Source organism: Streptomyces sp. AM 2-1-1 (assembly GCF_029167645.1).
Taxonomy (GTDB): domain Bacteria; phylum Actinomycetota; class Actinomycetes; order Streptomycetales; family Streptomycetaceae; genus Streptomyces.
In genome coordinates, this window is sequence record NZ_CP119147.1 from 113688 (window position 1) to 171358 (window position 57671).

42 protein-coding genes (2 of these 42 cut by a window edge) are annotated in these 57671 nt (G+C 72.8%); 28 read left to right on the top strand and 14 right to left on the bottom strand.

Going from position 1 to position 57671, the window contains the following annotated elements; all coding sequences use genetic code 11:
• On the top strand, positions 1-874 hold the 3' end of the coding sequence (locus PZB77_RS00545; protein WP_275490516.1) for a SpoIIE family protein phosphatase. The gene continues 1238 nt to the left of window position 1, outside the view; only the last 874 of its 2112 coding nucleotides appear in the window; its start codon lies beyond the left edge, outside the window; its stop codon occupies positions 872-874.
• A 240-nt stretch (positions 875-1114) separates the two neighbouring features.
• Here the strand turns inward: PZB77_RS00545 and PZB77_RS00550 are convergent, their stop codons facing one another.
• Complete coding sequence (locus PZB77_RS00550; protein WP_275490517.1) at positions 1115-1519, bottom strand: roadblock/LC7 domain-containing protein; 405 nt, start codon at positions 1517-1519, stop codon at positions 1115-1117.
• 139 nt (positions 1520-1658) lie between these two features.
• On the opposite strand from PZB77_RS00550, the gene PZB77_RS00555 reads away from it, so the two are divergent.
• Positions 1659-2087, top strand: a complete 429-nt coding sequence (locus tag PZB77_RS00555) for a PPOX class F420-dependent oxidoreductase (protein ID WP_275490518.1) — start codon at positions 1659-1661, stop codon at positions 2085-2087.
• 28 nt (positions 2088-2115) lie between these two features.
• Here the strand turns inward: PZB77_RS00555 and PZB77_RS00560 are convergent, their stop codons facing one another.
• Together PZB77_RS00560 and PZB77_RS00565 are read right to left on the bottom strand one after the other, a co-directional pair.
• Complete coding sequence (locus tag PZB77_RS00560; RefSeq protein ID WP_275490519.1) at positions 2116-2805, bottom strand: ATP/GTP-binding protein; 690 nt, start codon at positions 2803-2805, stop codon at positions 2116-2118.
• Between the two features lie 272 nt (positions 2806-3077).
• Entirely contained in the window at positions 3078-5198 is a 2121-nt protein-coding gene (locus PZB77_RS00565; RefSeq protein ID WP_275490520.1) for an MMPL family transporter, read from the bottom strand.
• 217 nt (positions 5199-5415) lie between these two features.
• Here PZB77_RS00565 and PZB77_RS00570 point away from each other — a divergent pair, with 217 nt between their 5' ends.
• The gene (locus PZB77_RS00570; RefSeq protein WP_275490521.1) at positions 5416-5919 is read left to right on the top strand and encodes a MarR family transcriptional regulator; all 504 of its coding nucleotides are present in this window, start codon (positions 5416-5418) and stop codon (positions 5917-5919) included.
• Between the two features lie 123 nt (positions 5920-6042).
• On the opposite strand, the gene PZB77_RS00575 is transcribed toward PZB77_RS00570, so the two are convergent.
• The 4 genes from PZB77_RS00575 to PZB77_RS00590 form a co-directional block, all read right to left on the bottom strand.
• On the bottom strand, positions 6043-6423 hold the full coding sequence (locus PZB77_RS00575) for a DUF742 domain-containing protein (protein ID WP_275495859.1): 381 nt from the start codon (positions 6421-6423) through the stop codon (positions 6043-6045).
• Between the two features lie 103 nt (positions 6424-6526).
• Entirely contained in the window at positions 6527-6961 is a 435-nt protein-coding gene (locus tag PZB77_RS00580; protein WP_275490522.1) for a roadblock/LC7 domain-containing protein, read from the bottom strand.
• On the bottom strand, positions 6958-9540 hold the full coding sequence (locus tag PZB77_RS00585) for an ATP-binding protein (RefSeq protein ID WP_275490523.1): 2583 nt from the start codon (positions 9538-9540) through the stop codon (positions 6958-6960). Before PZB77_RS00585 ends, PZB77_RS00580 begins: the two co-directional genes overlap by 4 nt.
• A gap of 74 nt (positions 9541-9614) precedes the next feature.
• Positions 9615-10439: an MHYT domain-containing protein gene (locus tag PZB77_RS00590; protein WP_275490524.1), complete on the bottom strand. Its 825-nt coding sequence runs from the start codon at positions 10437-10439 to the stop codon at positions 9615-9617.
• 281 nt (positions 10440-10720) lie between these two features.
• Here PZB77_RS00590 and PZB77_RS00595 point away from each other — a divergent pair, with 281 nt between their 5' ends.
• Entirely contained in the window at positions 10721-11347 is a 627-nt protein-coding gene (locus PZB77_RS00595; protein ID WP_275490525.1) for a methyltransferase domain-containing protein, read from the top strand.
• 244 nt (positions 11348-11591) lie between these two features.
• On the opposite strand, the gene PZB77_RS00600 is transcribed toward PZB77_RS00595, so the two are convergent.
• Positions 11592-12497, bottom strand: a complete 906-nt coding sequence (locus PZB77_RS00600) for an oxygenase MpaB family protein (protein WP_275490526.1) — start codon at positions 12495-12497, stop codon at positions 11592-11594.
• Positions 12498-12686: 189 nt separating this feature from the next.
• On the opposite strand from PZB77_RS00600, the gene PZB77_RS00605 reads away from it, so the two are divergent.
• A complete protein-coding gene (locus PZB77_RS00605; protein ID WP_275495860.1) occupies positions 12687-13529 on the top strand; it encodes a hypothetical protein in 843 nt (280 codons plus the stop codon).
• Positions 13530-13627: 98 nt separating this feature from the next.
• Here PZB77_RS00605 and PZB77_RS00610 read toward each other — a convergent pair whose 3' ends face one another.
• Positions 13628-13810 carry a hypothetical protein gene (locus tag PZB77_RS00610; protein ID WP_275490527.1) on the bottom strand — a complete coding sequence of 61 codons (183 nt, stop codon included), beginning with the start codon at positions 13808-13810 and terminating at the stop codon, positions 13628-13630.
• Positions 13811-13893: 83 nt separating this feature from the next.
• Complete coding sequence (locus PZB77_RS00615) at positions 13894-15051, bottom strand: acyl-CoA desaturase (RefSeq protein WP_275490528.1); 1158 nt, start codon at positions 15049-15051, stop codon at positions 13894-13896.
• 389 nt (positions 15052-15440) lie between these two features.
• Between PZB77_RS00615 and PZB77_RS00620 the strand changes: the two genes are divergently transcribed.
• The 6 genes from PZB77_RS00620 to PZB77_RS00645 all read left to right on the top strand — a co-directional run bounded on the left by PZB77_RS00620 (position 15441) and on the right by PZB77_RS00645 (position 22994).
• Positions 15441-18305 carry a DEAD/DEAH box helicase gene (locus PZB77_RS00620; RefSeq protein WP_275495861.1) on the top strand — a complete coding sequence of 955 codons (2865 nt, stop codon included), beginning with the start codon at positions 15441-15443 and terminating at the stop codon, positions 18303-18305.
• 131 nt (positions 18306-18436) lie between these two features.
• Positions 18437-19654 carry an SWF or SNF family helicase gene (locus tag PZB77_RS00625; RefSeq protein WP_275495862.1) on the top strand — a complete coding sequence of 406 codons (1218 nt, stop codon included), beginning with the start codon at positions 18437-18439 and terminating at the stop codon, positions 19652-19654.
• A 225-nt stretch (positions 19655-19879) separates the two neighbouring features.
• Positions 19880-21004 carry an MFS transporter gene (locus PZB77_RS00630; protein WP_275495863.1) on the top strand — a complete coding sequence of 375 codons (1125 nt, stop codon included), beginning with the start codon at positions 19880-19882 and terminating at the stop codon, positions 21002-21004.
• A gap of 124 nt (positions 21005-21128) precedes the next feature.
• Positions 21129-21710 carry an N-acetylmuramoyl-L-alanine amidase gene (locus tag PZB77_RS00635; RefSeq protein ID WP_275490529.1) on the top strand — a complete coding sequence of 194 codons (582 nt, stop codon included), beginning with the start codon at positions 21129-21131 and terminating at the stop codon, positions 21708-21710.
• A 55-nt stretch (positions 21711-21765) separates the two neighbouring features.
• The gene (locus PZB77_RS00640; RefSeq protein WP_275490530.1) at positions 21766-22056 is read left to right on the top strand and encodes a hypothetical protein; all 291 of its coding nucleotides are present in this window, start codon (positions 21766-21768) and stop codon (positions 22054-22056) included.
• 108 nt (positions 22057-22164) lie between these two features.
• Positions 22165-22994 (top strand): IS5 family transposase gene (locus PZB77_RS00645; RefSeq protein WP_275490531.1). Its coding sequence is split into 2 segments (ribosomal slippage): positions 22165-22491 and positions 22494-22994, totalling 828 coding nucleotides; the frame shifts between segments, so codons are not numbered across the junction.
• Here PZB77_RS00645 and PZB77_RS00650 read toward each other — a convergent pair.
• Positions 22991-23368 (bottom strand): DUF2750 domain-containing protein, encoded by a 378-nt coding sequence (locus tag PZB77_RS00650; RefSeq protein ID WP_343299829.1) that lies wholly within the window; start codon positions 23366-23368, stop codon positions 22991-22993. The two genes, PZB77_RS00645 and PZB77_RS00650, sit on opposite strands and share 4 nt — an antisense overlap.
• 143 nt (positions 23369-23511) lie before the next feature.
• On the opposite strand from PZB77_RS00650, the gene PZB77_RS00655 reads away from it, so the two are divergent.
• The 3 genes from PZB77_RS00655 to PZB77_RS00665 all read left to right on the top strand — a co-directional run bounded on the left by PZB77_RS00655 (position 23512) and on the right by PZB77_RS00665 (position 25486).
• Positions 23512-24543 carry a hypothetical protein gene (locus tag PZB77_RS00655; protein WP_275490533.1) on the top strand — a complete coding sequence of 344 codons (1032 nt, stop codon included), beginning with the start codon at positions 23512-23514 and terminating at the stop codon, positions 24541-24543.
• 67 nt (positions 24544-24610) lie between these two features.
• The gene (locus PZB77_RS00660) at positions 24611-24988 is read left to right on the top strand and encodes a hypothetical protein (RefSeq protein ID WP_275490534.1); all 378 of its coding nucleotides are present in this window, start codon (positions 24611-24613) and stop codon (positions 24986-24988) included.
• Between the two features lie 15 nt (positions 24989-25003).
• Complete coding sequence (locus PZB77_RS00665; RefSeq protein ID WP_275495864.1) at positions 25004-25486, top strand: transposase family protein; 483 nt, start codon at positions 25004-25006, stop codon at positions 25484-25486.
• Between the two features lie 125 nt (positions 25487-25611).
• Here PZB77_RS00665 and proP read toward each other — a convergent pair whose 3' ends face one another.
• Positions 25612-27111: a glycine betaine/L-proline transporter ProP gene (gene proP, locus PZB77_RS00670; protein WP_275495865.1), complete on the bottom strand. Its 1500-nt coding sequence runs from the start codon at positions 27109-27111 to the stop codon at positions 25612-25614.
• A gap of 927 nt (positions 27112-28038) precedes the next feature.
• Here proP and PZB77_RS00675 point away from each other — a divergent pair.
• The 13 genes from PZB77_RS00675 to PZB77_RS00735 all read left to right on the top strand — a co-directional run bounded on the left by PZB77_RS00675 (position 28039) and on the right by PZB77_RS00735 (position 55593).
• A complete protein-coding gene (locus PZB77_RS00675; RefSeq protein ID WP_275495866.1) occupies positions 28039-28926 on the top strand; it encodes a sterol desaturase family protein in 888 nt (295 codons plus the stop codon).
• 81 nt (positions 28927-29007) lie between these two features.
• Positions 29008-38391: a non-ribosomal peptide synthetase/type I polyketide synthase gene (locus PZB77_RS00680; protein ID WP_275490535.1), complete on the top strand. Its 9384-nt coding sequence runs from the start codon at positions 29008-29010 to the stop codon at positions 38389-38391.
• Positions 38381-40063: an NAD(P)/FAD-dependent oxidoreductase gene (locus tag PZB77_RS00685; protein ID WP_275490536.1), complete on the top strand. Its 1683-nt coding sequence runs from the start codon at positions 38381-38383 to the stop codon at positions 40061-40063. Before PZB77_RS00680 ends, PZB77_RS00685 begins: the two co-directional genes overlap by 11 nt.
• Before the next feature lie 50 nt (positions 40064-40113).
• Positions 40114-41814: an NAD(P)/FAD-dependent oxidoreductase gene (locus PZB77_RS00690; RefSeq protein ID WP_275495867.1), complete on the top strand. Its 1701-nt coding sequence runs from the start codon at positions 40114-40116 to the stop codon at positions 41812-41814.
• Positions 41811-42866, top strand: coding sequence for an NADP-dependent oxidoreductase (locus PZB77_RS00695; RefSeq protein ID WP_275490537.1), 1056 nt, complete (start codon positions 41811-41813; stop codon positions 42864-42866). Before PZB77_RS00690 ends, PZB77_RS00695 begins: the two co-directional genes overlap by 4 nt.
• A 101-nt stretch (positions 42867-42967) precedes the next feature.
• Positions 42968-44173 carry a cytochrome P450 gene (locus PZB77_RS00700; protein ID WP_275490538.1) on the top strand — a complete coding sequence of 402 codons (1206 nt, stop codon included), beginning with the start codon at positions 42968-42970 and terminating at the stop codon, positions 44171-44173.
• A 46-nt stretch (positions 44174-44219) separates the two neighbouring features.
• Positions 44220-44858, top strand: a complete 639-nt coding sequence (locus PZB77_RS00705; protein ID WP_275490539.1) for a hypothetical protein — start codon at positions 44220-44222, stop codon at positions 44856-44858.
• A gap of 244 nt (positions 44859-45102) precedes the next feature.
• Positions 45103-46080: an alpha/beta hydrolase gene (locus PZB77_RS00710; RefSeq protein WP_275490540.1), complete on the top strand. Its 978-nt coding sequence runs from the start codon at positions 45103-45105 to the stop codon at positions 46078-46080.
• A 409-nt stretch (positions 46081-46489) separates the two neighbouring features.
• Positions 46490-47866: a histidine-type phosphatase gene (locus PZB77_RS00715; protein ID WP_275490541.1), complete on the top strand. Its 1377-nt coding sequence runs from the start codon at positions 46490-46492 to the stop codon at positions 47864-47866.
• Between the two features lie 195 nt (positions 47867-48061).
• Entirely contained in the window at positions 48062-49054 is a 993-nt protein-coding gene (locus PZB77_RS00720) for a Ku protein (protein ID WP_275490542.1), read from the top strand.
• A 12-nt stretch (positions 49055-49066) separates the two neighbouring features.
• Positions 49067-50023 carry a non-homologous end-joining DNA ligase gene (gene ligD / locus PZB77_RS00725; protein ID WP_275490543.1) on the top strand — a complete coding sequence of 319 codons (957 nt, stop codon included), beginning with the start codon at positions 49067-49069 and terminating at the stop codon, positions 50021-50023.
• 218 nt (positions 50024-50241) lie between these two features.
• Positions 50242-53556, top strand: coding sequence for a right-handed parallel beta-helix repeat-containing protein (locus PZB77_RS00730; protein WP_275490544.1), 3315 nt, complete (start codon positions 50242-50244; stop codon positions 53554-53556).
• A 75-nt stretch (positions 53557-53631) separates the two neighbouring features.
• Complete coding sequence (locus PZB77_RS00735) at positions 53632-55593, top strand: acyl-CoA dehydrogenase (RefSeq protein WP_275490545.1); 1962 nt, start codon at positions 53632-53634, stop codon at positions 55591-55593.
• A 114-nt stretch (positions 55594-55707) separates the two neighbouring features.
• Here PZB77_RS00735 and PZB77_RS00740 read toward each other — a convergent pair whose 3' ends face one another.
• Together PZB77_RS00740 and PZB77_RS00745 are read right to left on the bottom strand one after the other, a co-directional pair.
• Complete coding sequence (locus PZB77_RS00740; RefSeq protein WP_275490546.1) at positions 55708-56403, bottom strand: lysophospholipid acyltransferase family protein; 696 nt, start codon at positions 56401-56403, stop codon at positions 55708-55710.
• Between the two features lie 98 nt (positions 56404-56501).
• Positions 56502-57233 carry a histone-like nucleoid-structuring protein Lsr2 gene (locus PZB77_RS00745; protein ID WP_343299830.1) on the bottom strand — a complete coding sequence of 244 codons (732 nt, stop codon included), beginning with the start codon at positions 57231-57233 and terminating at the stop codon, positions 56502-56504.
• A gap of 240 nt (positions 57234-57473) precedes the next feature.
• Here PZB77_RS00745 and PZB77_RS00750 point away from each other — a divergent pair, with 240 nt between their 5' ends.
• Positions 57474-57671: the 5' end (the start) of an SDR family oxidoreductase gene (locus PZB77_RS00750; RefSeq protein WP_275490547.1), read on the top strand. It continues 687 nt past the right edge of the window; the window shows 198 of its 885 coding nt (coding positions 1-198); it begins with the start codon at positions 57474-57476; its stop codon lies beyond the right edge, outside the window.

Here is a 57671-nt window from a genome sequence, read left to right on the forward strand (position 1 = left end):
GGGGACGGTGCTGGCCCGTGCCTCGCGCTTCCTGGCCGAACTGGACACGGACCGTTTCGCCACCTGCACCTACGCGCAGGTCGATCTGGGGTCGGGTGCCCTGCGCGTGGCGCGCGCGGGTCACTTCGGGCCGCTCATCCGGCACACCGACGGGCGGGTCGGTGCTCCGCAGGTCCGCGGCGGGCTCCCGCTGGGGATCTCGACGTACTTCGGGAACGAGGAGTTCCCGGAGACGCGTCTCGACCTGGTGCCGGGCGAGACGTTCGTGCTGTTCACCGACGGACTGGTGGAGGAGCCGGGCGCCGACATCGACAAGGGGGTGGAGGTACTGACGCAGGAGGTACGGGCGGGGCCGCCGGAGGCCGAGGCGCTCGCCGACCATCTCTCCCATCGGCTGTGGGAGCGCTGGGGTTCGGACGACGACGTCGCGCTGCTGGTGCTGCGGCGCAGTCCTGACGTGGGTTCTCCCCGCGCGCCCCGGCTGCACCAGTACATCCACCAGGCCGATCCCCAGGGCCTCTCGGACGCCCGTTCGATCGTGCGGCAGGCGCTGGCCGACTGGGACATGGCGGACTTCGCCGACGACGCCGAACTCGTCACCGGCGAACTCCTGGTCAATGTGCTCCTGCACACGGAGGGAGGGGCGGTGCTCACGGTCGAGGTGCTACCCGAACCCGTGCTCCGGATACGCCTGTCGGTGCAGGACCGCTCCAGCGCGTGGCCGCGCAGGCGCACTCCGGGAGAGACCTCCACCTCGGGCCGCGGACTGCTGTTGATGGACGCCGTCTCCCTGCGGTGGGGGATCGAGCCCCGGGGCGAGGGGAAGGCCGTGTGGTGCGAGCTGGGACCCGCCGCCCGGCCGGCCGCGGTCTGAGGCCTCTCTGCGTGTCACGGACGGGGCGACATGTCGGGGCATCGACCCCTTCGGGGCGGCCGGAAATTGGCTCGAAGCGCTCGGTGGTCGGCCCGTGGGCCGCTCTCCGTGCGCAGAGCACCGACGGAGGGTGATCGCCTCCGCCCCCGGGCTGCTTCCGGTCCCGCAGCAGGCGTCGCACGAGGCGTCCGGCCTGTCGCCCGCGCTCGGTCCCCGCGCCGGTCGGGCGCGCCGGCGGCTTCAGAAGGGGTACGTCTCCTCCTGCCGGACCGACACGCCGAGATGCTCGCCGACCCGGTTGACCAGGAGCGTCATCTCGTACGCCACGTGCCCGACATCGGCTTCCGCCGCGGTGAGCACGGAGAGACAGCTCCCGTCCCCGGCGGCGGTCACGAAGAGCAGCGCCTCGTCGAACTCCACCATCGTCTGCCGGGCCCTGCCCGCTTTGAAATGTCTCCCGGAGCCGCGTGCCAGGCTGTGCAGCCCGGAGGAGACGGCCGCCAGGTGCTCCGCGTCCTCGCGGGCGAGTCCCGTGCTGGCTCCGGTCACCAGACCGTCGTTCGAGAGCACCAGAGCGTGCAGTATGTGCTCCACCCTGTTGGTGAGATCGTCGAGAAGCCAGTCGAGTCCCCGGTCCAACGCCATGCGTGCCCTCCCCGTCGCCACTTCCCCGTGCCCCTCTTCGCGCGTAAGCCTCGCGCACACCTCCCTCCCGGGCAAGCGGCCCTCGGCTCCCGGGGCGTCGCTTCGCGCCACTCGCGCTCCGGCGGCGCAGGATGGGCCCATGGCACACCACATGACCGAGGAAGAGTGGCGGGCGTTCCTCTCGGCGGGGACCCGCACCGGCAAGCTGGCCACCGTCCGGGCCGACGGGAGCCCGCACGTCGCGCCCGTCTGGTTCCTGCTCGACGGACCGGACCTCGTCTTCAACACCGGCAGGGACACGGTGAAGGGACGCAACCTCGTGCGGGACGGCCGGGTGGCCCTGTGCGTCGACGACGACCGGCCGCCGTTCTCGTTCGCCGTCGTCCAGGGGCGGGCCGACGTGAGCGAGGACCCCGGGGAACTGCTGACCTGGGCGACGCGGATCGCGGCCCGCTACATGGGGCAGGACGCGGCCGCGGAGTACGGCCGCCGCAACGCGGTCCCGGGCGAACTGGTCGTACGCGTACGGATCGAGAAGGTGGTCGGGACGGCAGAGATCGCCGGCTGAGGGGACCGGGCCCCGGCCGGGGCCCTCCTCACCCCACGGAGTCGAGCAGCCGGGCGGTGTGCATCCGTCCGGCGTACTCGACCATCCGGATCAGGACCTCCTTGCCGGAAGCGCGGTCCCGCGCGTCGCACAGGACGACCGGCGTCCCGGGGTCGAGGTCGAGTGCGCGCGAGACGTCCTCCTCTCGGTAGGAGCGGGCCCCGGAGAAGCAGTTGACCGCGACGACGAACGGGATGCGCCGGTGCTCGAAGTAGTCGACGGCGGGGAAGCAGTCCTCCAGGCGCCGGGTATCGGCGAGGACGACCGCCCCGAGCGCCCCTTGGGAGAGTTCGTCCCAGAGGAACCAGAACCGGTCCTGCCCCGGCGTTCCGAACAGGTAGAGGGAGAGCCCGGGACGGATGGTGATCCGGCCGAAGTCCATGGCCACCGTGGTCGTGGTCTTGCGCTCCACGCCCTCGGTGTCGTCGACGCTCTGGCCGGCCTCGCTGAGCAGTTCCTCCGTGCGCAGGGGCCGGATCTCGCTGACCGCTCCGACCATGGTGGTCTTGCCGACCCCGAACCCGCCGGCGACCAGGATCTTCAGCGCGAGGGCTGTGTTCTCGCCGTTCTCGCCGTTCTCGTTGTTCCCGCCGCTGTCGTCCCCCTCAGCGACCTCCCCGTCCGCCTCCGCCCCGTCACCGTCTCCACGGACCGCACCGCCTGCGTGCTCGGAGGCCATCGATCACTTCTCCCACCCATGAGCCCCGGGGTGCGCCCCGTGTACGGGCGCACCCCTGCGGGCTCGGTCGAGTTTCCCGGCACCGGGTGCCGGTCAGGTCCAGGCCAGCATGGCAACTCCGCCGGCCGGCCGAGGGGGCAATCGCAAATTGATCGCTGCGGCCGGAAGGTGGGCGGGGGATGTGCGTATCGCGCCATCAATCGAGCACATGGGGGCGGGGAGGGCGCTCCTTTGCGGCCCCTGTGGTCCGTACCAGCGACCGGGGGAAGGTCTCAGTCGTGCGCGTCCCGCCCCTCCGTCTCCCGGTCGTGCCGGTGCGTCAGGCGGCGGTTCGGCCACCAGGACGCCGGGCCGATGTCCAGCACCAGCGCGGGCACCAGCAGCGACCGCACCACCAGCGTGTCGAGCAGGACGCCGAAGGCGACGATGAAGGCGATCTGCACCAGGAACGCCAGCGGGATGACGAGGAGCGCCGCGAAGGTGGCGGCCAGCACCACACCCGCCGAGGTGATCACTCCGCCGGTGGTGATCAGGCCGCGCAGCACTCCCTGGCGGGTGCCGTGCAGCAGGGACTCCTCCCGTACCCGGGACATCAGGAAGATGTTGTAGTCGACGCCGAGGGCGACGAGGAAGACGAATCCGTAGAGCGGGACGGAGGCGTCCGTGCCGCTGAATCCGAAGGCGTGCTGGAAGACCAGCGCGGAGACGCCGAGGGTCGCGAGGTAGCTGAGGCCGACGGTGGCGACCAGCAGCACCGGCAGCAGGACGGAGCGGAGCAGCGCCATCAGGATGACCAGGATGATCGCGAGCACCACCGGCACGATGAGCCCGCGGTCCTCTTCGGCGGTGGTGCGGGTGTCGAGCTGCTGGGCGGAGTAGCCGCCGACGACGGCCTGGGCGCCGGGGACCGCGTGGACGGACTCGCGCAGCCGTTCCACGGCCGACTTGGCGGCGTCGCTGTCGGCCTCGGCCCGCAGGGTGGCGTCGATGCGCACCCTCCCGTCGACGACGAGCGGCTCTCCGTCGCCGGGGCGGCCGGACTCGGTGACGGGGGTGACGGCGGCGATCCCCTCGGTCTTCCGGGCGGCGGCGACGACCTGGTCGGTGCGGTCGGCCCGGGCGATGATCACGGCAGGGTTTCCGGCTCCGCCGGGGAAGTGCTCGCTGAGTGTGGCCTGGGCGGACACGGACGGCGCATCGTTGACGAAGGTCTCGTCGAGCGGTACGCCCTGGGACTTCAGGGTGGGTGCGAAGACCGCGCACGCCACCAGCACGACCAGGGTGCCGGCCCAGACCTTGCGGGGGGCGCGGTCCACGAAGGCGGCGACCCGCCGCCAGATGCCGTGTCCGCCGGTGGCGGCGTCCGTGGAGCGGGGTTTGGCCGGCCAGTAGGCGGCACGGCCGGTCAGGACCAGGACCGCCGGCAGGAACGTCAGGGTGGACAGGACGGCGCAGACGATGCCGATGGCGCCGACCGGTCCCAGCGCCCGGTTGTTCGTCAGGTCGCTCAGCAGCAGGGCGAGGAGGCCGAGCGCCACGGTCGCCGCGCTCGCGGTGATGGCGCCGGCCGAACGCCGGAGGGCGGCGAGGGCGGCCGCCGTACGGTCGCCGCCCCGGGTCAGCTCCTCCCGGAAACGGGCGGTGAGCAGCAGCGCGTAGTCGGTGGACGCCCCGATGACGAGGATCGAGAGGATGCCCTGCACCTGGCCGTCGACGCGGACGATGTCGTGGTCGGCGAGGACGTACACGATCGCGCAGGCGAGGCCCAGGGCGAAGACGGCGCTGATGATGATCAGGAAGGGGAGGAGCAGGCTGCGGTAGACCAGCAGGAGGATGACGAGGACGGCGATGAGGGCGACTCCGAGGAGCAGGCCGTCGATGCCGCCGAAGGCGTCCTTGAGGTCCGCCTGGGAAGCCGCCGGACCCGCGATGCCCACCGTGGTGCCCGGCACCGACCGGGCGGCGTCGCGTACGCGGTCGAGCGTGTCCGGCAGGGCGTCGCCGAGACCGGACTCCAGTTGGACGACCCCTTCCAGTGCCCGGCCGTCCTCGGAGGGGAGCGCGGGGGTGGGGGTCCCCTCGACGCCGGGGGTGCCCCGGAGCGAGGCGAGCGCACGGGTCGCGGCGGTGCGAGCGCCGTCCGGGAGCGCCCCGTCGTCACCGGTCCAGACGACGATGGCGGGCACGGTGCCGTTCTTCTGGAAAGCCTTCTGCTCCTCGGAGACCTCGGTCGACTCGGCGCTGCGCGGCAGGAACGCGGCCTGGTCGTTGGTGGAGACCTCGCCGAGTTTCCCGGCGTAGGGGCCGAACACTCCCCCGATGCCGAGCCAGACGAGGACGAGTACTGCGGGCACCAGCCATCGGAGGGTGCGGTGCCGTGATGCGGACGTCATGGGTTCCCCAAGGTCGAGGCGTTCGTAGGACGGACGGAGTGGCGAGGTGGGGTTGGGGTGAGGTGGGGTACTGCTACGGAACGGGTTCGTGAGACGACGGTGCCGCGCGGCAGGACAGGTTCCCCGGATCGCGCCGCGCATGGCGGTACGACACGCGGCGCAGCATGTCTCTCAACGATCGACTATCTCAATCATCGAGAGATATTACCCTGGACACATGCGCAGCACAGAGGGTGGCCCGGGTGGAGGTACGGAAGAGGACGTGGCCGGACTCCAGAGCTTCGCCGTGCTGCTGCGGCGGATGAACAGCGAGTTCAACCGGATTGCGCACGAGTTCGCGCACGCCCAGGAGCTCCATCCGACGGATGTGCAGGCGCTCATCGCGATCCTCGACGCGGACCAGGGCGACTCGGGCGCCGCCATGACGCCAGGACGGCTGCGGGAGCAGCTGAACCTGACCTCCGGCGCGGTGACGGCCTGTCTGGACCGGCTCGAGCGGGCCGGTCACATCCGGCGCGTCCGGGACGGCGGCGACCGCAGGGTGGTGCACCTGCACTACGCGGCGGCGGCGATGGCGGTGGCCCGGGATTTCTTCCGCCCTCTGGCGATGAGTACGCAGGCGGCACGGCGGCAGTTCGACGAGGCGGAGCTGCGCACGGTCGCCCGCTTCCTCGAAGCGATGAACGACGAGCTCACGCAGCTCCGCCGGGCGCGCGGCTAGCCGCCCACCGGTCCGGGACCCGCATGCGGCCGGGACCGGGCCCCGCGGCGGTGACCGCCGGCGTGCGGAGGGGGCCGCCACGGGGCCGTGCGCCGGTGGCCCTCCCGTGGTTCGCCGTAGCCGTCAGAGTGCCCGCAGTCCGTCGATGACCTCACACAGGATGCGTTCGTCGGGCAGTCGGGCCGGCGGGACGGGGCGGCGCACCGAGACGTGGCCGCCCTCCAGCAGGTCGCCGAGGAGCACCCGCACCACCCCGACCGGAAGGTCGGCGTCGGCGGCGAGTTCGGCGACCGACTGCGTCTCGTCCCGGCACAGGGCGAGGAGCGCCCGGTGTTCCGGTCCGAGCAGCGTCTCGGCGTCACCCTCCGGCACGCCGTCGGCCACGACCAGGGCGATGAGGTCGAACCGCACTCCGTTCGGTCCCGGTTCGGTACGTCCTCCGGTGACGGCGTAGGGGCGCACCAGCGGCCCCGCGTCCGCGTCGTACCACTGGCTTCCGCGCAGGGCGTCGGCGCCGGTGCCCCTCTCCCGGTCGCGGTAGGGATCGTGGAACCCGGGGTGTGCCCCGTCGGCGGGGTCGTCGGACCTGCTCACCGTCTCTCTCCCCTCAGCCCGCGGCGGGTGGATGGGAGAGCCGCGCCGGCGTGCGCAGATGCTCGCCGACCCGTTTGACGAGGCGTGCCATCTCGTAGGCGACCAGGCCGATGTCCGCCGCGGCGGTGCTCAGCACCGCCAGGCAGGAGCCGTCGCCGGCCGCGACGACGAAGAGGAAGCCGTCGTCCATCTCCACCATCGTCTGGCGCACCCCACCCGCGCCGAAGTGCCGGCCCGCGCCCTTGGCCAGGCTGTGGAAGCCGGACGCGACGGCCGCCAGGTGTTCGGCGTCCTCGCGACTGAGCACGCTGGAGGCGCCGACCGCCAGGCCGTCGCCGGAGAGGACGACGGCGTGCCGTACCTCCGCGGCCCTCCCCACCAGATCGTCCAGCAGCCAGTCGAGTTCGCCCGAGGGGTGGTTCAATGTCGTCCTTCCGTCCGTGGTCATCCGGGATCTCCTGTGCGGAGGGGGCCGGCTGCCGGGCCGGGCGCGCTGCCGCGCCGCCATCCGTCGCGGTAGGCGGTCATGCGGTCCCGGACCTGTTCGGGTGTGCGCTCGGCCGGCTCCCCGGCGCGCGGCGCACTGGGCGTCCGGGCCTGCCCGTCGCGGAGCTGGGGCACGAGGTGCGCCTGCCGGACGCGCCGGGGAAGCCGGTCGTCCCCGGCGATCGGGGACGCCGGCTCGGCCGGGCCGGCCGGCGTCGCCCGGAGCGTGGTCCGGGAACGACCGCGCTCGGGCGCCTTGTCGCCGCCCGGGGCGCCCGGTCGGCGTCTCAGCGCGGTGACCGGGGCGGGCTCCGCCCCGGAGGCTGGATCGGGGTCGGGAACCGCGACGGGTGGCGGGAAGACCGTACGGTGCGTGGGGCCGGTGAGCACCGTCCGCTCCGGGGGCGTCCCCTCGGCGGCGGCCGGCGGCGCCGTGCCGGCCGGCTCCGCGTTCGGTGCCCGGTCCTCGTGGAGGAGCGCGGTCGGCAGCAGGACCACGGCGGTGGTGCCGCCGTACGGGGAGGTGCGCAGGCCCACCTTGATCCGGTGGCGGGAGGCGAGGCGGCTGACCACGAAGAGCCCGAGCCGGTCGCTGTCGAAGAGGTCGAGCGCCTCGGACTGCTCGATGCGCTTGTTGGCCCGGGTCAGGAGCTCGCCGCCCATGCCGAGGCCCCGGTCCTCGATCTCGATCGCGTAGCCGTTGCCCACGGGTTCGCCGCTGATCCGCACCGTGGTGTGCGGCGGGGAGAACTGAGCGGCGTTCTCGACGAGTTCGGCGAGCAGGTGGGTGAGGTCGGCGACGGCGGAGCCCGTCACGGAGACGTCGTCGAGCCTGCGTACCTCGACGCGGGCGTACTCCTCGATCTCCGAGACGGCCGCCCGGACGACCTGGGTGAGCGGTACGGGCTTGCGCCAGGCGCGGCCGGGGGCGGCGCCGGAGAGGATGATCAGGCTTTCGGCGTGCCGGCGCATCCGGGTGGTCAGGTGGTCGAGGCGGAAGAGGTCGGCCAGTTCGCCGGGGTCCTCGGCACGGCGTTCCATGCCGTCGAGGAGAGTCAGCTGACGGTGGACCAGGACCTGGCTGCGGCGGGCGAGGTTGACGAAGACTCCGGCGATGCCACCGGCGAGTTCGGCGCGCTCCGCCGCAGCGCTGAGGGCGGCGCGGTGCACGGTGTCGAGCGCCTCGCCGACCTGTCCGATCTCGTCCTGGGACGGTCTGCGCGGCGGCGACCCGGCCGAGACGTCGATCTTCTCCCCCGCACGCAGCCGTTCCATCGCACGCGGCAGTTCGCGGCGCGCGATGGCCAGGGCGCTGTCGCGCAGACTCACCAGTTCCGTGACGAGCCCGCTGCCGATGCGCACGGAGATGACGAGCGCGGCGACCACGGCCGCGAAGCCGAAGAGGACCGCGGCGCCCTCGGCGCTCGTCAGCCCGGCGGTCAGCGGGTCCGAGCGGCCCGCCACCTCCGCCGCCGCGGCGGCTTCCAGGGCGTGCAACCGGGCGAGCACCCGGCCGCCCGCCCGGTCCCAGGCGCCGACCGGCACCGCACGGGCGGCCGGAGGGCCGGGGTGCGCGGCGAGCACCGCGTCCTCGGCGTCTTCCACGGCGCGGTAGGAGCTGTGGGCGGCGAGGTCCTGCCAGGCGTCCCGTTCGCCGGCGGGCAGGTCGGCGACGGCGGTCTCCGTGAAGGAACGCCGTGCCTCGACGGCTCCGGTGAACCGGACCAGTGCCCGCCCGTCGAGGGTGCCGGTCCGGGCGGCCACGGCGAGGAGGACGTCCTCGCGGGCCAGCATCTCGTCCGCCCGGCCGAGTTCCAGCAGCACGCGGGCCTCGGGGCCGGCGTCGGTGTTCTGGATCGCGGTGAGCGCCCCGAGCACCCCGAAGGCCGCGCCGACGGCGTCGGTGTACGCGAGGTAGGCGCCGTCCCGCTCGGTGTCGCTGTCCGCCCGGCCGTCCCGGGAAGCGAGGAGACGGTTCCGCAGCGGGCCGAGACCGTCGGTGCGGGAGACGAGGACGTCCATGCGCGCGGCGAGACCGGCGGGGAGACCGCCGGTGTCCGCCACCGTGTGGTCGTCACCCATCCGCAGCCGGCCGAGCGCCGCGTCGGTGCGCGCGGCGCGGTCCTCCAGGACCGCGGCCGCGTGCTCCCCCGGTGCCGCCGACTGGACGAGGGCTGCCTTCCGCTCGGCCTGGAGCGCGTCGAGGGCCTGCCGCACCGGGGTCCGTACCGTCGCGTCCACGTGCTCGGCCTGGCGCAGCCGCGCCACTTCCTGGGCCGTGGTGACGGTCGCGAGACCCCACAGGGCGAGCAGGGAGACGACGGGCACCATCAGCAGGGCGAGCACCTTGGCGCGTACGGTCCGGGGCCGCGGGGACCAGGTGCGCCGGTCTCCCGGCGGGTCCTGCGGTTGCCGCGCACGGACGCCGGGCGCGACCCGCTCGTCGGCCGGAGGGCCCGCGTGCGCGCGCCGGCCGCGCACCGGGGGTATGGGCCGGTCGGCCTGGGCGCCGGGCGCCTGGGTGGTGCGGAGTGGGCGCATGGCCTCTTCGTTCCGGGTCGGGAAGGGCTGGACAGGGGGTGTGCGGGGGGAACGGCGCGGGGACGACGGGCCGGTCAGGGGGCGGCGGCCGACGGCGACGGGTCGCCGGACGTGGTGAGGCGGTCGGTGTGCCGGGCCCGCTGGGCCGCGACCGACGCGTACGTGCCGGAGCCGGCGTCCCGTGCCGTGGGCGAGAGCGCGACGAACGCCGAGGTGAGGAAGAGGTAGGAGCCGAGCCCGACGGTCAGGGGGAAGATGAACTGCATGGCCGTGGCACCGGGCAGGGGAGCGGCGGACGGGGCGACGTCGACGCCGACCGCCAGCATCCCGGTGTAGTGCATGGAGCTGACCGCGGCGCCCATCACGAGGGAGGCGAGCGCCACGGCTCCGGGGGTGTGGATGTGGAGGGCCGCCCAGAGGGCCGCCGTCGCCGCGACGACGGCGATCACCACGGAGACCGTGACCATGACCGGGTCGTAGTGCACCTCGCCGTGCAGTCGGAGGGCCGCCATGCCGAGGTAGTGCATGCTCGCGACGCCGAGGCCGGTGGTGAGCCCACCGGTCAGCAGGGCCCGGGCACCGTTGCGGCCGTGCCCCACGGCGAAGACGCCGATCCCGACGACCACCATGGCGACGACGAGGCTGAGCAGGGTCGGCCCGACGTCGTAGCGGATGTCCGTCCCGGTGACCCCGAAGCCGAGCATGGCGACGAAGTGCATGGTCCAGATGCCGGTACCGAGGGCGGATGCCGCGGTGAGCAGCCAGTTGCGCCGCGAGCGGCCGCTGGTGCGGAGTGCGCGCACGGTGCATCGGAGTCCGAGCGCCGCGCCGGTGGATGCCATCGCGTACGACAGCACGGGTGTCAGCCAGCCGAAGGCGGCGTGGTCCAGGTGTCCCATAGACCGGGGACGGTAGCCCGGCGGGCCGTACCCGCCGGGGGCATACTTCGAAAGATCATGGAATATGACGGATCGGCGTGCTCAACCGATCGGAGAGTGGCTGATTCTGTCGCCTGAAGGAGCGTGACAGAGCCGGACATTGTCGCCATGAAACCGCCACGAGCGGGGGTGTCCCGCGGAACACGTACCTGCTTCCGCACTTCGGCAGAGCATTCCCGGCCGGGCGTGGACTCACCCCTCCTACCGTCCCGATCCGGCCGGTGACCCACGATCATGTCTGCATGAGCGATGAGCGGACACGCGTACGGGACTTCTTCACCGAGCGGGCGGCCGGCTGGGACGCGCGCTTCGCCGGCGACGGACCCGCATACGCCTCGGCGGTGGGCCTTCTCGGGCTCCGGCCGGGGGACGCGGTACTCGACGCGGGCTGCGGTACGGGGCGTGCGCTGCCGGCCCTGCGCGAGGCGGTCGGACCGGCCGGCCGGGTTCTGGGCGCCGATCTGACGCCCGCGATGCTCCGCGAGGCGGTGCGGGCCGGACGGGACCGGAGGGCCGCACTGATGCTCGCCGATGTCGAGCGGGTCCCCCTCGGCGACGCGGTCCTGGACGCCGTCTTCGGCGCCGGGCTCGTCTCCCACCTCGCCCGGCCGCAGGCCGGCCTGCGCGAACTCGCCCGTGTGGTGCGCCCGGGCGGGCGGCTGGCCCTGTTCCATCCGGTCGGCCGGGCAGCCCTCGCCGCCCGGCACGGCCGGGCACTCAGTGAGGACGATCTGCGTGCCGAGACCCGCCTGGGCCCCCTGCTGGCCCGTGCAGGGTGGCGCCTGGACGCGTACACCGACGAGGACGACCGGTTCCTCGCCCTGGCCCGTCGTACGCCGGCGACCGGGGGCGGACCGGCTACGCCGTGAGGGCTCGCCCCGACACGGCGGCGAACGCGTCGGGACGGGTCACCATGCTGGGGTGCCCCGCCCCGGGGACGGTTTCCACCCGCACGCCCCCGGCGATCGGCTCGGCGCGGCCCGGAAGTTCCTCGCCCCCCGGCCCTGGAGGTGGACGCGCTCCGCGGTGCCGGTCACCGGCATCCGCCGCACGGGCGGCTCGGTCCGGGCGACCGGCGAGGCGGAGCTGCGCCGGCCGCGCGACGTCCTGGAATCACCCGGTGGCGCCACCCTCCGACGTGCGCCGGTGCGGCACCGGGCAGCCGCGTACGCCCGGGGTGGGGAAGGTGCCGAGCGCGGCCACCTCGTACCCGTCCGGGTAACCCTTGATCTCGGGGTTCTGGCGGGCGTAGTGCGGTGCGGACCGGGGCGGCAGCAGCCGGACCGCCCGGGCCCGGAGCCGCAGCGCTCCCCTGGTCAGGCCGCGCGCGAGGACGCCCGGACGCCGGTAGCGGAAGGCTTCCAGCAGCGCCTCGTCGAGAAGGGCGAGACTCGCCCCGCGCACCAGCGGCGCGAGCGGCGCCGGATACCAGGAGGCCATCAGGTCCAGAGTGGCGTCGGAGACCTGCCTGGCGCCCTCGTCCCACCCGAAGTGATCCCTCTCGTACGCGTCGAGGGTCTCCTCGAACTCCTCGTAGGTGCGGGGCGGGTCCGGGATGCCCAGGTGCGCGCCGAGCGTGCGGTAGTAGACGGCGTACGCCTGGCGTTCGTGGGCGGAGAGCCGCCGCCAGCCGTACGCGTCCAGCCAGCGCTTCGGGACGACGACGAAGGTGCAGAGCACATAGCGCATGTCGTCGTCGCCGATGTCGTAGGCGCGGTGCATCGCGTTGATCCGGCGGATCGCCGTCCGGCCGCTGTCGGAGTCGAAGCCGTGCTCCACGACGGTGTCGAGGAGGAGCGCCGTGTCGTCGTAGCGCTTCTGGGAACGGTCCGTCAGCTCCGCCGTGCGGGCCAGCAGCCGGCCGATGGCGGGGACGGCATAGGTGCGGTACAGGGCGAGTTCGAGGGCACGGGTGACGTCCCAGGGGAACTCGAGCGTGACAGAGAGGCGGTAGATCCGGAGGAAGTCGCGTTCCGGATCGAGGCCCTGGATTTCCTTCAGCCGGTCGTACCGCTTCACGCCGTCCCCCTCCGCCGGTGCCCGGAGCCGTCCACTCTACGGCGCGGACACGGCGACGGCGGGGGTGTCGACCTCTCCCGGAGGACTTCCGCGGTCCGCGACCTCGGCTTCCCGCGAGGTCTCGACGGCGAGGTTACCGGGTGGTTAGGGTGCGCCGACGAACGAGCGTCGATGCAGGAGGAGGACACCGTGGCCGGTGCGGACGAGATGGTCGCCGCCGACGACGCGCTGTACGTGCTGACCGCGCTGCTGCTGACCCCCGCGAGCTTCCCCACCGTGCTGGGCGACGACTATCCGGCCGCGTGCCACGCGCTCGGCCTCGAACCGTACGCGCAGGGGTACGGCCTCGTGTTCGGCCAGGACGGCGAGGGCGCCCGCTGGACCGTGGTGACCGAGGACGTCACCCTCGTCGCCGGGGCCATCGCCGCCTGGGACTGCGGCATCCGTCAGGAACTCTCCCCCGACGACCGCACGGTCGTCTGCGCCTTGCCCGGCTGGCCGCTGGAACTCGTGGTCGCCGCGCCCGGGGTTCCCGCGCCGCATGACCCGGACCCCGTCGAGGACGGGCAGGGCGGGGCGCTCCTTCTCACGCCCCCTGACGAGAGCGCGTGGGGTCCGGCGCAGCGACGGCTGGGGGCGGACCAGATCGCCACCGAGTGGGTGGCGTGGCGCGAGCAGGCCGACTCCGCCGTCTCCCCCGCGGCGCTTCCGTCCGGGGAGACGGGAGCCGCGTCCGGGGACCCCGGAGCCGCGCCTACGCCGGGGCATCCCGGCGTCCGCGAGGTGATGGAGGAGGCACGGAGTTATCTCGACAACCCTCCGCCGCCGGGGCGCGTCAGGTCCTCCTTCGCCACCGCGGACGCCCGTGTCCTGCGGGTAGACGGACCCGGGTGGTCCCTGGTGGCCCGGACCGGCGACATGGCGTTCGTCCTGCTGGACGAGGAGCCGCGCGAGGTGCTGCAGGTCCGGCAGGGACCGCGGCTCTCCGCGCTCCTGTCCGCCTTGGACGAGCTGGCCGCCCGGCCCGCGTGACAGCGCTCCGCGATGTCACACGCGTTCGCGTGCCCGGCGCGGCCCGGCGGGAAGTCCCCGTGCGCGCTGGGTGCGGCGCACCGCCGCGACCGGGCTGTTCAGCCTCGGATCTCCTTGCGGCGCATGCGCCGGATCCTGCGCCGCTGCCCAGGGTCGAGCAGCAGGTATCCGGCGAGGGGCACCGCGATCAGTACCGCGAGGGCCCACCAGAACCCGATGAACGGGATCAGGACGGCCGCCACGACGACTCCCCCGATGACGATCTTCGCGCCGTTCGACATGATGGTGCCTCCTCTGCGGCGGTCGGCCGCCTCTCCAGTGAGAACGCCCGTGCGGTACGTACGGTTCCCGGCCCGCCGCCGGCTCAGCGCAACGGTGCGCCGACCTCGTGCATGTGGGCCAGACCCTGCCGGTAGGACTCGACGAGTCCGGTCTCCGTGTACGGCATCCCGATCCCGCGGCAGTACTCCTTGACGAGCGGCTGGGCGAGGCGCAGGTGCGGGCGGGGCATGCTCGGGAACAGGTGGTGCTCGATCTGGTAGTTCAGTCCGCCGAGGAACCAGTCCGTGAGAACGGCGCCGCGGACGTTGCGGGAGGTGAGGACCTGGCGTTGCAGATGGCCCCAGCGGTCACCGTCGGGGTCGGGCATCTCCATGCCCTTGTGGTTGGGGGCGAAGGCCATACCCAGGTGCAGCCCGAAGAGCGCGTGGAGCAGCAGCGCGAAGACGAGGGCCTTCGGCGGGGACATGGCGGCGAGGAACAGCGTGCCCCAGAGCGCGAGATGGGCGATCATCAGCAGCCCGGAGAGGAAGCGTTCGGTGCCGCGCTGACGGCTCAGGAACCGGAAGCCGGAGACCTTCAGGGCTATGCCCTCCAGCAGCAGCAGCGGGAAGAAGAGGCGCGCCTGATGGCGGGTGAGCCAACGGGCGAACCCCTCCCGCCGGGCCGCCTGCCGCTGGGTCCAGACCAGGGCCCCCACGCCGACGTCGGGATCCTTGTCGACGTGGTTGGGGTGGGCGTGATGGCGGACGTGCTTGTCGTTCCACCACGCCTCGTTCATGCCGAGCAGCAGGTTTCCGTGCACGAGGCCGATGATCCGGCCGGTCCTGCGGTCCCCGGTGATCTGGGCGTGCCCGGCGTCGTGCCCGACGAAGGCGGTCCGGGTCCACAGGACGGCCAGGGGGGCCGCGAGGAGCAGCGTCCACCAGGTGTCGCCGAGGAGCACGATGCCGGCGGCGACCGCGGCGAGGGCGAGCGCGTTGACGGTGATGCCCCTGGCGTACCAGCCGGTGCGGCGGTCCAGGAGTCCCTGGCCCCTGACGGTCTTCAGGAGCGGTGCGAAGTCGCTGGCGCCGGCGGTCCGTCCGGCGTCCGGAGCGGGCGCCGGTACGGATGCCGCGGGCGCGGCGGAACCGGGTCCGGTGCGCGGGGCGGACAGGACACCGGGCGTGCCCGGGGTGGCCGCGGGTTCCGCGGGCCGCGATCCGGCCGGTTCGGTGGCGGTGGTGGTCGTCTGGGGCATGGCGTCTCCAGCTCTTCGGACGGGTGCGCCTACCCGAGGAAACGTAATGACGGGGGCGGGGCCGCTGCCATGGCGCCACCATCCCGATGAGCAGGGGGCATTCCCCCTCCTCCGCCGCTGGTGCTGACCCCCGTGCGAGGTGTCCGGGGGGGCGCGCTCCGGGTACCGACCGTGCGCCGGGCGCCCACGCCGCTCGGCGCCGCGCCGCGGCGGCCTGGTGTAACCTCGGCGCCCGGTTGCCCGGCGGTCGCCGCACGCGGGTCGCGCGGGGCTGCCGGAGTTCCCCGGCAGCGGAACGACCACGGGACCGGTCCTGGGTCCGTCACCCCCGTCACTCTGAGGAAGTCGACATCGCCGCGTACGGTTTTCCCCCGGTCACACCCTTCCCCATCGGTGAACTGGCCCGCCGAGAAGCGGTCTTCCTCCCGGCCGACCCGGCGCGCGCCGGGTCCGTCGCCTTCTGGGACCCGGCGGGTGGGCCGGACGCGCTGCCGGACACGGCGGAGGGGTCCCGGACCACGCTCACGGTCGCCGTCGGCGGGGACGGGACGCGTACGGTGCACGCGCTCCTTCTTCCGGTGCGCGAGGCGCTGCCCCTGCTGACCCGCGGCCGCGCGACGGGGGGCGCCTCGGCGTCCGTGGCGTTCTGGGGGGCGGCGGGGCTGCTGGCCCTGCAGTTCGCGGCTCGCGGGCTGCTGCTGCCGGGACTGAGTGCCGCCTCCCACGACGCGTGGCGGGCCGGTCCGCTCACCGCCGAGGACCTGGCGCGGGTCCGGGAACTGGCGGCGGCGATGCCGCCGGCCGCCCACGCGGTGCCGCTCCCCGGGGAGGCTCCGCTGTCGCTGCCCGATCCGGAGCAGCTCGTGCGGGACTTCCTGGACGCGGTGTCCGACACCCTGCCGCGCACTCCGGCGGCGCCGTCGCTGGCCGGGGGGCCGGCGTTCGCGGCCCACGCGCCGCAACGGGTGCCGCAGTTGCGCACGTGGGCCGCCGAGCTCGCGGCCGGACACGACGCCGGGGTACGGCTCTCGCTGCGGATCGACGTCCTCGGCCTGGACGCCGGAGGGGCGGACGGGGGGCCGGAATCCGGGCCGTCCTTCCGCGTGGTGCTCCAGGTGCACGGCGTCAGCGATCCGGGTCTCGTCGCGGACAGCGCCGCGTTGTGGGCGGCCGACGGGACGGTGGCCCGGCCCTTCGGCCCCCGCGCACGCACGGACGTACTCCTGGGTCTGCGCCGTGCCGTTCGCGCCTGGCCCCCGCTCGCTCCCCTGCTCTCGGCCGCCGTACCGGACGCGGTGGACGTCGACGACGAGGAGATCGCCGAACTGCTGGGCCCCGCGGCGGCGGCCCTCGCCTCGGCGGGCGTCCAGATCCACTGGCCCCGGCAGCTCGCCGGGAGGCTGACGGCACGGGCGACCATCGGTCCGCAGGGGCACGAGGCGGTCCCCGGCCGGGAGGGCGGGGACGGCACCGGGGACGACGGTGGCGGTGCGCCGTCCCCGCTCTCGGCGAGGGGGCCGCTCACGTTCGCTTGGTGGTTCTCCCTGGGCGACCAGCGGCTCACCCGGGAGGAACTCGACCGGCTCGCGGAGGCGAAGCGCCCGGTGGTCCGTCTGCGGGACCAGTGGGTGCTGGTCGATCCCGAGGCGGCGCGGCGCGTCCGCACCGCCGAGGAACGGCCCGTCACACCGGTCGACGCGCTGAGCGCCGTACTGACCGGCTCGGCCGAGGTCGACGGGCGGCTCGTCCCCGTCGAGGCCACCGGCTGGATGGCGCGGCTGCGGGACCGGCTCGCCGGATCCGGGACGGACGGTCCTGCCCGCCCCCAGCCCGAGGCGCTGGCGGCGACCCTGCGCGACTACCAGCTACGGGGCCTGAACTGGCTGGACACCATGACCTCGCTGGGCCTAGGGGCCTGTCTCGCAGACGACATGGGGCTGGGCAAGACCATCACGCTCATCGCCCTCCACCTCCGGCGGCAGGAAGACGCCACCACCGCCGGACCCACGCTGGTGGTCTGCCCGACGTCCCTGATGGGCAACTGGCAGCGGGAGATCGAGAGGTTCGCGCCGGGCACCGCGGTGCGCCGTTTCCACGGGCCGTCCCGTTCCGAGGAGGGCCTGGACCGGGGCGGGTTCGTGCTGACCACGTACGGCACGATGCGGCTGGACGCGGCCCGCCTCGCCCGCACGGAGTGGGGCATGGTGGTCGCCGACGAGGCACAGCACGTGAAGAACGCGCGTGCCGCGACGGCCAGGGCGCTCCGCACCATCGGGTCCGGTGCCCGGGTGGCGCTCACGGGCACCCCGGTGGAGAACAACCTTTCGGAACTGTGGGCCATTCTCGACTGGACCACTCCGGGGCTGCTGGGCCGGCTGGGCACCTTCCGTCGCCGGTACGCGGCGGCCGTCGAAGGCGGGCGGGACCCGGCCGCGGCCGAGCGGCTCGGCGCGCTGGTCCGCCCCTTCCTGCTGCGGCGCCGCAAGTCGGATCCGGGCGTCGCCCCGGAGTTGCCGCCGAAGACGGAGACGGACCACGCGGTCTCGCTGACGTCGGAGCAGGCCGGTCTCTACGAGGCGGTCGTGCGGGAGACCCTCGCGGAGATCGAACGCGCCGACGGCTTCGAGCGGCGGGGTCTGGTCGTGAAGCTGCTCACCTCGCTGAAGCAGATCTGCAACCACCCGGCGCAGTACCTGAAGGAGGAGGACCCGAGGATCGCGGACCGCTCGGGAAAGGTGGAGCTGCTGGACGAACTGCTCGACACCATCCTGGCCGAGGACGGCGGCGTACTCGTGTTCACCCAGTACGTGGCGATGGCGCGGCTGCTGGAACGGCATCTCGCCGGGCGGGGGGTGGTGACCCAGTTCCTGCACGGGGGCACGCCGGTGGCCCGCCGGGAGGAGATGGTCCGCCGGTTCCAGGAGGGCGGGCCGCCGGTGTTCCTGCTCTCCCTCAAGGCGGCGGGCACGGGACTCAACCTCACCCGGGCCGGGCATGTGGTGCACTTCGACCGCTGGTGGAACCCCGCGGTGGAGGCGCAGGCCACCGACCGCGCCCACCGGATGGGTCAGACCCGGCCCGTGCAGGTGCACCGCATCATCGCCGAGGGAACCGTGGAGGACCGGATCGCCGGTCTGCTGGCCCGTAAACAGGGCTTGGCGGACGCGGTGCTGGGGTCCGGCGAGGCGGCGCTGACCGAGCTGACGGACGCGGAACTCAAGGATCTGGTGGCACTGCGGGGGGAGACACGGTGAGCGGTACGCACGAACACCACGGGGACCCGTACGAGGAGGACGAGGAGGGCGTGCACGACGACGGAGAGGGAGCCGGGTACGACGCGCGCGCGTCGCGGGCGCCGAGTGCTCCGGAGCGTGTCTTCGACGCCTTGCCTCCCGCGCCGGGCCGGGCGTTCGCGGCGTCCTGGTGGGGCAAGGCCTGGCTGAAGGCCCTGGAGGACACGGCGCTCGACGGCGCGCAGCTCAAAGCGGGCCGGCGGATCGCCCGGGAAGGCCGGGTGGGCGCCATGTCGGTGCGCCCGGGCCGGATCACCGCCGTGGTGCGCGACCGGGACGGCGCGTACCGCAGCGACGTGCTGGTCCAGACCCTGGGCGACGAGGGATGGGGCTGCTTCCTGGGCATGGCGGTGGAGCGGTCCGGTCATGTCGCGGCGCTGCTCGACCGGGAGATGCCCCCGCATCTGATCGAGGACGCCTCGTCGGCCGGGGTGGACCTGCTGCCGGGGATCGGTGATCTGGAACCGGAATGCTCCTGCGGGGCGTGGGACCACTGCGCGCACTCGGCGGCGCTCTGCTACCAGGTGGCGCGCCTGCTCGACCAGGACCCCTTCGTCCTGCTGCTCCTGCGCGGACGTGACGAACGCCGTCTCCTGGAGGAGCTCCGCACCCGCGGGACAGCGGGCCGGGAGGACACCGCAGCGACGGCGCGCCGGGGTGTTCCCGCCGCCGAGGTGTTCGCCCGGGCGGGGAACCTCCCGGCGCTGCCCGCTCTGCCGCCACTCCCCCCGGAGCCCGGTGCGCCGCCGTCGCCGGACACCGGGACGGGAGCGGCCCCCGGCGTTGATCCGGCCGCGCTGGAGGTACTGGCGGCGGACAGCGCCGTGCGGGCCCACCGGATGCTCCTGGAGGCGCTCGCCCCCGGCCACCGGGACCAGGCGCTCCCCGAGGTGCTGACGCCGGAACAGGACGCGGTGCGTCTCGCGGCCGGGAGCGGCGCCGCACCGTGGGCCGTCGCCCGCCTCGCGTCGGCGGGCGGGCACCTCAGGGCCCGGCCGGCCGCCGCCGTGCTCGCCTGGCAGTTCGGCGGCGTCGCGGCGCTCGCGGTTCTGGACGAGGAGTGGGAGCCCGGCGCCGCGGCGCTCGGCAGGGCCCGGGACCAGCTCTCCGCGGCCTGGGACGAGGGTGAGGCGCCCGCCCTCCGGCGGAGCGGCAACCGCTGGACGGCGCCGGGCCTCGGGGTGCAACTGCGTCTCGGGCGGGACGGTCGCTGGTGGGGGTACCGCAAGGACCGGGGCCGTTGGGTCCCCGCGGGTCCGGCGGACGCCGACCCGGCCGGCGCGCTGGCGGGCGCCGGGGCCGAGGACTGAGCCGTCGGCGCCGGGCCCGGTGGGCGGCGGCCGGGCATCGCCCGGCCGAGGGCGGTCTTCGCGGCGTACGGCTGCCGAACCGGCTTGCACGGTCACCGACGGATGCGGTGGGGTACCACCGTGGACGGTGCTGCGGAAGAGGTGCGGAAGGCGCGGCCGGGAGCGGGTACGACGGTTCCGGCGCGTCCGGACCGGTGGCGCCGCTCGGCGGTGCTCGCCGCCCTGATGCTCGCCGCCTTCACCTTCAACACCGCGGAGAACCTGCCGATCGGCCTGCTGGAACTCATCTCCAGGAGCCTGGGGGTGTCGGTGTCGGCGGTCGGCCTCCTGGTCACCGGGTACGGCGTGACGGTCGCGGTCGCCTCCCTGCCGCTGGCCCACGCCGTCCGGGCGGTGCCGCGGCGCCATGTCCTCACGGGGCTGCTGACCGCGTTGGTCGTGTCCAGTCTCATGGCGGCCCTGGCGACCTCGTACGGGCTGCTCCTGGCGGCCCGGCTGCTGACGGCGCTCGGCCAGGCGCTGTTCTGGGCCGTGATGGGGCCGGTGGCGGTGGGTCTCTTCCCGCCCGGGGTGCGCGGGCGGGTGGTGGGTGCGCTCTCCGTCGCCGGTTCGCTGGCCCTCGTGCTCGGTGTCCCGGCCGGGACCTGGCTGGGCAGGCGGACCGACTGGCCGGTGGCCGTCGCGGGGCCGGCGGTACTGGGGCTCGTCTCCCTCGTGACGATCGCGTTCCTGCTGCCGACCTCCCCTCCGGACGAACAGCCCGCCGCCCACGCGACCCGCCCGGACTCCCGCCGCTTCGCGAGCGTGCTGGTGGCCGGGGCCCTGTCCGCCACGGGGGCGTTCACGGGGTTCACCTACCTCGTGACGTTCCTCGGCGAGGTCGGCGGATTCTCTCCCGGCACGGTGAACGCCCTGCTCGTGGCGTTCGGTGTCGCGTGTCTCGCCGGGGTGAGCGTCACCGGGGCGGTCCTGGACCGCTTCCCGTACGCCGCCCTGACCGCGGCGGTGGCGACGCAGACCCTCGGCATGACCGGCCTCGGCGCCGCCGGTGGAGAACCGGCGGCGACGGTGGCGTCCATGCTGCTGATGGGCGGTGCGCTCGGACCCGTCTTCATGACGACGCAGAACGCCATGCTGCACTGTGCACCGGGGCGTACGGACATCGCCCTCGCGGCGAACTCCGGTGGGTACAACGCCGGTATCGCGGCGGGCGCCGCGCTCGGTGGCCTGGTCCTCCCCCTCGCCGGCGTCCGGGGCGCCTTCCTCGCCGGCGGGCTGGTGAGTGCCGGTGCCTGCGCCGTGCTGCTCGCCGGGCACCTGCCGGGTCGCCGGTCCGAGCCCCAGGGATAGACGGAGGCGGGCACCGCGTACCCGGAACCGAACAGCCGTGCACGTCGTCGTTCGAGGAGAACCCGCCCGCAGCCGCTCGCCGGAAGGGCCTCCACCCGATCCGCCCGCGCCCCTGGAGCAGACCGTGCACCGCAGAAGGATCCTCCGGGGGGCGGCCGGTACCGCTGCCGGCCTCGTCGTACCGGCGCCGGTACGCGGCGTGGACGCGCCCTCGGCGGGTACCGACAGCGCCCACGCCCGCTGGGCCCGCGCCTCGCCCGCCAACTACACCGTTCCCGGGGGCGTCGCGCCCCGGCGGGTCGACCGGGTGGTCGTCCACGTCACCCAGCAGACCTTCACGCAGACGATAGGCATCTTCCAGAACCCGGCGAACAGGGTGTCGGTGCACTACCTCGTGCGGTCCGGCGACGGTTACACCGTCCAGTGCGTACGGGAACGGGACATCGCCTGGCACGCCGGCGCGTGGGACCACAACGTCCGTTCCATCGGCATCGAGCACGAGGGCTGGGTGGACCGGCCGGAGTACTTCACGGCGGCGATGTACGAACGCTCCGCCCGGCTCACCGCGGACATCTGCGACCGCCACGGCATCCCCAGGGACCGTACGCACATCATCGGCCACTACGAGGTGCCGGGGACGGACCACACCGATCCCGGTCCGCTCTGGGACTGGGACCGCTATCTCGGGCTCGTCCGCCTCGCCTGAGCGGCCTTCCTCCCGCGGCCCTTCCGGGCTCCGAACGGTGTGAGCCTCCGCCAACTTGAAGTCGCTGGTCGAAGGGCTGGTGTGCCGGTCTGTCGGGGTGCTCATGCTGGTCGTGGACGTCAGCGTGCGGTCCAAGCTGGAACCGCTGCGGGAGAAGCTGGTCAGACTGACTGACCGCGGGTGGCTGCGGAAAATGCCCGACGGCCAGTTCACCACCCGCCTAAGGGCTGTCCCGCAATTCGTGGTGGATCAGTGCGCGGCGTCAGATGCGGTGCATCGCAAGGCGGAGGGGCGCCCGCATACTGGATGTATGTGGACGTTCCGACAACGCGGCGAGGTGCCGTAGCTGTCGTCGCGCACCCGCCAGGAATTGCGGGACAGCTCTTAGAACTCCTAACGAAATGATTTCCGAGGTGGTTGGATCACTCCGGGACTGACGATCCGGGGGTGCGGGGTGGCTCGGCCGAAGCCGTGGGAAGTCGATGAAGAGTTGTGGGCGGTGATCGAGCCGCTGTTGCCCAAGGTTGAGCGTCGGGCCCGGCATCCCGGGCGCAAGCGGCATCCGGACCGGCTCGTGTTCCAGGGCATCCTGTTCGTCCTGCACACCGGGATCGCCTGGGAACACCTTCCGCAGGAACTCGGCTTCGGCTCGGGCATGACCTGTTGGCGCCGACTGGCCGAGTGGACCGAGGCCGGTGTGTGGCCTCGACTGCACGAGTCCCTCCTCGCCAGGCTCCGCAGCGCGAACGCCCTGGACTTCTCCCGGGCGGCCGTCGACGGCTCCCATATCCGCGCGTTAAAGGGGGCTCCAAGACGGGACGAAGCCCAGTTGACCGGGGCAGGACGGGCAGTAAGCACCACCTGATCACCGACGCCACGGGCATCCCGCTCGCCGCTATCCTGACCGGTGGCAACCGCAACGATGTCACCCAGCTGATCCCACTCCTCCAGGCTGTGCCTCCCGTACGGGGCAAGCGTGGCCGGCCCCGGCGCCGCCCGAACGTGGTGCTGGGTGACCGCGGCTATGACCACGACAAATACCGCCGTCTGGTCTGGGGCCTCGGCGTGAAGCCGGTGATCGCCCGGCGCGGCACCGAGCACGGCTCGGGACTGGGCACTCAACGCTGGGTAGGGGAGCGCGCATTCGCCCACCTGCACTGGTTCCGCCGCCTGCGGATCCGCTGGGAGATACGCGACGACATCCGCGAAGCCTTCCTCACCCTCGGATGCGCACTCGTCTGCTGGCGACGCCTGCGCGCTCTGGTGACCGATGCCGTGGGCTAGCTATCTGCCGCTAGCCGGTTAAGGACTTCCCCGGGGGTGAAGCTCCAGCCGACCAGGCGCGGCCCGCTCCAGTTGGTGCCGATCACGAGTCCATCCCTAGCGGCATCGGGCAGTACAAGATCGCACCAGGTGCCCAGGGGCATGGAATCGACCTGGAGCCCATGCCCCCAGATCTTCGCCGCCCTCTGAGCCCGGGGCGAGGTCGACCAGAAGGGAAAACTGCGCGTGCCGTCCGCGGAGAGGTGAGTCGGGCTTCCTTCATCCTTCCGGACAAGCCAGACCACTCTGCTTGTGCGGACGTCTCGGAAGAATGCCGCTGCTTGCGAACCGCTCTGACTCATGGCCACCGAGCCTAGCGTTCCCCAAAGACCCATTTCGTTAGGAGTTCTTAGGAGCGGTGACGCAGCCGACTGATTGGCTCTGTTACACGAGAACGGGCTCTGACAGCGCCGGTGCTGGAGTGAATCTGCCGGGGGTGCTCGTTGACCGGGGTTTTCAGGCGTCTAAGGTCGCGTCCATGACGAGGACCACGCCCGCGCGCCCTCTCGATGTCGAGGCGCTCTTCCCGGAACTGGCCGCCTTTCGGGGGACGACAACTCGGCTCCATCCACGGCCGGGCATACCAGACCTTTCAGCCAGTTCCGTGGGCGGTCCTATCCTGTGGCCGGCGGACGAGCCGTGGCCGGTGTGCGGCGAGGCACACGGCCGTGGGCGTGGTCGACGCCCGGCTGACATCCGTCGCTATCGGCAGGTTCTGGCTTCCGCATGGGCCCGCGAGGAGGCTCCCGGCCCGACGGATGAGGAACGGAATCTCCTGGGCGAGCTGCACCGGGAGCACCGGATCCCTGGGGCCTCCGAGACCGATCCGCTGCCGATGATCGGCCTCGCGCAGCTGTACCGGCGGGATGTGCCCGACCTGCTGGCGGGGCCGGGCGACTGCGATCTGCTTCAAGTGTTCTGGTGTCCCTTCAACGCGCACGGCCCGGGCCGGTACGATCTGGCGCTGCACCTGCGCTGGTGGCGGTCGTGGGAGATCGGCGAGGTGCTGACCACGCCGCCACAGCCGCTGGTCGTCGGGTCCGACGGCTTCGTGCCCGAGCCCTGTGTGCTGCACCCGGAGCAGGTGGTCACCTACCCGTTTGCCGGCCTTCTGCCGGAGGAACTGGGCGCCCGGATCGACGCCTGGGAGGAAGCCCTTGAAGAGGAAGCTGAGCAGTCGGCGGACGAAAGCACGACAGAACCGCTCGGCTACCAGTACGACCTGTCCATCCCGCCAGGCTGGCGCGTGGGCGGCTTCGCCTCCTGGCACGCGACCGACCCGTATCCCAGGGAGTGTCTGACCTGCACGACACCGATGCATCTGCTGCTGACCGTCGACAGCTCGGAATGGGACGGCGGCAGCGGCAGCTGGAAACCGCTGGAGGACCAGAACCAGCCCACTCACCGTTGCGCCACTCCTACGGAGGTCACTGTGGGCCGCTGGGGTGAGCTCAACGTATTCGCCTGTCCCAACGATCCCGAGCATCCGCACCGCTGGAGCATCCAGTAGCTTGTCGTGCCCCTGCAGGAAGCGCGGTGAGTGTAACCGCGGTGCCCCCGGCGACCGTTGGAATTGTGTGACGAATACCAAAGAGCACGCCGAGGACACCTGCCCGCTTGTCTACCAGTGCCGTCTGCCGCTGTCCACGCGCACCGTCAACCACCTCGCCGATCTGCTCAGGCGCCATCTGAAGGCGATCCGGTCCAGGTGGCGGATCCTGCCGCCGGGGAAGATCGCGGTGATCGTCCTGGCCGTACTGCGCCACGACCAGCTCCTGGCCGACATGGCCGGCGGCGACAACGTGTCCGAGTCCACCGTCCGCCGCCGACGCGACGAACTGATCGGACTGCTCGCCGCCCAGGCACCGCGCCTGGACAGCGCCCTGAAGAAGGTCGCCAAGCAGGGCGGGGAAGCGGTCCTGATCGACGGCACCCTCATCCGCACCGGGCGGTGAACCGGAAGAGTCGACCTGCAAAACCATTCCGGCAAGCACCACAGCCACGGCGTGCACTTTCTCGCCCTGACCGACGAAAAGGGCCGCCTGATCTGGATATCCGCCGCCCGGCCCGGCCGCACTCACGACAACGCCGCCGCCCGCCACGACCACATCCTGGCCCACCTGCGCGCCGCCGGCCTGGGGGCGCGGGCCTCGGGGCGCCGGCCTCGGGGCGCCGGCCTCGGGGCGCCGGCCGACCTCGGCTTCCGTGGCCTGGACAACGACATCCTCGACCCCGTGATCGTCACCGGCTACGCCGCCAGCCGCACCCCCAAGCTCACCCCGGGCCAGAAGGAACCCAACCGCGTCCTCTCCGTCGGACGTGCGCCGGTCGAGCACGGCTTTGCCCACCTCAAGAACTGGCGGATCCTCACCAAGCTCCGCACCGGCCCCGCCCGCGCCACCCAACTCCTGCGCGCCCCGCGCGTCGTGACGAACCTCGAAGTCAACCGCTGACGGATGATCTTCTCCGTAGACTCCCGCCCACGACCAGGGTGAGCACCCCGAGCAGCGGTCACATGAGCCCATTGACCTGCGACTTCACGTTGGCGAAGGTTCTGTGCGAGAAGCCGCTCCTGCCTTCATCCCTTCCGGCGTCGTCTCCCGTAGCGCAGCCGGAACCAGACGTCGCGCGCCTGGCGGCCGGCGGCCGTCCGGCTGACCGAGACGAGCCGGCGCGCCTGTTGGGGGGTCTCGACCATGGGTCCGGAGCCGCGCAGCGGCCGGCCGGCCGTCTCGTGGAGGAACAGCGTGGCGACGAACCCGATGACGCCCGCGACCATCAGGTAGTAGGCGGGCACCATGTCGTTGCCGGTGGCCTCCACCAGCCCGGCGGCGAACAGGGGGGTGGTTCCGCCGAAGAGGGAGACGGAGATGTTGAACGCGATGGAGAGCGCTCCGTAGCGGATGCGGGTGGGGAAGAGGGCCGGGAGGGTGGACGCCGAGGTCCCGGCGAAGCAGACGAGCAGCAGGCCGAGGATCGCGCAGCCGAAGGCGGGCATCAGGATGCCGCCCTGGCGGATCAGCAGGAAGGCCGGGATCGAGAGCGCCACCAGCGCCACACTCCCGGCCATGAACACCGGGCGGCGCCCCCACCGGTCGGAACTGCGGCCCACCGTGGTGATGGTGAGGACGACCAGCAGCATGGTGCCGAGGACGAGCAGTTGGGACGTGGTCTCCGGTTCTCCGAGGGTTTCGGACATGTAGGTCGGCAGATAGGACGTGACCATGTAGTTGGTGACGTTGTAGAGGAGCACCAGGCCCATGCAGATCAGTACGGCTTCCCAGTGCTCGGTGAAGATCTCCTTCATCCTGCCCTTGCCGGACTGTCTGGCCTGCTCGACCGGGTCGCCCTCGGCGAGCGCCTCGGCCTGTTCCTCCTCCTGCCGCCGGAAGACCGGGGTCTCCTCCAGCTTCAGGCGCATGTAGAGGCCGATCAGTCCCAGGGGCCCGGCGACGAAGAAGGGGATCCGCCAGCCCCAGTCCGTGAGCCCGTCGGTGCCGAGGACGGCGGTGAGCACGGTGACCAGGCCGGAGCCGAGGGAGTAGCCGACGAAGGTGCCGAAGTCCAGCCAGCTGCCGAGGAAGCCGCGGCGCTTGTCGGGGGCGTACTCGGCGATGTAAGTCGTCGCTCCGGCGTACTCCCCGCCGGTGGAGAAACCCTGCACGAGCCGGCACACCAGGAGCAGCAGGGGGGCCGCGAAGCCGACCGCCGCGTAGGTGGGGAGGAAACCGACTGCGAAGGTGCTCGCCGCCATCATGATCATGGTGATGGCGAGCACCTTCTGCCGCCCCACCCGGTCTCCGAGCGGGCCGAAGACGAGACCGCCCAACGGCCGTACCAGGAACGCGGCGGCGAAGGTGGCGAAGGTCGACACCACCTGGGCTCCCGGGGAGCTGGAGGGGAAGAACACCTTGCCCAGCGTTCCGGCCAGGTAGGCGTAGACGCCGAAGTCGAACCATTCCATGGTGTTGCCGAGGGCGGCGGCCGTGACCGCCCGGCGGACCTTCGGCGGGTCGGTGACGGTGATGTCCGCGGCCCGGAACGACTTCTTGCGGCGGCGCACGAGGGTGCGCAGCATGCGGTCCACCGCCTGGCTGTCCTGCCGCGGCCGGGGCGCTCCCGGCCGTCTCCTCGGTCCGGCCATGCGTCCGCCCCTTTCCGAGGGCTTTCGGTGCCTCGTCTCCCGCGGTCGGCCCCGACGGACGGGGAGGGAAGATCATCGGTGCGTCCGAGTCTGGGGCAGGGGGGCGCGGGGGGCCTCCGGGGCGGCCCGCACGAGTGAAACGCTCCTGAGATGCCGGGCGTGCCGCCGCTTTTCGCGCCGGTGCGAAAAACACCCCGGAGTGCGCCTGTACGCACTACCCCGCCCGTCCATAAAAATGATGGTCGGAACACTGCACAAGAACGCCAAAATGACTAAGTCACTCACATCGGCGACAAGGACCGGACCACTGTTCCGTGCGGACGCGGAGGGCGGTTCAATGATTCCGGGACCGACTACAGCACACTCAGGAAACCGGTGCGGCACATCGTCGGTCGGGGATTGAATTCCACGAAATCGGAAAAGAATCAACCGAACCCGCAGAGGGCGGAGAGAACGGGGCGGCCACGCCGGCCCGGCGGCTGCACCGTAATTCGCTCCTACGGCCTCTTCCGCCGACTTTCGCACGGGCGCCACCCCACGGAACAGCTCACCCTCTCCCGTACGCCCCTGAGACCTCCGCACGCGTCCGTCGACCCCTTGCCCTGCAACGGCGCAGGCCACGGGGGCGAACGGCCGAACCGCCCCGCCCCACGCATGCGCGCCGACCCACGCGGCGCCCGCAGCGGCGTCACCACGCGTACGCCGGTGCGCGGACGCCTTCGCCCTGCGCTCCGCGCCCGTCCGAAGCGTGCACCGACCCGCCCCCGGTCGCGGGACGGCCCTCAGTTCCGCGTTCCTACGGAGGTATGCCCGGTGGATGAAAACGAAAGGCATCTCGACCCCGCCGGGGACTCGGCGAAGATATCTCCGCCCCATTCCTTTCTCCCTCTCGGACGACGCGTTCTCGGCGTCCTCGCCTATCCCGCCCTCCTGACGGCCACCCTGCTGGTCGCGTCGGCGACGCTCGTGCTGGACTGGAATCCGGAATGGGTGAGCTCACTCTTCCTCGCCGGCACCGTGCTCTACCTCTCCGTTCTCGAAAGGCTCATTCCGCACCGGCGTGACTGGCATCCGGACAGGGCGGAATGGCGCTGGTACGGCGTCTACTTCGCGTTGACCATGGCCGGGAGCGTGCTGGCGCAGTTCCTCGTCACGACCGCGGTGGGGAAGGTGTCCCCCGACGATCCCGCGCTTCCCCTGGGGGCCGAGATCCCGGCCGCGCTGCTGAGCGGATCGCTCGCCGGCTACCTGGTGCACCGTCTGGGGCACACCAATCCCGTGCTGTGGCGCCTGCACGGCGTCCACCACGTCCCGCGCAAGGTCAACGTCGCCAACAACGGCGTGAACCACGTCCTCGACATCACCCTCGCCCAGGGCGTCGTGCAACTCACCCTGGCGCTCGCGGGGTTCTCCCAGAAGTCCGTGCTCGCCGCGGGGTTCTTCGTCACCATGCAGGGCTATTTCGTCCACGCCAACGTCGACGTGCGGATCGGCCGGCTCAACCACCTCTTCGCCAGTCCGGAACAGCACCGTCTGCACCACAGCACCGATCTCTCCGAGGCGGGCCACTACGGCTCCGACCTGTCGTGCTGGGACCACCTCTTCGGCAGTTTCACCTGGCGGCCCGGGCGTGAGCCGGCCGCCGTCGGTCTCAGCGATCCCTCGTCGTTCCCCGGGACCGGCGAGATCCTCGCCAGTCTCCTCCGTCCGTGGCGCCGCGCGAAGCGGGCCGGGGACGGCATCGCCTGACCGGGCCCGTTCCCGGGCCCCGCACCGCTGACTTGGGCGCCGCCTGTGGCAGCGCGACCACTTGATGAGGAGTGTGCGAACGTGGCTGACGCCACCCACGACGTTTCGACGGGCAGAATCGCGATCATCGGCATCGGCTGCCGCTTGCCCGGCGGAGCTTCGGACCCCCGCGCCTTCTGGCAGAACCTGCTGGACGGCAAGGACTGCGTCACCCCCACGCCGCCGGACCGCTACGACGTCACCACCCATCGCAGCGGCCGCCGGGACAAACCCGGGCGGCTGGTGGGTGGCCGGGGCGGATACATCGACGGCTTCGACGAGTTCGAACCGGCCTTCTTCGGCATCAGCCGTCGCGAGGCCGACCACATGGATCCCCAGCAGCGCAAACTCCTCGAAGTGGCCTGGGAGGCGCTGGAGGACGGCGGCCAGCGGCCGGCCGATCTGGCGGGCAGCAACACGGCCGTGTACGTCGGCGCGTTCACGCTCGACTACAAGATCCTCCAGTTCTCCGACCTGAGCTTCGAGACGCTCGCGGCCCACACCGCGACCGGGACCATGATGACGATGGTGTCCAACCGGATCTCGCACTCCTTCGACTTCCGGGGGCCCAGCCTCTCCATCGACACGGCGTGCAGTTCCTCCCTGGTCGCCGTACACCTGGCCTGCCAGAGTCTGAAGCGCCGGGAGAGCGATCTGGCGCTCGCCGGCGGGGTACTGCTCCACATGGCGCCGCAGTACACCGTTGCGGAGACCAAGGGCGGGTTCCTGTCCCCCGAAGGGCGTTCCCGTACGTTCGACGCCTCGGCGGACGGCTACGTACGGTCCGAGGGCGTCGGCCTGGTCGCGCTGAAGCGGCTGGAGGACGCGGTACGAGACGGGGACCCGGTCCACGCGGTGATCCTGGGCAGCGGGGTCAACCAGGACGGCCGGACCAACGGCATAACCGTCCCGAACGGCCAGGCCCAGGTCTCCCTGGTGCGGCAGGTCTGCGCCGAGGCCGGCATCACCCCCGGCGACCTGCAGTACATGGAGGCGCACGGCACCTCCACGCCGGTCGGCGACCCCATCGAGGCCAACGCCCTCTCCCGGGCGCTCGCCATCGGGCGCGCCCCGGGCGCCCCCTGCTACGTAGGTTCCGTGAAGGCGAACATCGGGCACACCGAGTCGGCCGCCGGGATCGCCGGGCTGATCAAGACGGCCCTGGCGCTGAAGCACCGCACCATCCCCCCGCACATCAATCTCGAACGCGTCAACCCCGCCATCGACCGGGACTCCTCGCCGTACGAGATTCCCGACCGGGTCACCCCGTGGCCCGCACACGAGGGGCCTGCGCGGGCGGGGGTGAACTCCTTCGGCTTCGGCGGCACCAACGCGCATCTCGTCCTGGAGGAGGCACCCGAGCGTGCCCCCGCCGACCCGGCGCCCTCCGCGCCGGAGCGCCCCTGGACCGTCCTTCCGCTGACCGCGCGTCACCCGGACGCCCTCGCGGATCTGGCGCGGGGCATCCGGGGCGAACTCGCCGGCGAGCGGGGCGCGGCCGTCCCGCTCTCCGGCCTCGGCCACACCCTGGCGCACCGCCGCCAGCATCTGGAGAACCGGCTGTCCGTCGTCCACTCCTCCCGGGAGTCCCTGGACGAGGCCCTGGCCGCGTACCTGCGGGGCGAACCGCATCCCCGGGTGGTCCGGTCGAAGCAGCTCGACCCCCAGGACCGGCGCCTGGTGCAGGTGTTCACGGGTATGGGCCCCCAGTGGTGGGGCATGGGCCGCGGACTGCTGGAGAGCGAGCCGGTGTTCCGGGAGACGGTCGCCGCCTGCGACCGCGAGATCCGCGGGATCGCGGGGTGGTCCCTCCTCGACGAGATGACGGCCGACCAGGACCGGTCGAGGATGGCGGAGACCTGGCTCGCCCAGCCGGCCAACTTCGCGGTGCAGATCGCACTGGCGGCCCTGTGGCGCTCGTACGGGGTGCGTCCGGACGCGGTCGTGGGGCACAGCACCGGAGAGATCGCGGCGTTCTACGAGGCGGGCGTCTACTCCCTGAAGGACGCGGTGGCCGTCGCCGTGCACCGCAGCCGCCTCCAGCACACGCTGGCGGGCGCGGGCACCATGCTCGCCGTCGGTCTGCCGGAGGCCGAGGCGGAGGAGCGGCTGCGGCCCTTCGGGTCGCGGATCTCGGTGGCCGCGGTCAACAGCCCCGCCTCGGTGACGCTGGCCGGGGAGGAGGCGGCGCTGGGCGAACTGGCGGACTCGCTCCGGGCCGAGCAGGTTTTCGTCAAGTTCCTGGCCGTCGAAGTCCCCTACCACAGCGCCGCGATGGACCGGATCAAGGACGGACTGCTGACCTCGCTGGCGGACCTCGCGCCCCGGCCGGCACGCCTTCCGCTGTACCTCACGGGTGTGGACGGCATCGCCGACGGTGTCACTCTCGATGCGGGGTACTGGTGGAAGAACGTCCGTGACCGGGTGCGTTTCCGCAGCGCCGTCGACCGGCTCGCCGACGACGGATACCGCCTCTTCCTGGAGGTCGGCCCGCACCCGGTGCTCGGGCACGCGATCCGCGAGAACCTGGAGGCCCGCGGCCTCACCGGCGTCTGCGTGCCCTCGGTACGCCGCGGGGAGGACGAGGACGCGCGCTTCGCCCTCTCCCTCGCCACCCTGCACAACGCCGGTGTCCCCGTCGCGTGGGACGTGCTCCACCCGGCGGGCGAGACGGTCCCGCTCCCCCGCTACCCGTGGCGGCGCGACCGCCACTGGACGGAGCCGGCCTCCGTCGCCCAGGTGCGGCTCGGTCTGCTCGACCACCCGTTACTGGGACGGCGTACCGGGCACACCGAACCCACCTGGCGCGCCCGGCTCGACATCGAGACCCTGCCGTACCTCGCCGACCACCGCATCCAGGACACGGTGGTCTTCCCGGCCGCCGGCTACCTGGAGATGGCGACGCAGGCGGTGCGTGCCCTCACCGGGGGCAGCCACGTGGTGCTCGCCGACGTCCGGCTGCGCAAGGCGCTCTTCCTCTCCGACGAGGAGGCAACCACCGTCGAACTCTCACTGTCCCTGGAGGACGGGGACTTCACGATCGCCTCCGCGACCGCCGGAGGCGACGCGGAGCGCACCGTGCACGCGAGCGGGGTGGTCCGCTCCACGCAGCGGCGCTCGGCGGGACCCGCGCTCGACACCGGCCTGGTCAAGGGACGGAGCGAGCACCGGCTCGGCGCCGAGGAGTGCTACGCGGGACTCGCCGCTCTGGGATACCACTACGGCCCCGCTTTCCGGGCCGTCGAGGAGGTCTGGATCGGCACCGGCGAGGTGCTGGCGCGCATCCGCCCGCCGGCGGTGATCGGCGCGGACGCCTCGCGCCACCACATCCACCCGGTCCTGCTGGACGCCTGCTTCCAGAGCCTGCTGACGCCGGGCGTCGTGGCCGGTGAGGCGTCCGCGCCGGGGACGGGCATCCGGTTGCCGCTCTCGATCGACGAGATGAGCATCTCCCCCGTCGGCGACGGGCCGCTCTGGGTGCACGCCACCGTGACCCGTGACGACGGGAACGAACTCGTCGGCGACCTGGCGTTGTACGCGGAAGACGGAACGGCGCTCGGCGGGGTGCGCGGGTTCCGTGCGGCCGACGTGGAGAAGGCCTCGGCCGCCGTCTCCGTGAGCACCATCGACTCCTGGCTCGCCGAACCCGCGTGGATCGACCGGCCGTGGAGCGAGGTCCCCGGGGACGCCACGGAGCAGGGGGGTTCGGACGGGCAGGACTGGCTGGTCCTCGCGGACGGCGGCGGGCTCGGGGACGCCTTCGCCGATCTGGTGACGGCACGGGGCGAGCGCTGCCGGGTCGTACGGACCGGCGCTCCGCGGGGACGGCTGCCGCGGGACGGGGAGTTCAGCTCGGCTCCGGACTCCGCCGAGCAGTTGGAACGGGTGTTCGCGGAACTCGACCGGGAGGGCACGCCCTTCGGCGGCACGATCGTGCACCTGTGGAACCTCGACCTGCCGGCTCTCCCGGCCTGCGAGCGCAAAAATCTGGCGCGGGCGGTGGGGAACGGCGCCTACTCCCTCGTGGCCCTCGCCCGGATCCTCGCCGCCCGGCGCACCGGTGGGCGGCTCCACGTGGTCACCCGGGGCGCGCAGCCCGTGTCGCCGGGTGAGTCCGTCGAGCCGCTCGCGGCTCCGGCCTGGGGTGTCACCCGGGTGCTGCGCCACCAGGAACTGGTCGGACACCGCGGCAAACTGGTCGATCTGGATCCGGCGCGGGAACCCGGCGAGGCAGGTCTGCGGGCCGACGCCGAAGCCCTGCTGCGCGAGTTCCTGACCGACGACGAGGAGGAGATCGGCCTGCGGGGCGACCGCCGCGCCACCAGTCGGCTCCGCCCGGCGGAAGGGCTGACCAGGCCGCTGCCGCTACGGCTGCGCGCGGACGGGAGCTATCTCGTGACCGGGGCGTTCGGGGCGCTGGGCCGCCTCCTCTGCCGGACGCTCGTGCGGCGCGGCGCCCGCCGGCTGATCCTGATGGGCCGCACGCCCGTCCCGCCGCGTCAGGAGTGGGCGGCGGCCGACGCCACGACCGCCGGGGGCAGGGCCGTGGCGCTGCTGCGCGAACTGGAGGCGCTGGGTGCGCAGACGGTGCTGGCGCCCGTGGACGTGACCGACGAGGACGCGCTCACCGGCTGGCTCGACGCGTACCGGCGCCGGGGCGGCGCCCCGGTGCGCGGTGTCTTCCATCTGGCGGGGCAGGTGCGGGACACCCTCGTCGCCGACATGGACCGGCCCACCTTCGACGCGGTGCTGGAGCCGAAGGTGATGGGCGCGTACCTGCTCGACCGGCACCTGCGCGACGAGCCGCTCGACCATTTCGTGCTCTTCGCCTCGATCGCCTCACTGCTGACGACCGCCGGCCAGACCAACTACGCCGCCGGCAACGCCTTCCTGGACGCGCTGGCGCACCGGCGGCGGGCGCAGGGGCTGCCCGCCCTGAGTCTGGACTGGGGTCCGTGGGCGACGGGCATGATCGAGGAACTCGGTCTGGTCGACCACTACCTGCACAGCCGGGGCATGAGTTCGTTGTCCCCGGACGCCGGGATGAGTGTCCTGGAACGGGTGGTCGGTCAGGACCGGGCGCAGTTGCTGGTGGCGACGGTCGTCGCCTGGCCGACCTTCCTGGCCTGGTACGACTCGCCTCCCCCGCTGGTCTCCGAGCTCGCCGCGACCGCCCGCGACCACGCGCCCGAGGAGGGTGACGGCTTCCTCGAGACCTTCCGGCGCGCCGGTGGGGCGGAGCGCCGCTCCCTGGTGGCCGAGCGGTTCACCTCGCTCACCGCCACCGTGCTGCGGACGGCGGCGGAGGAGATCGACCCGTCGGCCGGACTCGGCGGTCTCGGGCTCGACTCGCTGCTCGCGATGGAGCTCCGCGCCCGGGTGCAAGCCGACCTGGGCGTCGCCCTGCCGGTGGTCGCCCTGCTGAGCGGTACACCCGTCGGCCAACTGGCCGACCAGCTCTGTGAAGGGCTCCTGGAGCGGGTGGCGGCGGACGCGGCCGGGGAGGGTGACCCCTCGGCGGCCGTCGAGGTCTTCACCGACGAGCACTCTCATCCGCTGACCCAGAACCAGAAGGCGCTCTGGTTCCTCAAGCAGCTCAACCCGGACGGCTACGCGTACAACATCGGCGGTGCGGTGGAGGTTCGCGCCGCACTCGAACCCGACGTGATGTTCGAGGCGGTACGCAGGCTCATCGCCCGGCATCCGGCGCTGCGAACCAACTTCCATCTGGAAGAGGGACTGCCGGTGCAGCGGACGACGGCCGGGGCGGAACCCGATCTCGCCCTCTTCGACGTGCAGGGGCAGGACTGGGAGGAGATCCGGCGGACGATCATCCGCGAGTACCGCAAGCCGTACGACCTCGAACGCGACCCGCTGGTGCGGTTCCGCCTGTTCAAGCGCGAGCCGGGGCGCTGGGTGATCATGAAGGCGGTCCACCACATCGTCTCGGACGCCATCTCGACCTTCACCTTCATCGAGGAACTCCTCGCCGTCTACGAGGCCCTGAAGCAGGGCCGGGAGCCGGCACTGCCGCCGGTGGGCGCGAGGTACCTCGACTTCCTCAACCAGCAGAACCGCTTCCTGGCGAGCCGGGAGGCGGGCGGGATGCTGGAGTACTGGCGGTCCCACCTGCCCGCCGAGGTGCCGCTGCTGGACCTTCCCGTGGACGGAGCGCGTCCGGCCGTACAGACGCACAACGGCGCTTCGGAGTTCTTCGTCCTGGACGAAGGGCTCACCGCCCGGGTGCACGCCCTGGCGCAGCAGCACCGGGTGACGCCGTTCATGGTGCTGCTGGGCGCCTACTACCTCCTGCTGCACCGCTACTCCGGGCAGGACCACATCGTCGTCGGCAGTCCGGTGACCGGCCGCACCCAGCAGGAGTTCGCCCCGGTCTACGGCTACTTCGTCAATCCGCTCCCCCTGCACGCGGACCTCTCGGGGGCGCCCACCGTCGCCGAACTGCTGGAGCAGGTCCGCGCGACCGTCCTGAACGGCCTGGACAACCAGGAGTACCCGTTCGTGCTGCTGGTCGAGGAGCTGGGACTCCAGCACGATCCGAGCCGCTCGGCGGTGTTCCAGGCGATGTTCATCCTGCTCACCCACAAGGTGGCCACCGAGCAGTACGGCTACCGGCTGGAGTACATCGAACTCCCGGAGGAGGAGGGTCAGTTCGACCTGACCCTGTCGGTCTACGAGGACGAGGCCGAAGGGCGCTTCCACTGCGTGCTGAAGTACAACTCCGACCTCTTCCGGCCGGCGACCGTGCGCCGCATGGCCTCCCACTACGTGCGGCTGCTCGACAGCATGACCCGGGCGGAGGCCCACCTCCCCACGCCCCGGCTGGAGATGCTGGGCGCGCCGGAGCGCGAACGGCTGGTGGGCGAGTGGAGCGGCGCCCGGGCGCTCCGGGAGGGTGACGGGCGGGTACCCACTCCGGTCCACCGGCTGATCGAGGAGGTGGCGGCCGCCCGGCCCGACGCGGTCGCCGTCTCGATGCCCTCCCTGTCGGGGGCGACGGTGCGGATGACCTACGGCGAGCTGGAGCGCCGGGCCGTCGCCCGGGCGCGGCGCCTGCGTGACCTGGGGGTCGGCGCGGGGTCGGTGGTCGGGGTCTGCCTGGACAAGTCGCCGGAGCTGATCGTCACCCTGCTCGCGGTCCTGAAGGCGGGCGGCGCGTACCTCCCGCTCCACCCGGACCAGCCGGCTGACCGTGCCGGGCACGTTCTGCACCACGCCGGGGCCGTGCTGGTCGTCGTCGGGGAGGCGCGTGCCCCGTGGGCGGCGGGTCTGTCCGTCCCCGTGACGATACTGGAGGCTCTGCTGGGGACGGAGACCGACGGGCCTGCCCCGCCGGGGACGGCCGACCCGGACGCCGCGGCCTACGTGATCAACACCTCGGGCTCGACCGGTCGTCCCAAGGCGGTCCGGGTCAGCCACCGCAACCTCGCCTCGGCGTGCGCCGCGTGGCTCCAGGAGTACCGGCTCGACGGGTCGTGCGTGCATCTCCAGATGGCGGAGCCCTCGTTCGACGTGTTCACCGGTGACCTGGTGCGCGCCCTGTGCTCGGGGGGCACGCTGGTGCTGGCCGACCGGGATCTGATCTTCGACACGCCCCGGCTCCACCGCACCATGCGGGCGGAGCGGGTGGACTGCGCGGAGTTCGTTCCCGCCGTCGTGCGGGGCCTGATGGACCACTGCGCGCGGGAGGGGGAGCGGCTCGACTTCCTGCGGCTCCTGGTGGTCGGCTCGGACGCGTGGAAGGTCGCGGAGTACACCCGGCTCCGTGACCTGTGCGGGCCGGGGACCCGGGTCATCAACTCCTACGGCCTCACCGAGGCCACCATCGACAGCGCCTTCTTCGAGGGACCCGCCGACGGTCTGGAGCCGGGTCAGATGGTGCCGATCGGGCGTCCGCTGCCGAACAGCACCCTCCACGTCCTGGACGCGCAGGGCGAACCGGTACCGCCGGGTGTGCCGGGCGAACTCTGGATCGGGGGCGAGGGCGTGGCGACGGGGTACGCCGGCGACCCGGCGCAGACGGCCGCGCGCTTCGTCACCCAGACCCTGAGCCGTGAGCCCGGCGCCCCGCCGGAGCGGCTGTACCGGACCGGGGACCTGGCCCGCTGGGACACCGAGGGCCGGGTGCACCTGCTCGGTCGTGGCGACCACCAGGTCAAGCTGCGGGGCCACCGGATCGAGATCGGGGAGATCGAGGCACACCTCGCCGGCTGGCCGGGTCTCGCCCGGGCCGTGGTGGCCGTACGCCCGGACGCCGCCGGGGACGCCACGCTCTGCGCCTACTGCGTGGCGGAGCCGGGGGCGGTGCTCGACCGGCGTGCGCTCCGCCGCCACCTGGCGGGAGCCCTGCCGTCGTACATGGTGCCCTCGTACATCACGGAGCTCGACGCGCTGCCGCTCACCCCGCACGGGAAGGTGGACGTCAAGGCCCTGCCGGTGCCGCGCGGCGAGGACCGCCGGCAGGCGCACGAGGCGCCGGTCACGCTGTACGAGGTGAGCATGGCCCGGCACTGGGAGGCCCTGCTCGGGACGGAGCGGGCAGGGCTCGGGGACGACTTCTTCGAGTCCGGCGGGAGCAGCATCAAGCTGATCGAACTCCTCCACCGTCTGCGGACGGAGTTCGGCGTCAGCATCCCGGTCAGCCGGCTGTACCAGGTCACGACGTTGCACGGAATGGCGGCGACGGTGCAGGACCTCGTCCACAGCACGTCCGCGGAGGAGCTGCCCTATCTGACCTTCAACCCCGGCCCGGGCCGGCCCGTCTTCTGCTTTCCGCCGGCGGGCGGCCACGGTCTGGTCTACCGCGGCCTCGCGGAGCGGCTCGCGCCGTACCGGACCGTCGCGTTCAACTACCTGCCGGGTGACGCCAAGGTCGTCCGGTACGCGGACCTGGTGGAGTCGGTGGACGCGGAGGGCCCTCACCTGCTGCTCGGGTACTCCCTCGGAGGCAACCTCGCCTTCGAGGTGGCCAAGGAGCTGGAGTCGCGGGGCCGCGAGGTGGGGCACGTGGTGGTGCTCGACTCCCATCGCATCACGGAGACGTACGAGCCGGGAGAGGAGGGGATCAGGACCTTCGAGGCGGAGCTGGGCCGCCACATCCACCTGCACACCGGGTCGGAGATCGTCACCCGGACGGTGCTCGAACACGCGGCGGAGTACCTGGAGTTCTGCGGCAGGACGCCCAACACGGGGACGGTGGCGGCCCCGGTGGGCGTGGTGACGGACGAGGAGAAGGCCGCCCTCCACGCGGTCGGCTCTCCGGGTGCGTGGCACGGCGGTTCCACCGCCGGGACACGGGTCCTGAAGGGGTCCGGGACCCACGCCGACATGCTCGATCCCCGGCATCTGCCCCGTAACGCCGCACTGGTGCGCGCCCTGCTGACGGGAGGCGCCGAGCATGCGGGATGAGGCCGGCTCCGACTGGGGCCGACGCGAGCGCACACCCGGGAGCGAGCCCCGCGTCATCATCGTCGGCGCGGGCATGGCGGGGCTCTCCACCGGGGTGTACGCGCAGATGAGCGGGATGCGGACCAGGATCTTCGAGAAGCACGTGCTGCCCGGCGGCTGCTGCACGGCCTGGTCGCGGGACGGTTACCTCTTCGACTACTGCATCGAGTGGCTCATCGGTACCGCCGAGGGCAACGACGCGAACCGGATCTGGCGTGAACTGGGCGCGCTGGACGGCAAGTCGGTCACCAACTTCGAGCTGTTCAACAAGGTGGTCGACGAGAGCGGACGGTCGGTGACCTTCTTCAACGACCCGGCGCGGCTGGAGGAGCACCTGACCCGTCTCTCCCCGGCGGACGCCCGGCTGATCCGCTCGTTCTGCCGCGACCTGCGGCGGTTCACCCGGATCGAGCTCTATCCGTTCCTGACCGCGCCCGCGCTGCGGACCGTACGGGAGCGGGCGGCGACACTGCGCACGGTGCTGCCGGCGTTCCGCCTCTTCTGGCGGACCGCCGCGACCCCCATGCACACCTTCGCCGACCGGTTCGAGGACCCACTGCTGCGCCGGGCGTTCCGGAACATCTTCTTCCAGGACCCGGAGGGCTTCCCCCTGCTGCCGTACCTCTTCAACATGGCCGCCGCCCACCATGGCAACGCGGGCTTCCCCCAGGGGGGTTCGCTCGGGCTCGCCCGGTCGGTGGAGGAGCGGTACACCGGGCTCGGCGGGAGCATCACCTACCGGGCCCGCACCGAGAAGGTGCTGGTGGAGAACGGCCGGGCGATCGGGGTCGAACTCCGCAACGGCAGGAAGTACTTCGCCGACCACGTCGTCTCCGCCTGCGACGGCCGCACCACCATCAGGGAACTGCTGGGCGGACGGTGGACCAGCCCGAGGATCGACCGGCTCTACGACGACCTGCTGGAGAAGCCGGGCACCCTCTTCCCCGCGGTGGTCTCGGCCTTCGTCGGCGTCCGCGGCCCGCTCCCGGCGGAGGACGCCCACAGCACCACGTACCTGCTGGACGCGCGCGACGCGGCCCGGTTGCCGGGCGCGCTGCAGGACAGCCTGGTGGTGCAGCTGCGGTCCCGCTACTCCGACGGCTTCGCCCCGCCGGGCAAGTCGGTCGTCCACTGCACCTACTTCAGTGACTACACCTCCTGGCAGACGCTGCGGCGCAGTGACCGCACAGCGTACCGGGCTCAGAAGCAGCAGGTCGCCGACTTCGTGCGGGAGTTCCTGGCGCGGCGGTGGCCGGGCACGGCCGAGCGGATCGAGCTGGTGGACGTGGCGTCACCGGCGACGACCCGTCGCTACACCGGCAACCACAACGGGTCGATCCTGGCCTGGAAGGCGTTCTCGGACGCCGACGACGTGGCGTCCCGCCTGGTCGGCAAGGACCGGATGCGGCTGCCGGGGCTGAGCGGCTTCTCGATGGCCGGCCAGTGGGTCGGGATGGGCGGCCTGATCCGCGCCGCGTCGACGGGCCGGTTCGCCGTGCAGTACCTCTGCGAGGAGCTGGGCATCGGGTTCCGGGCCTGGGAGAGCACGCCCTCCGGCCCCTGGCACACCGGCAAGCTGGGGCGGCTGCCGCAGCTGGACCGGTGGACCGCCAAGGAGGGCACCGGCGCGTGACGACCGAGGGGAGCAGGCCCGTGGCGCGTTCACCGCGCGGCAGGGAGACCATGATCATCATCGGTGCGGGGCTCGGTGGTCTCTCCACCGGGTGCTACGCGCAGATGAACGGCTACCGCACCGAGGTGCTGGAGATGCACGAGATCCCCGGCGGCTGCTGCACCGCCTGGGAGCGCGGGGACTTCACCCTGGACGCCTGTGTCAGCTGGATGCTGGGCAGCGGGCCGGGCAACGAGATGCACCAGATCTGGCTGGAACTCGGCGCGTTGCAGGGCAAGGAGGTGCGCCACTTCGACGTGTTCAACATCGTGCGCGGCCAGGACGGGCGGGCGGTCTACTTCTACTCCGACCCGGACCGGCTGCAGGAGCACCTGACCGCCCTGTCCCCCGCCGACGCCAGGCGGATCAAGGACTTCTGCCGCCAACTGCGCGCCTTCCGGAAGGCCCTGGCGGTCTACCCCTTCCTCAAGCCGGTCGGGCTGATGGGCCGGGTCGAGCGCTGGCGGATGCTCGCGTCGTTCGTGCCGTACTTCAACGCCGTCCGCAAGTCGATCTCGGTGCTGATGTCGGACTACTCGGCGCGGTTCGAGGACCCGCTGCTGCGCCAGGCGTTCAACTTCGTCCTCTACGAGAGGCATCCCGGGTTCCCGGTGCTGCCGACCCACTTCCAGCTCGCCTCGCACGCCAACCTGTCGGCCGGGGTGCCCGAGGGCGGGTCGCTCGGCCTCGCGGAGTCGATCGAGCGGCGTTACCGCCGGCTCGGCGGCAAGGTCACCTACAACACCAGGGTGGAGGAGATCCTGGTCGAGGACGACCGCGCGGTCGGGGTGCGCCTCAGCGACGGCCGCCGGTTGCGCGCGGACATCGTCGTCTCCGCCTGCGACGGGCCCACCACGATGACGAAGCTGCTGAAGGGGCGGTATCTGAACGAGGCCTACCGCCGGCTCTACACACGGACCCTGCACGAGCCGGGCATGGTCTTCCCGGGCTACTTCACCCTCTTCCTCGGGCTCAAGCGCCCTTTTCCCGAGGGTGATCCGTGCACCACCTACCTGCTGGACGAGGCGCAGGCCGCCGAGCTGACCGGCATCCGCCACCCGAGCATCAACGTCCAGTTCCGCAGCCGCCACTACCCGGAGCTGTCACCGAGCGGGACCTCCGTCGTCTACGCCACGTACTTCTGCGACATCGCCCCCTGGCGGGCCCTGGACGAAGGACCCGAGCGGCTCACCCGTACCCGCGGCGGTCAGGAGCTCCACACCCTGCCCGTACGGCACGGGCGCGGCTACTACGCGGCGAAACGGCGGGCGCGCACGGCGCTCGTGCGGTTCCTGGAGGAGCGCTACCCGGGGATCGGGGACGCCGTCGCGGTACGTGACGTGTCGAGCCCGCTCACCCAGGTCCGGTACACCGGCAACCACGACGGGACCGTGCTGGGGTGGCAGCCGTTCGTGGAGAGCGGCGAGACGCTGGAGGAGCTCGTCAAGAAGCACGGCCCCGGACTGCCGGGCCTGGAGAACTTCTACCTCTCGGGTGTCTGGGCGACGACCGGCGGGCTGATCCGCGCCGCCGCGGCCGGCCGGCACGTCGTGCAGTTCGTCTGCCGCGACGACGGCCGGGCCTTCACCGCGTCGGTCGACGAGAGCGGCCCGCCCCCGACCCACCGCGTCATCCCGGTGGTGAGGCGCCCCCAGTACCCCACCACCACGGCGAGCCTTACGTCCACCGGCGCGGAGAAGGAGCACCAGTGAAGATCAAGAAGTGGGTCGTGCGGGAGCACGTGGAGGGGGTCCCGGACGTGGACCGGATCTACGAGAAGGTGGTCGAGGACGTCGAGGTGGATCTGGCGCCGGACGAGATGCTCCTCCGCACGCTCTACGTGTCGGTCGACCCCTACCTCCAGGGCATCGCGCTGGACACCCCGCTCGGCGGACACATGGGCGCCGACTCCGTCATGGAGGTGCTGGAGGCCGGTCCGCTCGCCGCCCACCGGCCGGGCGACCTGGTGCAGGGCTTCGGCGGCTGGCGCTCCCACCTCGTCAGCACCGGCAGGGAGTCGCTGTGGCAGACCGGCACCTTCCCGATGGTCTTCCCCGCCTACCGCCGCCTCGATCCGGGCCGGTTCGACGAAGCGCTCCCGCTCGCGACGGCGCTCAGCGCGATGGGTGGCCCCGGCATGACCGCCTGGGGGACGCTCACCACCTTCCTGACCGCCGGGCCGGGCGACACCCTGGTGATCAGCGGCGCGTCGGGGGCGGTGGGCACGCTGGTGGGGCAGATGGCACGGCTGGCCGGAGCGCGGGTGGTCGGCACGACGTCGAGCGCCCGGAAGGCGGAGTACCTGACGCGCCTGGGGTTCGACGCCGTCGTGCTCTACCGCCAGGGCGACGGCGCCCAGGACGTGCGCGACGCGCTCGCGTGGGCGGCGCCCGACGGCGTGGACCGCTACTTCGACAACCTGGGCGGCGCGGTCACCGACGCGGTGTTCTCCCTGCTCAACGTCGGCAGCCGGGTGGCGGTGTGCTGGCAGTGGGCGACCCAGGTGGACCGGGACGCGGTGGGGCCGCGGCTGCTGCCGTACATCATGTACCCGCGTACGACGGTGCGCGGGATCTTCTCCCTGGAGTGGTTCACCGACGAGAACTGGCAGGCCCTCCACACGGAGCTGGGCAGCCGGATCCGGCGGGGCGAGATCGTCTGCGACCACACCTTCCACCAGGGCTTCGACAGCATCCCGGCCGCCTACCGGAGCCTCTACCACGACCGGGCCTCCCACCTGGGCAAGGTGCTGGTGGAGCTGTGACGCCCCCGGGGTCTCGCGCCCCGTCCGGGGCCGGCGCCCCTCGTCGTGATGCGCGCCCCGTCCGTGATCCGTCCGCGTCACCGCGACAGCCAGGAGGTTCCGTGTCCGCCGCACTCCGAGACAGCGTTGGCCGTGAAGAGGCGCTCCCCCCGCTCCACCGCCTCGACTTCGGGACGCCGGGTCCGCCCGAGCGTGTCGAGCTGCCCGACGGGTCGCCGGCCTGGCTGGTGAGCCGGTACGCGGACGTACGGCAGGTGCTCGGGGACGCCCGGTTCGGACGGGCCGGGCTGTACGCGCCGGACGGGCCGTCCCTGCCGGACGTGCCCGTCCTCGTGAACGACCCGGACCTGCTCTTCAATCAGGACGGACCCGAGCATCTGCGGTTGCGCCGCACCATGCACCGTGCCTTCACCCCGCGGGCGGTGGCCCGCTGGCAGCCCTGGATCGCGGCGATCGTCGAGCAGCTTCTCGACGGGCTGTCCTCCCGGGAGACCCCCGTGGACATCGTCGCCGGGTTCGCGCTGCCCCTGCCGGTGGCCGTGGTCAGCCGGCTGATGGGGCTCGACGCCTCCGCGCGGGACCGGATGCGCCACTGGAGCGAGTACGCGCTCTCCAACGGTTCCCGGCCCGAGGAGGAGGTCGGGGCGGCCATGGCGGAGTTCTCCGCATTCGGCGCCGAACTGCTGGCCCGGCGGCGCGCGGAACCCGGGGACGACCTGGTGAGCGGGCTGGTGCACGCCGCGGACGAGGAGGGCGGCATCCCCGAGGCGCAGCTGGTGAGTCTGGTCTGCGGGCTGGTGGTCGGGGGCCACGACAGCACGATGACCATGCTGAGCAACTCGCTGCTCTACCTGCTCGGCGAGCGGCCGGAGAGCTGGCCGCTCCTGGCCACCTCCGGCGAGGAGGCGGCGGGACGAGTGGCGGACCGGCTGCTGCACGGCATTCCGCTGGGCGACGACCGCGGCACCACCCGCCTCGCACACGAGGACGCGGAGGTGGGGGGCGTGTTCATCCCGGCCGGCGGGGTGGTGGTCGCCGACTGCGGGATGGCCAACCGGGACCCGGCGGTCTTCTCGGAACCGTGGTCCGCGGACCTGTTCGCACCGCTGGAGACGCCCACCCTGTCGTTCGGGGCGGGACCGCACTACTGCCTGGGCGCGTGGCTGGCCCGGACCGAACTCCAGCTGGCGCTGCACCGTCTGGCGGCCCGGTTCCCCGGGCTCCGGCTGACGGATCCGCCCGCGTCCGTCCGCTGGCGCCTGGGCTCCACCTCGCGCGGTCCGGTGCGCCTCGCGGTGACCTGGTAGGCGGCGTCGCGGGCGATCTCCGCGCGCCCGGGCCAGACTGTCCCCCATGACACGGCGGCGCTGGTACTTCGACGGATGGATCGGGGCCGCGGGCACCGCTTCGGGCACGCGGCTGGTGCTGGGGCACTGGCCGCGCTCCCCGTTCGGGCCGTTCAGCGACGTCATGATCGAGCACCCGGACGGAGAGCGCCTGCTGCTGGCCCCTTCACCGGAGGTGGCCGGGTTCGTCGCGCGGACCTACGCCTTCGACCGCGTCGAGGTGGTGCCGGTGGCCGTGTGGCGGGACGGAGCCCGTTGGTGCGTCCGGGCGGGACCGCTCGCCCTGGACCTCGTCACCGGGCGCCGGACGGCGCTGGGAGCGCTGCTGCGCGCGGTACCCCCGCCCCTCGCCCGCAGCCACACCTGGGCCGCCGTGTGCGACGTGCCGGCCCGCCTGCTGCCCGGTGTCCGTACGCTCGGCAGCGCCGGTCCCGGCCGGCGCGAGTGGTACGGGGCCCGGGACCAGCACCGTGTGGTGTCGGTGCGCGCCGTTCTGGCCGGAGCCGATCTGGGCGGCCTCGCCCCCGTGGACCCGCCGGTGACCTTCGGGTTCGGCTCGGCGCCCCGTACTCCCTCGCTCGTCCGGATCACCTCGACGGTGGAGACGACCGGGGGACGGGGAGCGGCGCCCGGTTCGCCGGGCTGACCGGGGGCGCCGGGCGGGGCGCGTGCGGAAGGACGCCCCGGGTGGGGTCACCGGTGGGTCCTCACTGCGCCGAAGCGGCCCGCGACGCTGCCGCGCACGGAGAGGACAGTTTCCGGTCGTTCTCGGGCAAGTCGCCCCGGCTCCCGCGTCCTAGTCTCGTGCTCACCACCCCCGTTCCGCCCACCGGGCCCCGGTGCCGCGGGCCGACCGGCCCGGGCCGCGGCCCGGACGACAGGAGACACGCATGTCCGACTTCCCCGCCACCCCGACGACTCCCCCCGTGCTGGAGCCGGCCGCCGCCGCGTTCGCCGAGGCGACCGCAAACCCGCCGTACCTCTTCCAGCTGGCGCCGGCCGACGGCCGCAAGGCGGTGGACGAGGTCCAGTCGGGGGAGATCGAGAAGCCCTCGATCACCGAGGAGTGGATCACCGTCCAGGGCGGTCCCACCGGTTCGGTCAAGGCGCGCATCGTCAAGCCAGCGGGAGCCACCGGCACGCTGCCCGTCATCCTCTACATCCACGGCGCGGGCTGGGTGTTCGGCAACGCGCACACCCACGACCGGCTCGTCCGCGAACTCGCCACCGGCGCCGGCGCGGCCGTCGTCTTCCCGGAGTACGACCTCTCCCCCGAGCACCGATACCCGGTCGCCATCGAGCAGAACTACGCGGTCGCCCGCTGGGTGGTCACCGAGGGCGCCCGGAAGGGCCTGGACGGCGGCCGCATCGCGGTGGCCGGCGACTCGGTGGGCGGCAACATGACCGCCGCCCTCACCCTGATGGCCAAGGAGCGGGGCGATGTCCCGCTGGTCCAGCAGGTGCTGTTCTACCCCGTCACCGACGCGTCCTTCGACACCCCCTCGTACCACCAGTTCGCCGAGGGCTACTTCCTGCGCCGGGACGGCATGTTCTGGTTCTGGGACCAGTACACGACCGACCCGGCCCAGCGCGCGGAGATCACCGCCTCGCCGCTGCGCGCCACCACCGAGCAGCTCACCGGGCTGCCCCCCGCGCTGGTGATCACCGGTGAGGCCGACGTGCTGCGCGACGAGGGCGAGGCCTACGCCAACAAGCTGCGCGAGGCCGGTGTCGACGTCGTCGCGGTCCGCTACCAGGGCATCATCCACGACTTCGTGATGCTCGACGCGCTGCGCGGGACGCACGCCGCCGGGGCCGCCATCGAGCAGGCCGTCCGGACCCTCAGGGCCGCCCTGCACTCCGCCTGATCCACCGCCGCCCGCGATCCGCGCGGCGGCCGCGGTGGGCGCCCCGGGCAGGCCGGAGGAGTCAGCGGCGTACGCCCGCCCCGCGGAGGAGTTCTTCCGGGGGGCGGGCGAGAGGGAGGGGTGGGCGCAGGCCCTGTTCGGCGTCGCGACGGCGCTCGCCGGGCTCCGCCGCCGGGAGGCCCTGGACCGGCTGGCTTCCGGCGAAGGGGAGCCAGGTCGATCCGATGCCTGCGGCGGCGCACCCAACCTGACGGGACGTGCGGGCGAGCGGGGCTGGTCGGACGCCGGGTGTTCACCCGCCCCTCACCCGGTGCTCGGCAGAAGGCGTGCGGATGTTCGGCCGGCGCTGTGAGCCTTTCGGGCGTCGCACCCGCCCGGTCGGCAGTTCCGAAGCACCCCGAGGACCCCTGTGAAGCGCACGCTCTCCTCCCTGGCCGCCCTGGCCCTGGCCGCCGCCGCCGTCACCACCGCGGGCCCCGCCGCCTCGGCGCACACCCCGGCCGCCGGCTCCGGCCGGCACTTCTACACGACGAAGACGACGTACGCCCCGCAGCAGGACCCGCGTGCGTACGAGGCGGTCCCGGCGTCATTCACCCCGGTCTTCACGGAGAGCGTCTCCCGTCACGGGTCCCGCGCCATGTCCGACAGCGAGGACGGCGACGCGGTGCTCGCGGTGGTGCGGGACGCGGAGAGCGAGGGGGCGCTGACCCGCCTCGGCGCCCGGCTGGGCCCGCAGGTCGAGTCGCTGCTCGCGGCCGCCTCCTCGGTCGGATACGGGGAGCTGGCCGGCCGCGGTGTCCAGGAGCAGCGGCAGACCGCGCGGCGTATGGAGCAGCGGCTCCCCTCCCTCTTCCGCCGGATCGTCGCCGGGCGGGAGCCCGTCGAGGTCAAGACCTCCGGGGTGGCCCGGGCGACGGCCAGCGCCGACGCGTTCACCGGCGGCCTCACCGCCGGCGAGCCGGATCTGGCGGAGCTCGTGCAGGCGCCGGTCACCGACAAGGACCTGCTCTACTTCCACAAGCAGCCGCAGAACGCCGCGTACCGGGAGTACGTGGAGAACGACACCGACCTGGCGGCCGTGCTCGCGCGGATCGACGGGGCGCCGGCCACCGCGCGGAACGCGCGGGAGGTGGCAGCGCGCCTCTTCACGGGCCGGTACGTCGCCGCGATGACCGCCGAGGAAAGAATCGCGTTCGCGCGGTCGCTGTACGAGCTCTACGCCGCCGCTCCCGATCTGCGGGTGGAGGCCCCCGGCGTCGACCTGGACGTCTTCGTGCCCGCCCGGAACGCGCAGTGGTTCTCGTACCTCGACGACGCCGAGGAGTTCTACGAGAAGGGCCCCTCGTTCAGCGGACGCACGATCACGTACGACATGGCGGACGTGCTGCTCGACGACCTGTTCGACCAGGTCGAGGCGAAGGCCGCCGGTACCAGCACGAAGGGGGCCGCCCTCCGCTTCACGCACGCGGAGGAGATCATCCCGCTCGCCGTCCTGCTGGGACTGCCCGGCAGCACGGAGCCCGCGGAACTCGACGAGCCGTACACGTACAAGGACAACGCGTGGCGCGGTGCGCGGGTCGCGCCGATGGCCGCCAACGTGCAGTGGGACCTGTTCGCCGGGCCGCGGCAGAGCGGGAAGAAGGGGGCCGTGCGCGGCACGCGCTACCTGGTCCGGATGCTCTACAACGAGAAGGAGACCTCCTTCAAGGCGTCCTGCCGACCGGTCTCGCGGGGCAGCCACTTCTACGACCTGGACGAGCTGCGGCGCTGCTTCGACCGGGGCTGAGAGGTCACCGCACGTCCCCTCCCGCGCACCCCGGATGCGCGGGAGGGACACGCGCGCGAAGATCGGACCGAGGGCCGTGTCCGCGGATCCGCGCGGACGCCCGAGGGCCCGGGAGGGACGTGCTCCCGGCGTCCGTCCGCCGACCGATTCCCGCCCCGCCGCCCGCGACCGGGACGGGGCGCCTGGAGGTAGTCGATGCCGCGACCCCTGTGGACCGGTGCCATCAGCTTCGGGCTGGTGACCATCCCGATCAAGGTGGTGTCCGCGACCGAGGACCACGGCATCCACTTCCGGCAGGTGCACCTGGAGGACCTGGGGCGCGTCCGCACCCGCAAGGTGTGCGAGGTGGACGGCGAGGAAGTCCCACCGGACGAGATCGCGAAGGGGTACGAGGTCGCCAAGGACCACACCGTGCCCGTCACCGACGAGGAGCTGGGCCGGATGCCGCTCCCGACCGCCAAGGCGATCGAGATCGTCGCGTTCGTCGACGCGGACACCATCGATCCGGTCCGCATCGGCGACTCGTACTTCCTGACGGCCGACGGCGAGGTGGCGAACAAGCCGTACACCTTGCTGCGGAAGGCCCTGGAGCGCTCCGAGAAGGCCGCCGTCGCCAAGTTCGCCTGGCACAACCGAGAGCGCCTGGGGCTGCTGCGGGTGCGGGAAGGCGCGATCGTCCTGCACTCGATGCGGTGGCCCGACGAGATCCGCAGCCCCCAGGAGCTCGCGCCGCAGCACGTCGAGCTGGACGAGGGCGAGATCGACCGGGCCGTGGAACTCACCGAGACGATGGCCCTCGACGGCATCGACGGATTCCGGGACGAGTACCGCGAGGCCCTGGAGGAGCTGATCACCGCCAAGGCAGAGGGCCGGGAGCCGGCCACGCCCGCCGAGGAGGGCGAGCGGGAGCCCGGCAAGGTCGTGGACCTGATGGCGGCCCTCAACGCCTCGGTCGAGGCCGCGCGGGAGGGCCGGGGAGAGGGTGGCGGACGCCGCGGCGAGGGAGGGGGCGACGCCACGGTCCACGAGATGCCCGCCAAAGGCCGCAGCACCCGGAAGAAGACGGCTTCCGGTCGCGGCGTCGCGGCGGAGAAGGACACCGGAGAGAAGGCCACCGCCGACAAGAGGGCTGCCGCGAGGAAGGCCCCCGCCCGCAAGGCACCCGCCCGCAAGCGCAGCGCGTCCTGAGGCGCCGCACCCGTGGATCTCCCCCGGATCGCCCCGATGCTCGCCACTCCCGGCCGGCTGCCGTCCGCGGCGGCGGACGAGCGGTGGGCCTACGAGGTGAAGTACGACGGGCAGCGCACGGTGGTCTACCTGCCCGGTGACGGGACGGTGCTGCTGCGCTCGCGGTCCGGCGCCGACATCACCGCCGCATACCCGGACCTCGCGCCGCTCGGCGCGGCGCTGGGCGGCACGGCCGCCGTCCTGGACGGGGAGATCGTGGCGTTCGACGACGCGGGGCGCAGCGACTTCGAACGGCTCCAGTCCCGCATGGGCCTGGCGGGCGCTCCCGCGAAGGCGGCCAGGATGGCCCGTACCGTCCCCGCCCATCTGGTCGTCTTCGACGCGTTGTTCCTCGGCGGCGGTCCGTTGACGTCGTCGCCGTACACCGAGCGCCGCGCCGCCCTCGCGTCGCTCGGCCTGACCGGGACGCACTGGTCGACGCCGGCCTTCATCGCGGGGCACGGGGAGCGGGCCCTGGAGGCGACCCGGGGCGCCGGGCTGGAAGGGCTGATCGCCAAGCGGCTGGACTCCGGCTACGAGCCGGGGGTCCGTTCGCGGGCGTGGGTCAAGATCCGCCACCTGCGCACCGCCGACGTCGTCGTCGGCGGCTGGCTCCCCGGCCGCGGCCGCCTGGGCGATCTGCCGGGCGCCCTCCTGCTCGGTGAGCGGCAGGCCGGGAGGCTCCGGCACATCGGGAACGTCGGCACCGGGTGGAGCGACGCGGAGCGGCGTGCGCTCGCCGGCCTCCTGCGCGCCGCGGCGAGCGCCGACTGCCCCTTCACCCCGCCGGTGGCGGTCCCGGGCGCGCGGTGGGTCCTGCCCCGCCTGGTCGGCGAGGTCGCCTATGCCAGCCGGACCCGGGCCGGGCTGCTGCGGCACCCGTCCTGGCACCGGCTGCGCCCGGATCTGACTCCCGAGGACCTCTCCTGAGCATCCGGGCCGGAGCGGCTCCCGCCGTCCGCGCCCCCGCCCGGCATTCCTGCCCAAGAGTTCACCCGGCGGACACCCCCGGTACGCCGCCGCGCCGCTGTTCGCCTGGTGAGGTGACGACGGCACGGCCTGCGGCGCCCGGACCCGGGCCCCGCGAGCCCGTGCCGGCAGCGCGCGTGCAGGGTGCCGCGGAGCTGCCGAACCGAGGAGGATCACGCGTGTCACGCCAGGTACTGACGGTCTGCCCCGACGGCTCCGAGGGTTTCAGGACCATCGCGGAGGCGCTGGCGGGGGCCCGCAGCGGCGCTGTCGTCAGTGTCCGGCCCGGGACGTACGAGGAGAGTCTGACGGTCACCACCCGGGTGACGATCGTGGCCGAACAGGCGCGCGGGACCGTGGAGATACGCCCGCGCCGGGGCAGCGCGATCACGCTGAAGGCCGATGCCGTGATGCTCACCGACCTCGTGCTGCGCTCCCGTGACGAGGAACTGCCGGCGGTGGACGCCGTGCGGGGGCAGGTGGCGATGGACGGCTGTGACGTGACCGGCGCCGCGTGGACCGCGGTCCTCGCGCGGGGCACCGGCTCGGTGGCCATGCGCGACTGCCGGGTCACCAATCCGGAGGGTGCCGGTGTCGTGGTGACCTCGTCCGTGGAGAGCTCCGTCGAGTCGTGCACCGTGGAGCACCTCGGCACCTCCGGCATCGTGATCGGAGAGCGGGGGCGGGTCACCGTGCGTGGCTGCACCGTCCGCGACGCGCGGGGCAACGGTGTGCTGGCCAACGGGGAGGCGCAGGGGTCGGTGGAGGAGTGCGACATCTCCTCGACCGACAAGCCGTCGATCGCGCTGGAGGGGCGCGCGACCACGCAGGTGCTGCGGACGGTGGTGCACGACACGTCGATCGGCGTCCACCTCACCAGCGAGTCCCGCACCCTGCTCGAAGAGGTCCGGGTGACGGCCACCACCGGACCGGGCTTCGTGCTGTCGCACGGCACGGACCCGCTGCTGCGCCGCTGCCGGACCGCGCGGACGCGGGGCAACGGCATCCTCGTGACGGACCGTTCCCGGGGGACCTTCGAGGACTGCTGGCTCGACTCCGCGCAGGCTCCGGCCCTGCGGGTGGCAGGCTCCGCCTCACCCGCCCTGGTCTCGCTGACGGTGCGCGACTGCGAGGGTACGGGCGTACTGCTGGAGGACGAGTCGACGGCGGAACTCGACCGGCTGGAGGTGCTGGACGCGGCGGGCGCGGGGGTCTCCGTCCGCTCGGGCGCCAATCCCCTGCTGCGCCGCGCCCGGGTGGCCCGCTCGGGTGGCCACGGCATCGAGGTGGACGAGGACGGCCGGGGGCGGCTGGAGAACTGCGAGGTGGACCGCGCGGGCGGCTCCGGCATCCATGTCGCCTCGGACGGCAATGTCTACATCGGCGGCGGGACCGTCACCTCGGCGGGTGCGGCCGGGCTCACCGTGGGGCCGCGCGGCAGCGCGACCGTCCGGGACTGCGAGATCCGCACCCCCGCGGCCGACGGGGTGGCGGTGGACGCGGAAGGTGAGCTGACCGCGACCCGGATCCGCGTGTCGGAGGCCGTCGAGCACGGACTCGTCGTCCGTGAGGGCGGACGCGCGTCGCTCAACGCCTGCGAGTTCTCCGGCAACGCCAGGGACGGTGTCCGGGTCGAGTCGGTGGCGCCCGTCTCCCTCGTCGACTGCGTGGTCCGGGAGAACCGGGGTGGCGGACTGGTGCAGTCGAAGGCCGGTGACCGGCTCGCCGTCGAAGGGCTCACGAGCACCGGCAACGCCCAGCGCGACGCCTGGGGACTCGGGGACGCCGAGGGCACGGATCCGGCGGGCTCGGCGGGCGCGGACACCCCCGGCGAGAGCGGACCGCTGCGGGCGCTGGACGCGCTGATCGGCCTGCGACACGTCAAGCAGCAGGTGCACACCCTCATCAACCTCACGCAACTCGCGCAGCGCAGGGCTCAGTTGGGTATGTCGGCGCCGCCGATGAGCCGCCACCTGGTGTTCGCCGGCCCTCCCGGCACGGGCAAGACGACGGTCGCGCGGCTGTACGGCACGATCCTCGCCGACCTGGGCGTGCTGCGCTCCGGACATCTGGTGGAGGTGTCCCGGGCCGATCTGGTGGCGCAGGTGATCGGCGGTACGGCGATCAAGACCACCGAGACGTTCAACCGGGCGCTGGGCGGGGTGCTGTTCGTCGACGAGGCGTACACCCTGACGGGCGACAGCCGTGGCTCCGGGGTGGATTTCGGGCGGGAGGCGGTGGACACCCTGCTCAAGCTCATGGAGGACCACCGGGACGACGTGGTGGTGGTCGCCGCCGGTTACTCCGAGGAGATGGACGCCTTCCTCGGCTCCAACCCGGGTCTGGCCTCACGTTTCTCACGGACCGTCGAGTTCGAGAACTACACCGTGCCCGAGCTGGTGTCGATCATCGAGAGCATGTGCGTCCAGCACCAGTACGCCCTGGGAGAGCAGACCGGCAAGGCGCTCGCGGTCCGCTTCGAGCGCATGCCGAGGGACGGCTCGTTCGGGAACGGCCGGGCGGCGCGGCAGGTCTTCGAGGAGATGATCGACCGCCAGGCACTGCGCCTCTCCTCGCAGCAGGCGGTCGGCGCGGAGGACCTGACGCTGCTGATGCCCGAGGACGTCGGCGACGACGTGGTGGAGTCCGGGGCCGGTGACGGCGCACCGCCGCCGGGGGACGCGTTGACCCGGCTGGGCGACATGGTGGGACTGGCGGCGGTGAAGCGGGACGTCACCGACATGGTGAACCTGCTCTCCACGGCACGCCGGCGCGAGGCGGCCGGCCTGCCGGTGCCACGTCTCAGCCACCACCTGGTGTTCACCGGCCCTCCGGGAACGGGCAAGACGACGGTGGCCCGTCTCTACGGGGAGCTGCTGGTGTCGCTCGGCGTGCTGCCGCGCGGGCAGCTCGTCGAGGTCTCGCGGGCTGAACTGGTGGGCCGCTATGTCGGCCACACCGCTCAGCTGACCCGTGAGGTCTTCGAACGGGCCCTGGGCGGGGTGCTGTTCATCGACGAGGCGTACACCCTGACCCCCGCCGACTCCGGGTCCGGCAACGACTTCGGACGGGAGGCGGTGGACACCCTGCTCAAGCTGATGGAGGACCACCGGGACCGGGTCGCGGTGATCGTCGCCGGGTACACGCGGGAGATGGAGGGGTTCCTCGCCTCGAACCCCGGTCTGACGTCGCGCTTCTCCCGGCGGGTGGAGTTCGCGGACTACTCCTCCGACGAGCTCGTGACCATCGTCCGGCAGCACGCGGCCGACGGCGGGTACGAGTGCGGGCCGGGCACCGGTGCGCTCCTGCGGGAGTACTTCGACACGCGGCCGCGCGACCGGAGCTTCGGCAACGCGCGCCTGGCCCGTCAGGTACTGGAGGGCATGATCACGCGGCAGGCCGGACGGCTCAGTCCGCTGGCCGCGCCGAGCCTCGACGATCTGCGCCTGCTGCTGCCCGAGGACATCGTGGTCCGGACCCCGGGCGCCTCCTGAGCCGCGTCGGGCTCGCCCGGCCCGCGCCGCCCCGGCCGACCGCTTGATCGTCTTCCGCCGGGGTAGCGGGAGGGCATGGCCACTGAGAACACAACCCCTGCCGCGAGCGGTGACGAGCAGCCCGAGGTGGACGTACGGGCCCTGACCGCCGTGCTCGACGGCGAGTACGCCGGGATCCGCGACCTCGTCCGGTCCAATCTGGTGACGTACGCCTCCGTACTGGAGGACGCCGAGGAGCTCGGCGTCGACGCGTTCCGCGAACGGGTGCGCGACGTCGTGGTGGAGATGGCGGCCACGGGCCAGACCGGCATGGGCTTCCCGCGCGAGTACGGCGGGGGCGGCGACGTGGGAGCGTCGATCGCCGCGTTCGAGACGCTGGCCTTCGGCGACCTCTCGGTCCTGGTGAAGGTCGGTGTGCAGTTCGGACTCTTCGGCGGCGCGATCCTGCAACTGGGCACGGAGCGCCACCACGAAACCCTGCTGCCGGACCTGGTCACCGGGCGTCTGATGGGATGCTTCGCGATGACCGAGACCGGGCACGGATCCGACGTCCAGTCACTGGGCACCCTCGCGCGCTACGACGCCGCGAGCCAGGAGTTCGTCATCACCACCGGCAGCGAGCAGGCGCGCAAGGACTACATCGGCAACGCGGCCCGCCACGCCGAGCAGGCGGTCGTCTTCGCCCAGCTGGAGGTGGGCGGGAAGTCGGAGGGCGTACACGCGTTCGTCGTACCGATCAGGTCCGGGGGCGAACCCGCACCCGGTGTCCGCATCGAGGACGACGGCCGCAAGATGGGCCTCAACGGCGTGGACAACGGCCGTCTGTGGTTCGACGGCGTGCGGGTGCCGCGTGAGGCGCTGCTCAACCGGTTCGCCGACGTCTCCCCCGAGGGCGTCTACACGAGCCCGATCGACAACCCGGACCGGCGCTTCTTCACCATGCTCGGCACGCTGGTGCAGGGCCGGGTCTGCATCGGCGGGGCCGGGGTCAACGCGGCCAAGGTCGCCCTCGCGATCGCCACGAAGTACGCCGTCCGCCGACGGCAGTTCGCCGGTGGCTCGGACGGCCGGGAGCAGGTGCTCCTCGATTACGGCATGCACCAGCGCCGTCTGCTGCCGCTCCTGGCGCGCACGTACGCGCTGCACTTCGCGCAGGACGTCGTACGCACACGGCTGCACGAGGTCTTCTCCGGCACCGAGGACGACGCGGCCGCCCGGCGCCGGCTGGAGTCACGGGCCGCCGGCACCAAGGCGCTCGGCACCTGGCACGCCACCCGGGTCGTCCAGGAGTGCCGCGAGGCGTGCGGGGGCGCCGGATACCTCGCGGTCAACCGCTTCGCCGCCCTCAAGGCCGACACCGACGTCTTCACCACCTTCGAGGGCGACAACCACGTCCTCCTCCAGCTCGTCGCCAAGGGCCTGCTCACCCATTACGCGAGCGAGTTCGAAGACCTGGACCAACTCGGCATGGTCCGCCACATCGCCGGTCTCGCCTTCGAGACGGTGCTGGAGAAGACCGCGGTCCACACCCTGCTCGAACGGGTGCACGACCTGCTGCCCGGGGGCGACGAGTGGGACCGGGAAGCCGGTCTGCGCGACCCGGAGTACCACCTCGCCATGCTCCGCCACCGCGAGGAGCACATGCTCGCCGGCGTGGCCCGCCGGCTCAAGCGCGGGATCGACCGCAAGGGCGACCCGGGCGTCGTGTTCTCGCAGGTGCAGGACCACGTCATCGCCGTCGCCCACGCGCACGTGGAGCGGCTGGTGCTGGAGGCCTTCGTCGACAAGGTGCGCACGCTGCCCGAAGGCGGCAACAAGGTGGCGCTGGGCCTGCTCCGCGACCTGTTCGCCCTGTCGACGATCGAGGCGGACCGGGCGTGGTTCCTGGAGCACGGCCGGCTGAGCGCCCAGCGGTCCAAGGCGATCAGCCGCGAGGTGAACGAGCTCTGCCGCACGATCCGGCCGTTCGCCGTCGACCTCGTCGACGCCTGGGGCATCCCGTCCGAGATGCTGCGCGCGACGGACCTGGTGGGCTGACAGGGCCCCGGGCGGCGGCCGTTCGGGTCGGCGTCGGCCCTGCGGGGACGTCCCCGCCATGTCCCCGGGTGCGGGAGGTGCCGGCTCCGGTACGTCTCCGCACCGCGCCCGCGCTCACCGGGGGTGCGGTGCCGCTCCTCGGCGATCCGCGCCGCCCCCGGGTACTTCGCGGGCGAGATGCGCGGCGGCCGTGCGCCAGGCTGCCGTGACGGCCCGGTGCGCGGCGGCGGTCGCGGCCGGGATGTCCCCCGGCAGCCGTACGGGGGCGCCGAGGTGGACGTGGAGGCGGGGCCTCCGGGCAGGTGCGGTGAGGAGTCCGGCGATCTGCTTCACGGTGCCGCCGGAGACCACCCGGCGGGCGCCGGCCTGGCCGAGCGGCAGCACGGGGGCGTCGGCGGCCAGGGCCAGACGGGCCAGTCCGCTGCGGAACGGCTCGGGTTCGGCCTCGGCGGAATCCTTCCGCGGGGGCAGCCGGCCCTCCGCGTAGATCAGCACGTGACGGCCCGCCCGCAGGGCGGTGGCCGCCTCGTCCAGGGACTCGGCCGCCCGGACGCTGCCCCGGTGGACCGGCACGTGTCCGCCCCGCACCAGCAGCGGGCGGAGCACCGGGATGCGCCAGAGGCCGGCGGTGGCGAGGACGACCGGCTCGACACCGTGGCGGAGCAGAGCGGCCAGCACGATCCCGGGGTCGACGAGCGAGGTGTGGTTGGCGACGACGATCGACCCGGTGACGGGGGCGGCCTCTTCGTCGGAGGTGGTGGTGAGGTGTCCGAGGGAGGGCACGACGGCGGCGGCGATGCGGCTGAGCACGGGATTCTCCTGCGGTCGGTCGGCGTGGCGAACACCATCGTCCGTGGACGGACGCGCCCTCCGCGTGAGTCGCCGTACTCAGTGCCGGGGAGTACGGCTCACCTCCGCGATCTCTCGTAGGCCTCACGGATCTCCGAAGGAACACGCCCCCGGTCGTGCACGCGGTGGCCGTTCTCCCGGGCCCAGCGGCGAACCGGCTCGTCCTCGGGGCGCGGATGGCTCACCAGGGACCGGGGGCGCCCACCCGGGCTCCGCCGGTCTCCCGCGGCGATTCCCTCCAGCCGGTCCGCCGCCTCGTGGAAGTAGGCGGTCAGGGAGGCGTACACGCCTTCCCGCGGACCACTCCCCTCGCCCCACGTCCCGACGGTCCCGGTGCGCGCGTCCAGGAACGTGCCGTGGAGTCCGTCGGCTTCAGCGGCGACGGGGACCCACTCACGGCGCCAGGAGGGGTGGTCGGGGTCGGGCGAGGGGTGTGTTTCCTCCAGGCCCGCTCGGCTGCGGTGGAGACCCTCGATGTCACCGAGGCCGAGAAGGAGGTACCCACCGGGATCGACCCCTTCGCACCCCAGCGCCACCCGGCAGTTGGAGGGGCCGCCGGGATGCCTGCCGGTGTCGATGTCGTTCAAGAGCAGCCACCGGCGCATCTCCGCCGGCAGCGCCAGGCCCATGCGCCCCTCGGCCCGGTCGATGGCCGCCTCGCTCCCGGGGCCGCCGAGGGCGGCGAAGGCCTCGGGGTCGTGCCGGTCCAGCCACGCGGTCACCCGGCCCCATGCGCCTCGTACGTCCGTCACGCTGTCGGTACGAGGCACGGATGGCGGCTGATCATTCATGGGAGGACCGTACGCCGCGCCACTGACAGGGCCACCGCCGTGGGCGGGTGGGCCGGACGCGCGCCGCTGTGGGCCGCTCGGCCGGACGCGCGCGTCGCCGTGGGGCTCACGGGGTCGGCCCGGGGCCGATCGGTCCTCAGCGCGGGCCCGATCCGGGCCGGCGTGTTTGGGTGGAACGGACGGCGCAACGCCGCCGGGACCGGGTCCACGGTCCGCGTCCGTACGGCCGGGGAGTGCAGCATGCGCGACAGGAATCCGCTGGAAGGGCGCCTCGCGGTCGTCACCGGGGCGGCGCGCGGAGTGGGCGCCCAGGTCGCGAAGGAGCTCGCGCACCGCGGCGTACGGGTCGCGCTCCTCGGGCGGGAGGCCAACACCCTGGCACGGGTGGCGGCGACCCTGGAGACGGATGCCCACTGCTTCGAGGTGGACGTCACGGAC

Coding starts and splice junctions, on each gene's coding strand:
- PZB77_RS00655 (WP_275490533.1), top strand. CDS start 23,512: ATGACGAGGACCACGCCCGCGCGCCCTCTCGATGTCGAGGCGCTCTTC.
- PZB77_RS00720 (WP_275490542.1), top strand. CDS start 48,062: ATGCCGCGACCCCTGTGGACCGGTGCCATCAGCTTCGGGCTGGTGACC.
- PZB77_RS00615 (WP_275490528.1), bottom strand. CDS start 15,051: ATGCCCCAGACGACCACCACCGCCACCGAACCGGCCGGATCGCGGCCC.
- PZB77_RS00580 (WP_275490522.1), bottom strand. CDS start 6,961: ATGACCACGGACGGAAGGACGACATTGAACCACCCCTCGGGCGAACTC.
- PZB77_RS00565 (WP_275490520.1), bottom strand. CDS start 5,198: ATGACGTCCGCATCACGGCACCGCACCCTCCGATGGCTGGTGCCCGCA.
- PZB77_RS00590 (WP_275490524.1), bottom strand. CDS start 10,439: ATGGGACACCTGGACCACGCCGCCTTCGGCTGGCTGACACCCGTGCTG.
- PZB77_RS00710 (WP_275490540.1), top strand. CDS start 45,103: ATGTCCGACTTCCCCGCCACCCCGACGACTCCCCCCGTGCTGGAGCCG.
- PZB77_RS00685 (WP_275490536.1), top strand. CDS start 38,381: ATGCGGGATGAGGCCGGCTCCGACTGGGGCCGACGCGAGCGCACACCC.
- PZB77_RS00610 (WP_275490527.1), bottom strand. CDS start 13,810: ATGTCGAACGGCGCGAAGATCGTCATCGGGGGAGTCGTCGTGGCGGCC.
- PZB77_RS00650 (WP_343299829.1), bottom strand. CDS start 23,368: ATGGGTCTTTGGGGAACGCTAGGCTCGGTGGCCATGAGTCAGAGCGGT.
- PZB77_RS00555 (WP_275490518.1), top strand. CDS start 1,659: ATGGCACACCACATGACCGAGGAAGAGTGGCGGGCGTTCCTCTCGGCG.
- PZB77_RS00595 (WP_275490525.1), top strand. CDS start 10,721: ATGAGCGATGAGCGGACACGCGTACGGGACTTCTTCACCGAGCGGGCG.
- PZB77_RS00550 (WP_275490517.1), bottom strand. CDS start 1,519: ATGGCGTTGGACCGGGGACTCGACTGGCTTCTCGACGATCTCACCAAC.
- proP (WP_275495865.1), bottom strand. CDS start 27,111: ATGCTGCGCACCCTCGTGCGCCGCCGCAAGAAGTCGTTCCGGGCCGCG.
- PZB77_RS00745 (WP_343299830.1), bottom strand. CDS start 57,233: ATGAATGATCAGCCGCCATCCGTGCCTCGTACCGACAGCGTGACGGAC.
- PZB77_RS00690 (WP_275495867.1), top strand. CDS start 40,114: ATGATCATCATCGGTGCGGGGCTCGGTGGTCTCTCCACCGGGTGCTAC.
- PZB77_RS00735 (WP_275490545.1), top strand. CDS start 53,632: ATGGCCACTGAGAACACAACCCCTGCCGCGAGCGGTGACGAGCAGCCC.
- PZB77_RS00630 (WP_275495863.1), top strand. CDS start 19,880: ATGCTCGCCGCCTTCACCTTCAACACCGCGGAGAACCTGCCGATCGGC.
- PZB77_RS00560 (WP_275490519.1), bottom strand. CDS start 2,805: ATGGCCTCCGAGCACGCAGGCGGTGCGGTCCGTGGAGACGGTGACGGG.
- PZB77_RS00705 (WP_275490539.1), top strand. CDS start 44,220: ATGACACGGCGGCGCTGGTACTTCGACGGATGGATCGGGGCCGCGGGC.
- PZB77_RS00570 (WP_275490521.1), top strand. CDS start 5,416: ATGCGCAGCACAGAGGGTGGCCCGGGTGGAGGTACGGAAGAGGACGTG.
- PZB77_RS00585 (WP_275490523.1), bottom strand. CDS start 9,540: ATGCGCCCACTCCGCACCACCCAGGCGCCCGGCGCCCAGGCCGACCGG.